The sequence below is a fragment of the Methylobacterium brachiatum genome (assembly GCF_020523825.1).
Lineage (GTDB): Bacteria > Pseudomonadota > Alphaproteobacteria > Rhizobiales > Beijerinckiaceae > Methylobacterium > Methylobacterium brachiatum.
Genome location: NZ_JAJALK010000029.1, coordinates 1 through 45,691, shown reverse-complemented (window position 1 = coordinate 45,691; position 45,691 = coordinate 1). Strand labels below are relative to the sequence as shown.

General features: G+C 64.4%; 46 protein-coding genes and 2 pseudogenes. 29 read left to right on the top strand and 19 right to left on the bottom strand.

From position 1 onward, the window contains the following. Both LGR69_RS30735 and LGR69_RS31965 read left to right on the top strand, forming a co-directional pair. Positions 1-567 (top strand): DUF4396 domain-containing protein (locus LGR69_RS30735; protein WP_230368432.1); only part of this gene is annotated, 567 nt, incomplete at its 5' end. Next, positions 567-695, top strand: a complete 129-nt coding sequence (locus tag LGR69_RS31965; RefSeq protein ID WP_268868898.1) for a hypothetical protein — start codon at positions 567-569, stop codon at positions 693-695. The genes LGR69_RS30735 and LGR69_RS31965, both read left to right, overlap by 1 nt. Here the strand turns inward: LGR69_RS31965 and LGR69_RS30730 are convergent. Next, positions 680-1,096: a MerR family transcriptional regulator gene (locus LGR69_RS30730; protein ID WP_230368431.1), complete on the bottom strand. Its 417-nt coding sequence runs from the start codon at positions 1,094-1,096 to the stop codon at positions 680-682. The genes LGR69_RS31965 and LGR69_RS30730 overlap by 16 nt on opposite strands. 81 nt (positions 1,097-1,177) lie before the next feature. On the opposite strand from LGR69_RS30730, the gene LGR69_RS30725 reads away from it, so the two are divergent. From LGR69_RS30725 to LGR69_RS30690, 8 genes are all read left to right on the top strand, one after another. Then, on the top strand, positions 1,178-3,373 hold the full coding sequence (locus LGR69_RS30725) for a heavy metal translocating P-type ATPase (RefSeq protein WP_230368429.1): 2,196 nt from the start codon (positions 1,178-1,180) through the stop codon (positions 3,371-3,373). A 173-nt stretch (positions 3,374-3,546) separates the two neighbouring features. After that, positions 3,547-4,011 (top strand): signal peptidase II, encoded by a 465-nt coding sequence (gene lspA / locus LGR69_RS30720; RefSeq protein WP_230368427.1) that lies wholly within the window; start codon positions 3,547-3,549, stop codon positions 4,009-4,011. Between the two features lie 163 nt (positions 4,012-4,174). Continuing rightward, positions 4,175-4,570: a hypothetical protein gene (locus LGR69_RS30715; protein WP_230368425.1), complete on the top strand. Its 396-nt coding sequence runs from the start codon at positions 4,175-4,177 to the stop codon at positions 4,568-4,570. Between the two features lie 137 nt (positions 4,571-4,707). Continuing rightward, complete coding sequence (locus LGR69_RS30710; RefSeq protein WP_122163215.1) at positions 4,708-6,057, top strand: efflux RND transporter periplasmic adaptor subunit; 1,350 nt, start codon at positions 4,708-4,710, stop codon at positions 6,055-6,057. 15 nt (positions 6,058-6,072) lie between these two features. After that, positions 6,073-9,330, top strand: coding sequence for an efflux RND transporter permease subunit (locus tag LGR69_RS30705; RefSeq protein ID WP_122163213.1), 3,258 nt, complete (start codon positions 6,073-6,075; stop codon positions 9,328-9,330). 88 nt (positions 9,331-9,418) lie between these two features. Next, positions 9,419-9,976 (top strand): threonyl-trna synthetase, encoded by a 558-nt coding sequence (locus tag LGR69_RS30700; protein WP_205836231.1) that lies wholly within the window; start codon positions 9,419-9,421, stop codon positions 9,974-9,976. A gap of 11 nt (positions 9,977-9,987) precedes the next feature. Beyond that, entirely contained in the window at positions 9,988-10,401 is a 414-nt protein-coding gene (locus tag LGR69_RS30695; protein ID WP_230368424.1) for a hypothetical protein, read from the top strand. A gap of 936 nt (positions 10,402-11,337) precedes the next feature. Then, positions 11,338-11,715, top strand: coding sequence for an RT0821/Lpp0805 family surface protein (locus LGR69_RS30690; RefSeq protein WP_230368422.1), 378 nt, complete (start codon positions 11,338-11,340; stop codon positions 11,713-11,715). A 67-nt stretch (positions 11,716-11,782) separates the two neighbouring features. Here the strand turns inward: LGR69_RS30690 and LGR69_RS30685 are convergent, their stop codons facing one another. Both LGR69_RS30685 and LGR69_RS30680 read right to left on the bottom strand, forming a co-directional pair. Beyond that, complete coding sequence (locus LGR69_RS30685; protein ID WP_122163209.1) at positions 11,783-13,054, bottom strand: sodium:proton exchanger; 1,272 nt, start codon at positions 13,052-13,054, stop codon at positions 11,783-11,785. Continuing rightward, positions 13,055-14,050 (bottom strand): lipid kinase, encoded by a 996-nt coding sequence (locus tag LGR69_RS30680; RefSeq protein WP_230368420.1) that lies wholly within the window; start codon positions 14,048-14,050, stop codon positions 13,055-13,057. A gap of 161 nt (positions 14,051-14,211) precedes the next feature. Between LGR69_RS30680 and LGR69_RS30675 the strand changes: the two genes are divergently transcribed. The 3 genes from LGR69_RS30675 to LGR69_RS30665 all read left to right on the top strand — a co-directional run bounded on the left by LGR69_RS30675 (position 14,212) and on the right by LGR69_RS30665 (position 17,044). After that, positions 14,212-14,538: an ArsR/SmtB family transcription factor gene (locus tag LGR69_RS30675; RefSeq protein ID WP_122163205.1), complete on the top strand. Its 327-nt coding sequence runs from the start codon at positions 14,212-14,214 to the stop codon at positions 14,536-14,538. Positions 14,539-15,092: 554 nt separating this feature from the next. Beyond that, complete coding sequence (locus LGR69_RS30670) at positions 15,093-15,608, top strand: MgtC/SapB family protein (protein ID WP_163006287.1); 516 nt, start codon at positions 15,093-15,095, stop codon at positions 15,606-15,608. Positions 15,609-15,745: 137 nt separating this feature from the next. Next, positions 15,746-17,044 (top strand): multidrug ABC transporter ATPase, encoded by a 1,299-nt coding sequence (locus LGR69_RS30665; protein ID WP_230368418.1) that lies wholly within the window; start codon positions 15,746-15,748, stop codon positions 17,042-17,044. Between the two features lie 119 nt (positions 17,045-17,163). Here LGR69_RS30665 and LGR69_RS32340 read toward each other — a convergent pair. Continuing rightward, positions 17,164-17,337: pseudogene (locus LGR69_RS32340) on the bottom strand (IS481 family transposase); the annotation flags it as partial. Positions 17,338-17,515: 178 nt separating this feature from the next. On the opposite strand from LGR69_RS32340, the gene LGR69_RS30660 reads away from it, so the two are divergent. Further along, positions 17,516-19,162, top strand: a complete 1,647-nt coding sequence (locus LGR69_RS30660; protein WP_230368417.1) for a hypothetical protein — start codon at positions 17,516-17,518, stop codon at positions 19,160-19,162. Between the two features lie 70 nt (positions 19,163-19,232). Here LGR69_RS30660 and LGR69_RS30655 read toward each other — a convergent pair. Both LGR69_RS30655 and LGR69_RS30650 read right to left on the bottom strand, forming a co-directional pair. Further along, positions 19,233-19,511 (bottom strand): annotated as a pseudogene (locus tag LGR69_RS30655) (IS6 family transposase); the annotation flags it as partial. A 193-nt stretch (positions 19,512-19,704) separates the two neighbouring features. Next, the gene (locus tag LGR69_RS30650) at positions 19,705-21,342 is read right to left on the bottom strand and encodes a porin (RefSeq protein WP_230368434.1); all 1,638 of its coding nucleotides are present in this window, start codon (positions 21,340-21,342) and stop codon (positions 19,705-19,707) included. Positions 21,343-21,728: 386 nt separating this feature from the next. Here LGR69_RS30650 and LGR69_RS30645 point away from each other — a divergent pair, with 386 nt between their 5' ends. Further along, complete coding sequence (locus LGR69_RS30645; protein WP_230368416.1) at positions 21,729-23,357, top strand: transposase; 1,629 nt, start codon at positions 21,729-21,731, stop codon at positions 23,355-23,357. A gap of 620 nt (positions 23,358-23,977) precedes the next feature. On the opposite strand, the gene LGR69_RS30640 is transcribed toward LGR69_RS30645, so the two are convergent. The 3 genes from LGR69_RS30640 to LGR69_RS30630 are packed head-to-tail and all read right to left on the bottom strand — an operon-like array spanning position 23,978 to position 25,938. Next, positions 23,978-24,697: a cytochrome c biogenesis CcdA family protein gene (locus tag LGR69_RS30640; protein ID WP_230368415.1), complete on the bottom strand. Its 720-nt coding sequence runs from the start codon at positions 24,695-24,697 to the stop codon at positions 23,978-23,980. Between the two features lie 9 nt (positions 24,698-24,706). Next, positions 24,707-25,096, bottom strand: coding sequence for a thioredoxin family protein (locus tag LGR69_RS30635; protein ID WP_230368414.1), 390 nt, complete (start codon positions 25,094-25,096; stop codon positions 24,707-24,709). 41 nt (positions 25,097-25,137) lie between these two features. Continuing rightward, on the bottom strand, positions 25,138-25,938 hold the full coding sequence (locus LGR69_RS30630) for a pentapeptide repeat-containing protein (RefSeq protein WP_230368413.1): 801 nt from the start codon (positions 25,936-25,938) through the stop codon (positions 25,138-25,140). Between the two features lie 785 nt (positions 25,939-26,723). Between LGR69_RS30630 and LGR69_RS30625 the strand changes: the two genes are divergently transcribed. Further along, entirely contained in the window at positions 26,724-27,992 is a 1,269-nt protein-coding gene (locus tag LGR69_RS30625; RefSeq protein WP_230368412.1) for an IS256-like element ISMex3 family transposase, read from the top strand. A 144-nt stretch (positions 27,993-28,136) separates the two neighbouring features. Here the strand turns inward: LGR69_RS30625 and LGR69_RS30620 are convergent, their stop codons facing one another. Both LGR69_RS30620 and LGR69_RS30615 read right to left on the bottom strand, forming a co-directional pair. Beyond that, the gene (locus LGR69_RS30620) at positions 28,137-28,529 is read right to left on the bottom strand and encodes a PIN domain-containing protein (protein ID WP_230368411.1); all 393 of its coding nucleotides are present in this window, start codon (positions 28,527-28,529) and stop codon (positions 28,137-28,139) included. Next, a complete protein-coding gene (locus tag LGR69_RS30615) occupies positions 28,519-28,833 on the bottom strand; it encodes an AbrB/MazE/SpoVT family DNA-binding domain-containing protein (protein WP_230368409.1) in 315 nt (104 codons plus the stop codon). Before LGR69_RS30615 ends, LGR69_RS30620 begins: the two co-directional genes overlap by 11 nt. 301 nt (positions 28,834-29,134) lie before the next feature. Between LGR69_RS30615 and LGR69_RS30610 the strand changes: the two genes are divergently transcribed. Then, positions 29,135-29,752 (top strand): recombinase family protein, encoded by a 618-nt coding sequence (locus LGR69_RS30610; RefSeq protein WP_230368407.1) that lies wholly within the window; start codon positions 29,135-29,137, stop codon positions 29,750-29,752. A 40-nt stretch (positions 29,753-29,792) separates the two neighbouring features. Here the strand turns inward: LGR69_RS30610 and LGR69_RS30605 are convergent, their stop codons facing one another. Together LGR69_RS30605 and LGR69_RS30600 are read right to left on the bottom strand one after the other, a co-directional pair. Next, positions 29,793-30,215: a type II toxin-antitoxin system VapC family toxin gene (locus LGR69_RS30605; protein WP_230368406.1), complete on the bottom strand. Its 423-nt coding sequence runs from the start codon at positions 30,213-30,215 to the stop codon at positions 29,793-29,795. Further along, positions 30,215-30,457, bottom strand: a complete 243-nt coding sequence (locus LGR69_RS30600; protein ID WP_230368405.1) for a type II toxin-antitoxin system Phd/YefM family antitoxin — start codon at positions 30,455-30,457, stop codon at positions 30,215-30,217. Before LGR69_RS30600 ends, LGR69_RS30605 begins: the two co-directional genes overlap by 1 nt. Before the next feature lie 93 nt (positions 30,458-30,550). Between LGR69_RS30600 and LGR69_RS30595 the strand changes: the two genes are divergently transcribed. Next, complete coding sequence (locus tag LGR69_RS30595; RefSeq protein ID WP_268868897.1) at positions 30,551-30,817, top strand: zincin-like metallopeptidase domain-containing protein; 267 nt, start codon at positions 30,551-30,553, stop codon at positions 30,815-30,817. A gap of 114 nt (positions 30,818-30,931) precedes the next feature. On the opposite strand, the gene LGR69_RS30590 is transcribed toward LGR69_RS30595, so the two are convergent. After that, a complete protein-coding gene (locus LGR69_RS30590) occupies positions 30,932-31,342 on the bottom strand; it encodes a hypothetical protein (RefSeq protein ID WP_230368403.1) in 411 nt (136 codons plus the stop codon). Between the two features lie 334 nt (positions 31,343-31,676). On the opposite strand from LGR69_RS30590, the gene LGR69_RS30585 reads away from it, so the two are divergent. Beyond that, a complete protein-coding gene (locus tag LGR69_RS30585) occupies positions 31,677-33,269 on the top strand; it encodes a type IV secretory system conjugative DNA transfer family protein (protein ID WP_230368402.1) in 1,593 nt (530 codons plus the stop codon). A 13-nt stretch (positions 33,270-33,282) separates the two neighbouring features. On the opposite strand, the gene LGR69_RS30580 is transcribed toward LGR69_RS30585, so the two are convergent. Genes LGR69_RS30580 through LGR69_RS30570 form a run of 3 tightly spaced genes read right to left on the bottom strand, consistent with a single transcriptional unit; the run spans position 33,283 to position 35,144 of the window. Continuing rightward, positions 33,283-33,882 carry a hypothetical protein gene (locus LGR69_RS30580; protein WP_230368401.1) on the bottom strand — a complete coding sequence of 200 codons (600 nt, stop codon included), beginning with the start codon at positions 33,880-33,882 and terminating at the stop codon, positions 33,283-33,285. Positions 33,883-33,886: 4 nt separating this feature from the next. After that, the gene (locus LGR69_RS30575; RefSeq protein WP_230368400.1) at positions 33,887-34,630 is read right to left on the bottom strand and encodes a chromosome partitioning protein; all 744 of its coding nucleotides are present in this window, start codon (positions 34,628-34,630) and stop codon (positions 33,887-33,889) included. Between the two features lie 4 nt (positions 34,631-34,634). Beyond that, positions 34,635-35,144 carry a hypothetical protein gene (locus LGR69_RS30570; protein WP_230368399.1) on the bottom strand — a complete coding sequence of 170 codons (510 nt, stop codon included), beginning with the start codon at positions 35,142-35,144 and terminating at the stop codon, positions 34,635-34,637. Between the two features lie 206 nt (positions 35,145-35,350). Here LGR69_RS30570 and LGR69_RS30565 point away from each other — a divergent pair, with 206 nt between their 5' ends. Next, on the top strand, positions 35,351-35,644 hold the full coding sequence (locus LGR69_RS30565) for a hypothetical protein (protein ID WP_230368397.1): 294 nt from the start codon (positions 35,351-35,353) through the stop codon (positions 35,642-35,644). Continuing rightward, on the top strand, positions 35,644-38,589 hold the full coding sequence (gene mobF / locus LGR69_RS30560) for a MobF family relaxase (RefSeq protein WP_230368396.1): 2,946 nt from the start codon (positions 35,644-35,646) through the stop codon (positions 38,587-38,589). The genes LGR69_RS30565 and mobF overlap by 1 nt, the downstream gene beginning before the upstream one ends. 63 nt (positions 38,590-38,652) lie before the next feature. On the opposite strand, the gene LGR69_RS30555 is transcribed toward mobF, so the two are convergent. After that, positions 38,653-39,081 carry a hypothetical protein gene (locus tag LGR69_RS30555; protein ID WP_230368394.1) on the bottom strand — a complete coding sequence of 143 codons (429 nt, stop codon included), beginning with the start codon at positions 39,079-39,081 and terminating at the stop codon, positions 38,653-38,655. Positions 39,082-39,256: 175 nt separating this feature from the next. After that, a complete protein-coding gene (locus LGR69_RS30550) occupies positions 39,257-40,075 on the bottom strand; it encodes a GntR family transcriptional regulator (RefSeq protein ID WP_230368392.1) in 819 nt (272 codons plus the stop codon). Between the two features lie 852 nt (positions 40,076-40,927). On the opposite strand from LGR69_RS30550, the gene LGR69_RS30545 reads away from it, so the two are divergent. The 8 genes from LGR69_RS30545 to LGR69_RS30510 all read left to right on the top strand — a co-directional run bounded on the left by LGR69_RS30545 (position 40,928) and on the right by LGR69_RS30510 (position 45,158). Then, positions 40,928-41,617 (top strand): ParA family protein, encoded by a 690-nt coding sequence (locus LGR69_RS30545; RefSeq protein ID WP_043388460.1) that lies wholly within the window; start codon positions 40,928-40,930, stop codon positions 41,615-41,617. Continuing rightward, complete coding sequence (locus LGR69_RS30540; protein WP_230368390.1) at positions 41,617-41,985, top strand: stability/partitioning determinant; 369 nt, start codon at positions 41,617-41,619, stop codon at positions 41,983-41,985. Before LGR69_RS30545 ends, LGR69_RS30540 begins: the two co-directional genes overlap by 1 nt. Positions 41,986-42,329: 344 nt before the next feature. After that, a complete protein-coding gene (locus LGR69_RS30535; RefSeq protein WP_230368389.1) occupies positions 42,330-42,581 on the top strand; it encodes a type II toxin-antitoxin system ParD family antitoxin in 252 nt (83 codons plus the stop codon). Further along, positions 42,578-42,868, top strand: a complete 291-nt coding sequence (locus LGR69_RS30530) for a type II toxin-antitoxin system RelE/ParE family toxin (RefSeq protein WP_230368387.1) — start codon at positions 42,578-42,580, stop codon at positions 42,866-42,868. Before LGR69_RS30535 ends, LGR69_RS30530 begins: the two co-directional genes overlap by 4 nt. A gap of 275 nt (positions 42,869-43,143) precedes the next feature. Beyond that, positions 43,144-43,416: a recombinase family protein gene (locus tag LGR69_RS30525; protein ID WP_230368386.1), complete on the top strand. Its 273-nt coding sequence runs from the start codon at positions 43,144-43,146 to the stop codon at positions 43,414-43,416. Between the two features lie 91 nt (positions 43,417-43,507). Next, the gene (locus tag LGR69_RS30520) at positions 43,508-43,879 is read left to right on the top strand and encodes a TIR domain-containing protein (RefSeq protein WP_230368384.1); all 372 of its coding nucleotides are present in this window, start codon (positions 43,508-43,510) and stop codon (positions 43,877-43,879) included. An 8-nt stretch (positions 43,880-43,887) separates the two neighbouring features. Further along, positions 43,888-44,871 carry a caspase family protein gene (locus LGR69_RS30515; RefSeq protein WP_230368382.1) on the top strand — a complete coding sequence of 328 codons (984 nt, stop codon included), beginning with the start codon at positions 43,888-43,890 and terminating at the stop codon, positions 44,869-44,871. Between the two features lie 8 nt (positions 44,872-44,879). Then, on the top strand, positions 44,880-45,158 hold the full coding sequence (locus tag LGR69_RS30510; RefSeq protein ID WP_230368380.1) for a hypothetical protein: 279 nt from the start codon (positions 44,880-44,882) through the stop codon (positions 45,156-45,158). The last annotated feature ends 533 nt before the right edge of the window (positions 45,159-45,691 follow it).

Below are 45,691 nucleotides of genomic sequence, written 5' to 3'. Positions count from 1 at the left end.
TCTCCAGTCTCACCGATCGTGCGCCGGAAAACGCCCTCGATTGCGCCTCCGCCACAGTTCGATTGCGCGCCGCTACAGGTAGTGGCCTCGGCCATCCACTGCGTAGGCGGCGACGGGTTGGGCATCATGACGGCCATGGTGGCTGCCCGTCTCTTGGGCTTCAGCTTCTGGCAGGAGTTCTGGTTCGAGTACGCGGTCGGCTACGCGTTCGGGTGGTTCATCTTCCAGACCTGGGCCATGCGCCTCCAGGGCAATGGCTGGCTGATGTCGCTCTGGATGGGAGGACGCGCCGAGTTCTTCTCCATGATCACGGTGATGGTCGGGATGGGTTCAGCGATGCGCCTGCTCACGCCGGCGCTCGTCGGGCAGCCCCCACAACCGGACACTGCCGCGTTCTGGATGCTCGGGGCGATCGGCCTACTGGCCGGATTTATCCTGACCTACCCCATGAACCTCTGGCTGGTCTCCATCGGTTGGAAGCACGGCCAGGGCCACGAGCACATGCCGGAGCAAGGTGAGCGCGAGCATGGGTCAGGCCGTCACGCGAGTATGCGCGCGGTATCCTGATGCGGGGTGCATGCTGGTCGGCCTCGTTGCCGGTGCTGCACTGGCGCATCGCCGACGTGGCGTGGATGGTCGAGCTCTCCCGCCGGACCCTGGCCAACATCAGCGCGAACAGTTACATGGAGCTATGAGGAGACAGGGCGTCGATAATACGACATTCAGCGACGGTGCCACAGTCGCACTGGCCGATCATCTCATGTAGCTCATGCGCGAGCCTCATTAGGTCGGAAATCTTTTGCTCGACCGTTGTAAGGTGCGCGCGGGCAAGAAAGTCCACTTGCCCACAGGAACCGTCGCGCTGATCGGCAAGATCAAGAAGCTCACGGACCTGCGCCACGGTGAAGCCTAGCTCTCGACTGCGCCGAATGAAGCCCAACCGCCGCAAGTGCCCGGCATCATAGGCCCGATAATTTCCCTCGGTGCGCGGCGGCGCCGGAAGCAGGCCGACACGTTCGTACCAGCGGACTGTCTCAACCTTGGTCCCGGTGGCGGCGGCGAGATCGCCGATGGTCAGCGCTGAGGCTCGCGACATGGTCTTGACCCTATAGTTGCTACAGGGTGCATGTAGGTGGCCTTCCCGTTCGGCCAAGAGGCCGGGCATACGGAGCCCGCTATGAATCAGGTCGCATTCGCGGATCCCGTACCGTCGGCCGATGCGGCCAAAGTGCTGCGCTACCGGGTGAAGGGCATGGATTGCCCGAGCTGCGCAGGAAAGATTGAGACTGCTGTTTCGCGCCTGCCGGGCGCTGAGAACGTTCGTGTGAACTACCACGGGCAGTTTCTCGACCTCGCACTCAATGAGGCCGCAACGTCGCGCACCATCCTAGAGGAACGTATCAAAGGGCTGGGTTACGGCGTCGCTTCCCTGCCGACGGCTGCGGAGCTCGCCGAGGCGCGGGCGGCGGGCTCAGAGCTTCCGACCGACGCCGTCATTGAGGGTGATCCGTCTTGGTGGCGTAGCCGACAGGCAACGCTCGGCTTCGTTATTGGTGGCCTGTTCCTCGCTGGCTTCCTTTTCGAGCGCATTCAGCCCGGGGTCGCGGGCGAGTTCGCCTATTGGCCGGGCGCGCTCCTGGGGCTTGCCTATTACGGACGCCGTGCGCTCGCCGCGGCTCGCAACGGTTCTCCCTTTTCCATCGAGATGTTGATGTCGGTTGCGACCGCGGGAGCGCTCGCCATTCATGCGGCCGAGGAGGCCGCCATCGTCGTGCTGCTCTTCACGATCGGCGAGATGCTGGAAGTCGTTGCGACCGGTCGCGCACGCGCCGGCATCAAGGCGCTTGCCGCCCTCGTGCCGAAGACCGCCCGCCTCGTAGACGCGGTGGACGGCTCCGTCCGCGAGGTGGCTGTCATGTCCCTGGCCATCGGGCAGACCGTCGTGGTGCGGCCTGGAGACCGCGTACCCGCTGACGGCGTGGTGACAGACGGGGTGTCGAGCCTCGACGAGTCCCCCATTACCGGCGAGTCGATCCCGAAGGCCAAGCAGGCCGGCGACCCGGTCTACGCAGGCAGCATCAACGCGGACGGCGCGTTGCAGGTCCGGGTGAGCAAGACCATCGCAGACAACACGATTGCTCGCATTTTGCATTTGGTCGAGGAGGCACAGGCCTCCAAGTCGCCCACGGCGCGCTTCATCGACCGGTTCAGTGCAATCTATACGCCTCTCGCACTCCTATTCGCAGCCCTCGCAGCGCTCGCACCGCCGCTGTTGCTCGGCGCCGACTGGGGTACTTGGATCTACCGGGGTCTGGCGCTTCTACTCATCGCCTGCCCGTGCGCGCTCGTGCTCTCGACACCGGCGGCCATCGCCTCCGGCCTCGCCGCTGGGGCACGGCGCGGGCTCCTCGTGAAAGGCGGCGCGGCGCTGGAGACCATCGGCCGCGTACGCACGGTGGCGTTCGACAAGACGGGAACGCTGACAGCGGGACATCCTCGCGTCACGGATATCCTGCCTATGGGCCCGGATGCGTCGGAACGTTCCGTCATCGGCCTCGCCGCCGCCGTGGAGAACGGATCGAGCCATCCTATCGCCCGAGCCATTCTCGACCGGGCAAGTGACGACGGAGTGCCGCTCCGGCCGAGCCGTGACGCGCGGGCCATCCCCGGCAAGGCGGTGCAGGCTACGGTCATGGGTCAGACGGTGCTCGTCGCCTCCCCGCGCTACACCTTAGAGGTCGCCCGTCTCGACCCTGAAGCCGACCGCGTGGTCGCGAGGCTTGAGGCGAGCGGCAAGACCGTGGTCATCGTCATTCGCGGAAGCGAGGTCCTGGGGGCCATCGCGGTCCGGGACGAGCCGCGCGCCGATGCAGCCGCGGGGATCGAGGCTCTGCGTAAGTTGGGCGTGCGCAGCGTGATGCTCACGGGAGACAACCGGCGCACGGGCGAGGCGATCGCGACCGAGCTCGGTCTGGATGTGAAAGCCGAGCTTCTGCCGCAGGACAAGCTTATTGAGATCGCGGCGCTGAAGTCGGTGGCACCGGTGGCGATGGTCGGCGACGGGATCAACGATGCCCCGGCCCTGGCCGCCGCAAACGTCGGGATAGCGATGGGGGGCGGGACCGACGCGGCTCTGGAGACGGCCGACGCGGCAGTGCTGAATGACCGTGTTGGAGACGTGGCGGCGTTGGTAGCGCTTTCTCGGGCGACGCTCGGGAACATTCATCAGAACGTTGCCATCGCCCTCGGCCTGAAGGCGGTGTTCCTGCTGACCACGCTCGCCGGCATCACCGGCCTGTGGCCTGCTGTCTTGGCGGATACGGGCGCGACCGTACTGGTAACCGCGAACGCATTGCGACTCTTGAAGGCCTGATGATGTCACCGTCACGGTCACCGATACATGGCCTCGATGGCCAGAGCAGAGCCCATCCGTCGCATGATGCCCCCCGGAGCGCTGAGGTCACCGGCGCTGTCAAGGACCGGTGGCGCGAACCTGCCACGGTCGCGCTGAACCGGATTTTTCCAGTCGCGACCGTAGTGGCCGTGGTGGCAGTCACTGCCGCCATCGATCTGGTGACGAAGGTGGTGGCCATGGAGCTGCTCGCCGGTGGCGTCGCTCGGAACCTGATGCCCATGCTCGACCTGAGCCTCGCCTTCAACCGGGGTATCAGCTTCAGCCTGTTCCAGGCGCACGATCCGGCCTCCATTTTAGTTCTTCTTGGAATACAGAGCGCGCTCGCCTGCCTCGTGATCTGGTGGGCCCTGAATGCGACCGAAGCGCTCCGCCGCTACGGGTTTTCCGCGATTGCTGGCGGGGCTGTCGCTAACGTCCTCGACCGTTTCATCAATGGGACGGTCACCGACTTCCTCGACCTGCACACGGCGGGCATCCGCTGGTTTACGTTCAACCTTGCCGACGTCTGGATTTCCGCTGGCGTCGTCCTGCTGATCTTGGACGCGCTTCCGGTTTGGTTCCACCGCACCGGCGTTCCTGGAGGTCTGACGCGATGAAGCGTCCTGCCTGTCAGGCCTGCGCGGTCTTATCGAACCAAGCCATTTCGTCTCAACGGCTTCAGGCTCTTGTGCCCTCACCTGAGGTGAGCCTGACGTGCTGCAAGAAGGACGCTCAGGCTGGCTGTCCTACTGACGCTCTCGTCCCGCCAGGATAGCCAGCATGCATCTGCGGCAACAGCATCGGTCTTCGCTAAGACCATCTCGGATCTTTGCAGGGCGTGGCTGGCGAGCAATCGCCTTGCGCCTGCTTTCGCTCGCGCTTGTTCTAGCCATCGCCGCTCCCGATTGGAGTTTGGCAACCGACATCGCCTACCTGGATAGTCAAACTCAGGCTGGAATAGAACTGCCGGTGATTTCATCTGCTGATGGTTTTGCCTCAGGCGCGTCCGACCGAGATATCGTCTGTCATGTTCACTGTAGCTGCCACCAAGCCATCACGGTAGACGGCGTGCCCGAGATGCCATCTTTGGAAGGAACAGAACCGAACCTGATTAAGTCCATCGGTGCGCTCGCGTCGGTCTGGCTAAAGCGCCAGTCCAGACCTCCTCGCACGTAAGGTGAGCGCGCCACGAAGCGGCGCAGACTGCCCGGCTCCTCACCGGGTCCATCGATGCACCTCAGATGAACACGCGGTAGCGACCGTCACCGCCCAGGAGGCGGCCAATCGGCGTCCCGGTCGAATTGACAGGCCCAATGCGCATTCTCTTATCCGTTGCCATCCTGGCCACCGGCATCGCCATCGGCGGTGCGGTGCCACCGGTGTCCGAGTTCATCCAGGGCGCCCTTGCCACGGTCGGCATATCGAAGCTCCTGCCGCCCCCTGCCGCTAGCGATGGGGCTTCCAAAGCAGAGGCTCCGGAACACACAGCCGAGCCCGGTTCCCAGCATGTTGAGAAGGCCGGGGTCGAAAGGCCTGCGAACGGACCTGAGCACAAAGGAGGAGAGAAGCACGCCGAGGAGAGCGTGATTAAGATGCAGCCGGAGCAGGCCGCAAGGCAGGATATCACGCTCGCGCAGGTCGAAGGTGGTACGCTCGCCCGCCACCTGACAGTTCCGGGCACCATCACGCCGGACGCCGACCGGATCGCGCGCGTACCGGCTCGGGTCGTCGGGACCGTCGCTGAGATGCGCAAGCGCCTGGGCGATTTCGTACGGAAGGGCGAGGTCGTCGCCGTGCTCGACAGCCGCGAGGTTGCCGACGCCAAGAGCGAGTACCTGACGACCACCGTCAAGGCGGAGCTGGAGAAGACGAACTTCGACCGGCAGCAGGCGCTCTGGGACAAGCGGATTTCAGCGGAATCCGCCTTCCTCAACGCGAGGGCCGTGTACACGGAAGCGCAACTGCGCGTCGATCTCGCCCGGCAGAAGCTCTCGGCCCTTGGGCTCAACGCCGGCGAGGTCGCGACCTCGGCGAAAAAGGACGAGACCACCCCTAACCTGTCGAGCCTGCGCCAGTACGAATTGCGCTCTCCCCTGACGGGGCGGGTGGTCGAGCGCAAGGTCGATGTGGGCACCACGGTCGGTGGTCAAGGCGATCCGGCCGATCTCTATGCGGTCGCCGATCTGTCTTCCGTCTGGATCGAGCTCGCGGTGCCGACCACCGAACTGGCGAAGGTTAAGGAAGGCGCGCGCGTCGTCGTCGTCCCGAGTCAAAGCGACGAGGACAAGCGTGCCGAGGGCAAGATCGTCTTCGTCAGCCCGATCCTCAATCCGGATACGCGCTCCGCTCGGGTCATCGTCGCGCTGCCCAACAAGGACATGACTTGGCGGCCGGGCACCTTCGTTACGGCCGAGGTCGAAATTGCACAGGACGAAGTCGCCGTGCGGGTTCCAAAGGCGGCGCTGCAGACAATCGATGGCAAACGCGTGGCCTTCGTACGCACGCCAGAGGGTTTCGAGAAACGGAACGTCGAGGTCGGCAGAACCGACGATGAGGCGGTCGAGATCGTCTCTGGTCTCTCGCCGGGTGAGGAGATCGCAGTCGGCAACACGTTCCTTCTCAAGGCTGAGCTCGGCAAGAGCGCATCCGGCGATAACGACTGACCGAGGAGCACAGCCATGATCAGTCGTATCCTCGACTTCTCGGTCCACCAGCGCTGGCTCGTGGTTCTCCTGTCGCTGCTCGCTGCCGGCTTTGGCGCGTTCTCCTTGACCAAGCTCCCCATCGACGCGGTGCCGGACATCACCAACAACCAGGTGCAGATCAACACCGTCGCACCGTCCTACTCGCCGGTCGATATCGAGAAGCAGGTCACCTACCCGGTCGAAACAGCGCTCGCCGGCATCAAGGGCCTCGAATATACGCGCTCCATGTCGCGCAACGGCTTCTCGCAGGTCACTGCGGTCTTCAACGAGAAGCTCGACATCTATTTCGCTCGTCAGCAGGTCGGTGAGCGCTTGAGTCAAGCGAAGGCCTCGCTGCCGCCCGGAGCCGAGCCGCAGATGGGGCCGATCTCGACGGGGCTGGGCGAGATCTACATGTGGTCGGTGCACTACAAGCAACCGGGCGAGGGTGCACCGGTCGTGGACGGCAAGCCTGGCTGGCAGTCGGACGGTAGCTATCTGACCCCGGAGGGGCAGCGGCTCAAGACCGAGCTGGAGCGGTCCGCGTATCTCCGCACGGTCCAGGACTGGATCATTCGCCTGCAGATCAAGACCGTACCGGGCGTGGCCGGCGTAGACGGCATCGGCGGCTACGAGAAGCAGTACCACGTTCAGCCCGACCCCACGAAGCTGACGGCTCTCGATCTTTCGTTCGGCGATGTCGCCCGGGCGCTCCAGGCCAACAACGCCAACCAGGGTGCCCGTTATCTGGAGGACAACGGCGAAGGCTACGTCGTGCGCGCCGCCGGTCGCCTGGAAAACATGGATGAGATCGGCGACGTGGTCGTCACCACCCGTGGCGGCGTACCGGTCCGGATCAAGGATATCGCCACGGTCCGGATCGGGCGCGACCTGCGCACTGGGTCTGGCAGCGAGAACGGGCGGGAGGTCGTGATCGGCACCGCCCTGATGCTGATCGGCGAGAACAGTCGCACGGTCTCCGCCGCGGTCGATGCCAAGATGAACGAGATCCGGCGCTCGCTGCCGCCGGGCATCGAGGTTCAGACGGTTCTTAACCGCACCCTGCTGGTCGAGGCCACCATCAAGACCGTGGCCAGGAACTTGGCCGAGGGCGCGACGCTCGTCATCGTCATCCTGTTCCTACTGCTCGGCAACATCCGGGCTGCCATCATCACCGCCCTGGTTATCCCGGTGGCGATGCTGATGACCATGACCGGCATGGTCGAGGCCAAGATCTCGGCCAACTTGATGAGCCTCGGCGCCCTCGACTTCGGCCTCATCGTCGACGGCGCCGTGATCATCGCCGAGAACTCGCTGCGCCACCTCGCCGAAAAGCAGCACGAACTCGGGCGCAAACTCGACCTGGAGGAGCGGCTCGCCACGGTACGGGCCTCGGCCGAGGAGATGATCAAGCCGTCGCTATTCGGGCAGGCGATCATCATCCTGGTCTACGTGCCGCTCCTGACCTTCACGGGCGTCGAGGGTAAGATGTTCGAGCCGATGGCGCTGACCGTCATCATCGCGCTCGTCTCGGCCTTTGTGCTGTCGCTTACCTTTGTCCCGGCGATGATCGCCATCGTGATCACCGGAAAGGTCACCGAGACGGACAACCTCATCATCCGAGGCTTCAAGGCGGCGTACCGTCCGGCCCTTGCTGGGGCCGTGCGGGCACCGATGGTGTTCATCCTAGGCTCGCTGCTGCTGCTCGCCGGGGCGGGTTTCCTCTTTAGCCGGCTCGGCGCGGAATTCATTCCGACGCTCGACGAGAAGAGCATCGCGATGAACGCGTTGCGCATTCCCTCGACCTCGGTCTCTCAGTCACAAGCGATGCAGCTTAAGATTGAGCAGGCGGTGAGCCAGTTCCCCCAGGTCGCGTACGTGTTCTCGAAGACGGGCACGGCCGAGGTCGCCTCCGATCCGATGCCTCAGAACGCGTCTGACACCTTCGTAATCCTGAAGCCCCAGGAGCAATGGCCGGATCCGGAACTGTCCAAGGCCGAGCTTCAGGAGCAGATCGAGAAGGCGGTCGGAGGCTTGGCCGGCAACGTCCTGGAGTTTTCGCAGCCAATCCAGCTGCGCTTCAACGAACTCCTCGCCGGCACGCGCGGCGATCTCGCCGTCAAGGTGTTCGGCGACGAGTTCGAGCCGATGCTGAGAGCAGCCAACCAAGTCGCTTCAATTTTGCGCGCGACGCAGGGCGCCGAAGACGTCAAGGTCGAGCAGACGCAAGGGCTGCCGTTTCTGGAGATCAAGATCAACAAGGTGGAGGCCGCGCGCCTTGGGCTCAGCACCGGAGCCATTCAGGAGGTCATCGGCACGGCCATCGGCGGTAGGGATGCTGGCATGGTGTTCGAAGGCGATCGGCGTTTCCCTATCGTGGTACGCCTCACGGATAAAGTCCGAGAGGACCGCGAGGCATTAGAGAATATCCCGGTATCCCTGCCGCTTGGCCCGAACGGACGCGCGGCCTCCGTGCTCCTGAAGCAGGTGGCGTCGTTCTCAGTGACAGAAGGGCCGAACCAGATCAGCCGCGAGAACGGCAGGCGCCGGGTCGTGGTCACCGCCAACGTCCGTGGGCGCGACATCGGCTCGCTCGTGGCTGAAGCGCAAGCAAAGGTCGCGCGCGAGGTACAATTGCCGTCAGGCTATAGCGTCAGCTGGGGTGGGCAATTCGAGAACCTCGCCTCGGCGCGCAAGCGCCTGATAGTGGTCGTGCCGGTCTGCTTCTTCCTCATCTTCCTGCTGCTCTACTCGGCGCTTGGATCGCCCCGGGATGCCCTCCTGGTGTTCAGCGCGGTGCCGCTGGCGCTCACGGGCGGTATTGCCGCTCTGTGGCTACGAGGCATGCCGTTCTCGGTGCCGGCAGCAGTCGGCTTCATCGCGCTCTCCGGTGTGGCGGTGCTGAACGGCTTGGTGATGCTGACCTTCATCAAGCAGCTCATTGCGGAGGGGCGCCCGAAGCGTGAGGCCATCCTGGAAGGCGCCATGACCCGGCTGCGCCCCGTGGCGATGACAGCGCTCGTGGCCTCCCTCGGCTTCGTGCCGATGGCATTGGCGACGGAGACCGGGGCGGAGATACAGCGGCCGCTCGCCACCGTCGTCATCGGCGGCCTGATCAGCGCCACGTTGCTCACCCTCATCGTGCTGCCCGCGCTGTACGCGCGCTTCGGCGGCAAGGAGACCCCGAAGCCCTCGGTGAAGCAGGAGGTTAAGGATCGCACCTATCCACCCTTGCGGTCAGCCGCAGAGTGAAACGGCGTATGTTGCCTCGGGGGCCTCACATCTCAGGCGAGGATCGGAATGTGGCTCTAACTGCGCCTCTTCGGGGAGAGCACGCGGTATGCTGACAAAGATCCGCTACGTGTTCGCGTTGACGCTCTTCTGGGTAAGCAGCACGGTTCTCACGCGAGCCGAGGATGCACCGTTTGGTTTATCCTGGGGGCCTGTGACGACCGTTCCGCGACCATCCATGATAGATCGCGAAGCCAACATCACGGCCCTGTTCTATTTCCACGACCAACCGCCAGCATCCGGGCGAGACACGCAGCAGGTCGTGCTCGAAGTCTGCCAGGCCGAGGGCCTGCAGCAGATTATCTGGGTCAGCCGGACTTTCGCGGAGAGCGAGATCCCGCCGGCCTACGCTGCCATCTACCAGGAAGGGATCCGACGCTACGGTGAGCCGCGGGTGGGTGGAACGCCACAAGCCACGGTTTGGCCGGACGGGCGGACGCTCCTGGCAGTTCGCCCCGTCGTGGGCGGCGGGAAGCGCATCATCATGGTCGCTTCGGGCGAACTCTATGAAAGGTGTTCGCTGGCACACAAAGCCGCGACCGGGCATCCCGCCACCGTTCATACCTCCGACCTACTCGAACCCTGGGAACGGCGCACGGCGCCGTGACCATGCGCTGAATGGCGGCCACCGGCGCCGGCCGAATTTATCCCGCCATCCTGAAGCGAAAGGAAGTGTCGATGCGCAGGACACTAATAGCGGCCCTCGGTATCGCAATCGCGACGTCCGGGCAGGCGCAACCGACGGCCAAGATCGTCGGCCTCGGCGCTCAAACGTGTGCCGAATTCAACGAGGAGATTGCCGCGACCCAAACGGCCGAACTCTACTACTTCGCTTGGGCGCAAGGATTCATGAGCGGCGCGCTCATTCGCGCTCCCGCAGGCTTGGATGAAGGCCTGGATCTGACGCCGCGCTCCTTTCCGCTTCAGGGGCAGGTAGATTTCCTGCGGGTCTTTTGCAGTAAGAACCCGGAGCAAGACTACATGGACGCCGTGCGAGCACTTTACCGTCGCTTGCGCGGGCCCGGCATTTAAATGCGAAGGCACTCAGATAACGTGGACTCGCCAGGGCCGACGACCATGGGCATGCCTGATCGATATAGTCGAGAACTGGTTCATTCCTCAGTTATTGACCGAACCGTCACGGAAGCAAGCTGGCATTTGTCGGAGCGACTTAACCAAGGAGAGCTCATGATGATTGGCTGGAGGAGGCTTGCATGTGTACTGGGATTGGCTGCAGCGCTTGCAAACTGTAGTGGAATTCCCCCAGTTCCCGGTTACGCGACGGTGCCGCTCGTCATCCAGCTTTCCTCAGGGGAGCACCTGAAAGGCAGCGTGACCACCCGGCTGCTTAGGCGCACGTTCTATGCAACCGATGGGCGGCTAGCCTGCAGCGGCAACTTTCACCCATCTGGGGCGGGGACGCAGGCATCAACCAACGTGAGTTGCTCGAACGGTCAGCGCGGCGTTGGACCGGCCGCCGGGACAAGTTCGTTTGCCGGGGCCGGGACATTCCAGATGGGCGACGGCAGCACCGCCGGGTTCCAGTATGGGGACGCAATCCGCCATGAATAAAGACCCGTCCGTTCTGAGCTCTGCGGGGGGGGGGGCCGGATGCTGGCACCCCGCCGGGCCCCGGCTGATGTCGGGCGAAGGAAATTATCAGCCGGAGCCCACATCTAGGTCGAGCAGCTGCGGGACCGAGTCCGAGCCGGCTGGTTTCCTTCGCCTGGGGTCAGCTCGATGCCACTACAGTCCGTGATGATCGCTCCCAAAGCGTAGATCCACGCCAATGAACCGGCACTGACTGCCGTGCACGAGGGGGCGCGTCAGGCCCGGGAATTCGGAGCAGGGACACTCCCCGGCTCCCCGGTCTACCTCGTCTTCCCCTCTCCTCCGATCTCGGCAAGCTACTTCATGTCGCTTCTCCAATCCTTACCGGCCTCTTTCCGCCTGCACCAAGTCGGCGCGATGCTTCTGATCCTAGCTTTGCCCGCCTGCGCAATCTCCCTGCCGATTAATAGCCCGCCCGGCGCTGAAGGACCCGACCCAAAGCGCAATGCGCGCCTGTCGCTGCCGGGATTGGACGAGGAGGATTGGCGCAGAGCCCACGGCATTCTCGGCCTCGCCCTGGAGCCCAGCGGCAACGGCCTGCGCGTGCGGTGGGACAACCCAGCCTCCGGCCGCAAGGGCAGCATCGCGCCGACCGCCCTGCCGGTCGTGCGCGAGGGTAGGATCTGCCGCGCCTTCCTGGCCACCGTCGATGAGGCGCGGCGCACTGTCCAGGTCCGCGGCACGGCCTGCCAGAATGTCGGGGACGATTGGGAGGTGACGGAACTCGCGCGCTGACGCGCGGCATCGGGCGGGCGTCTCGATGACCGGACGGGGCTGCTCGGGAGACCGCCGCCCAGTCCGCTCAACGCTGACCGCCCCCCGGCTCGAACTCTTTCGGCGAGCCCGTCTCCTCCGTCCGTCGCTCCGGAAGGGCGGTGCGCAAGAGGCCGAGCAGGTGCCGGCCATTCACGAGGAACAGGATGGCGGCCAATCCCAGATAGATCCAAGCAAGCATGGTCAGCGTCGCAACCGTGCGCGCCTCGTCGTTCCGGTAGGCAAAGGCAAGCCCGACCTGCACGCCAAACAATCCTGTTAACGCCAGGGCTGACCCTAGACCGAGACGCAGGCGGAGGAGCAGCGCCAGGGCAAACAGCGACTGCGCGGCCGTTAGGAAGAACTCCTCGGCTTGGCGCGCATCGAGTGGCAGGGCCGCCACCGTGCCCGCACCGAGGCTCAGGGCCAGCGGCAGCATGCCCACAAGCAGCGTCCATTGGTTGATCTTATCGCTAACCAGGGCGCCGAGCCCGTTGGCGGCACGGCCCGCGAGTACGAACAGGACCGCCACCGTGACGGCCGGCGCCTCGCTCGCCAGGGGAGCCAGCCATTGGATCAAGAGGAACTCGTTGAGGCCGAGAAGGCGGCCGGAGCGCACCATGCCCTCGGCAAACGGCTCGGCCGAGGCGAGAATGATCACGCAGGCGCCAAGAGTCAGCCCGGCCATGACAGCCCACTGCGTCCGGATCGGTAATGTGTTCATCGCCGCGGCTGGCCCAGGTTCCTCGTCCTCGTCCTCGTCCGCTCCGGGCGCACCGTGCACGCGCCAGACATAAGCTCCGAAGATCGCGGCTAGCACAGCGAAGTCGAGGAGCGTGATGCTGTCCTTCAGGACAATGACGAAGGCGTACAGGCTCGCCAAAAGAAGGAAGGAGATCTCGACCGCATTACCACGCGACAGCTCGACGGTGCGGCCACCACCGCGTGCCCAGTGAATCACTACGAGCAAGGGCCAGCCAAGGCCGACCAGAAGCCGGTTCGCCCCGGTCATATTGGCGGCGGCGTAATGGACGTACTGCGACTCAGGGCCTGCCTTGCCGGCCTGGAAGGCGTAGTACAGGTCGACCGCGTACTCGGGCAGGACCGTCACCAAAGCGACGACGGCAATGATCAGGCCTTGCGAGATGTGCCGTTCCGCCGCCTCGGCTCCCCACGACAGCAGAAAGCCGGCCGACAGGATTGCGACGCCGTAGGCCGCAGTCTCGCCGATAGGTCCGATCTTTGCCCCCGTCAGGCGAAGTGCAAGCGCCGGTATCGCCGCCAGCACCGCGACTGCCACCAGCATCAGGAAACGTTGCATTTAAAACCTCCGCCAGGATGGTGCTCGGACCGGCTCAGGGTCAGTGAATGTCTCTGGCGCCGAGGGCGCAGGAGTGAACACAGCAAGTGCCCTCGGTAGAACCTCGAAGACTGCTGGCGTCATCGTCGTGATTTCGCCGTCCGTATTGATTGGCAATGGCGGCTCGGTGCGAACATGGATGGGGTCGAGAGTACAGAAGGCGCGCACGCCCGGCAGGCCTCGCTGGCGTCCGCCCCTGAGGAAGGGCAACACGGGCAGCAGCCACCAGCGGCGGTGCGCCTCCAGGCTGTAGAAATCGAGGCAGCCGTCATCGATCTGTGCCGCCTCGTACACCGACATCCCCCCGCCGTAGAAGACGCCGTTGCCCACCGCGATCTGCCGGACCGACATCCGCTCGGAGCGCTGTCCGCAGCGCACCTCGGCCAAAAAAGGCTTGGCATGGATCAGCGCCTGGGCGGCCGCGATGGGATAGCCAAGGCGCCCCCAGCGGCGCTTCAGGGCCCCAGTGAGGCGGCGCGTGAGCTCGACGCTCAAGCCGAGGCTCGCCACATTTGCGAACAGATGTCCGTTGACCCGGCCAAGATCGATTTGGCGAAGGTAGCCTGCCTGGATGATCCCGGCCGCCGCGACGGGATCCGGTGGGATGCCCAGGGTGCGGGCAAGATCGTTGGCGGTACCCAATGGCAAGATGCCGAGCGGTAGCCGGGCGGCTAACGCACCCTCCAAGACGGCGTTGATACTCCCATCCCCGCCGCCGACCACGATGGCGTCCACGACGCCGGTGAGCTCGCGGATCACGCGGGTGACGTCTGCCTGCCTGCCCATGGGCCGGCGCATCAGCGTCATGCCTCCGGTCTCAAGACGCCGAACCGCCGCCTCGGCCGCGCTCCCACCTCCGTTGCGGCTCTGCGAGTTCAGGAGCAGGAGGGCACGCTGGGGTAGGCACGCTGGTCCCCCGGGCTCACTCTGCGTGGGCGACTCCGCCTGGAGCTCCACAGAAGCCGCCCCCGTGGGCCGCGGTCTGTCCCTGGGCCGACTTGCCGAAGGCCAATGTGCGGATCTCGTGGCCCAACCGTCCTCTCGCATCGCTCACTCCCTTGACTCAGCCGGCCACGTTTGTAACTCAAACGCATGTTCAAATGTTTCATGGACATGCGATGACGCCGGTCCTGGACGAGGAGCGGGCCGCCGAGCTGGCCGAGATATTTCGCCTCCTCGGGGACGCCAACCGCCTACGGATCGCCGTGGTTTGTCTCGATGGCCCCCTCTGCGTGGGCGATATTGCCCAGCGGGTAGAGCTGTCCGGGTCACTGGTCAGCCATCATCTGCGTCTGCTGCGGGCCGCGCGGTTCGTGCGCTCGCAGAAACGGGGCAAGAAGGTCTTTTACGGCGCCACAGACGCGCACGTCCGCTGCATCATCAAGGACATGGTCGACCATGTGGGCGAGCACTGCGGAGCGGAGGATGACGAGGATGGCTCATGACTGGTAACGCGCCTGCCACTTGGCTCCAGCCGGAACATCAGGATCGGTCGCTCCGCCTCCCGTCCGCGGCCTCGGTCGATTGTGGCTTTCGGCCGCGTTAGTCCTCATGCCGACGCTGACCGTACCAGCCCGCGCGGATCGGTGCATTGAGGTCGTGACGCGGAAACGGGCGGCGGCAGAAACCGTCCTGGTCAGACGCATCGATGACGTCATCGTTCTCAAGCCTGCGTTGTTGACCAATTTCGAGCTGCGCTGCGACGACATAGAATATCGGCCCCTGTGCGCTTTCTGGAGCAAGGGGACCGCGCCTGGGTCGCGGAAGTCGTCGCGACGATCGCCGGTATTCAACTCGTCTTCGACGGAGCCGTCCTGTGCAAGCTCCTCGTACACTGCAATGCCGAGGCACAGGGCGTCTTGATCGACTGCGTCACCCGCACCCATCCAATGGAAGCGTGCGAAACCACCGTGAGCCCACGCCATCGACGGCGTGCCTGCGCTGGAAACAGCGGCACGGCGCGGGCGCCGTTCGGATTATCTCGGATAGGAGGCAAATCATGGGTTCGTACTGGGGCATCTGGGGGGACGTTCCGAATCATCTGGTGCGGCTAGCGCTCGCGTTCGCGTTCGCGTTACCGCTCGGCTGGAACCGGGAGCGCGAGGCGCGCAGCGCAGGCCTGCGCACCTTCCCCATCGTGGCCATCGCCAGCTGCGGGTTCATCCTGCTCGCCAGCGAGCTCTTCGGTGTACGCACGCCGGAGCAGGCACGTATCCTTCAGGGCCTCATCACCGGCATCGGCTTCATCGGCGGCGGCGCCATCCTGAAAGGTGGCAACAACGTGCATGGCACCGCGACGGCGGCGAGTCTGTGGAACGTGGGCGTGATCGGGGCGGCCGTCGGCTTTGGCTACTACGACCTTGGACTCATTCTGGCCTTGTGCAACTTCCTGGTCCTCGCCCTCCTGACGCCCTTGAAGCGCGAACACCGGACGACCGGGTCGGATGACCGGAGCGCTGGCGACGAGCCGGCGCGAGGTCAGACCGATGGCGATGAAGCCAAGCACACCGAGTGACGACGTTCATGTCGTCGAGTCCGCTCGCCAAGCTTGGGAGCGTGATGAGGACGTAACGAGAGCACGGACAAAATTGTGTCGGAACGACCCATAGGCTTCACGAGAGCAGGTCGCACGCGATACCAGAGTGTTCCCTGGTGACATCATCGTTCATTCACACCCTGGCCCACAAGATTACGGGGTTTGATCACCCTCACAGCCATTGGTGGGTCGACCTCCTGGCCGTGCTCGCCTTCGTCCTCGCGCTGGCTTGGACAGGGTGGCTGATTGTTCAGTTCTGCCTGCGTTGGATGAGATTGCGGCGTCGCCCGCTGAACCGCTCGGCGGCCGTTCCGCCGCGTGGTGCTCGGCCGAGATTGATATCGCGCACGCTGACCGTCTCGCGCGAGGGTGTGCCGATTCGATGCCTCGAAAGCTTTATCGTACGTGCGACGCTGCGCTTCCAGCTGCGTCTCGTGCTGCTCGCCCTCCTGACGCTCCCTGCGGCGTGGCTTCTCCTGGAAATCCCCAAGCATATCATCAACCGCGCCATCACCGACGCGGACGGAGACGGCCATCCAGAGTTGACCACCCTGGGCCTCACCATCGGACAGGTCGAGCTCCTGTTCGCGCTGTGCGCGGGGTACCTGGTCGTATTGTCGCTAAGCGGCCTCGCCAAGTACGCGGTGAACCGGGCGCGTGGTCGCGTCAACGAGCGCCTCGTGCGTCGATTACGCCTCGCGATCATCCGGCAGGCACGCAGGGAACGCTCTCCCGAGCGCCGGGCCGCGCTCGCGACCATCGCCGTCCAAGAGGTTGAGCCTATCGGCTATTTTGGGGCCAGCCTCGTGGCAGTGCCGCTCGTTCAAGGCGGCACACTCGTAACCAGCGTCGTTTTCCTGCTTCTTCAGAATACCGCCCTGGCGCTGGCCGCGCTGATAATGCTGCCGGTGCAACTCACGTTGCTGCCCCGCCTGCAACGCCGCGTGAATGTCAAGGTGCGCGAGCGGGTCCACGCGACGCGGGCTCTCGGAGGGCTCCTGACTGCGGCAAGTGCCAGCCACGCAGCACCCATGGATGGTGCCGCACGAAGGTTCGCCCTGTTGCGGCAGATGCAAATGGCGAAGGACCTAGAATGGGTGCGCATTGAGATCAACGACCTCAAGGGGCGCCTAAAGGGCCTGTACAACTACACGTCCAATCTCACCCCGTTCTTCTTCTTCTTAATCGGCGGGTACCTCGTTGTTCAGGACCGCCTGTCGCTCGGTGCGCTGGTCGCCGCGCTAGCGGCGTACAAGGAAATCGCTCCGGCGATGCGGGAGCTGTTCGACTTCGCTCAGAACTGGTCCGACGCGAGCGCCCGCTTCGAAGAGGTCACGAAAACCCTCGAACATTCTCAGCCGGCTTATGGATTGAGGTGTGTCAGAACGCAGAGTCCGTCAATCCAGACGGCGTGAGCCCGCGCTCGGCCACTGACGCTCGCTTCTTATCCCGTCGCAGAGGCTCGCGCTGGCGAGCCGAAAACTGCGGTCCATGCACGAGGCTCAGATAGCCTCATCGAGAGCCGCACTTGGTTTTAGATGTTCGATCCCAGGATGTGGTGTGACGGATCGCATATGAATTGTTTGAGCTCTATCGTCCAGGTCTGGCATATGAACTTGTGAGGCGTGAGGTCGCGCAGGGTCTTGAGCTGGCGGTCGTAGCTGTAGGCGTCCACGAACAGCTGCAGGTGCTGTCGCAGCTCGTCTTGGCCACCAAAAACATCAAATCGCGCCGCGGTCGAGCGAGTTCGACGGCGTTGATCGAGTTGTTCCTCCCGTGAGGCTAAGCTAGACTGTAACCATCATAAGCTGGCTCCTGCGGTTGCGTTTTGACGGACGCCGCAGATCGGAGACGGCGTACCGCCGGGACATCAAGGTTAAAAGAAGATGCCGTTCGTGCGCTCATCCAGCTCCCGCGTGCTCGCTGCGGTCGTGATTTTGGCGCTGCCGTCGGCAGCACGCGCTCAGAACGTCGCCGAGATGGCAGCCCGCATGGATGCCATGCAGAAGCAGATGCAGGCGATGCAGCAGGAGCTCGCGGTCCTGCGCGGCCAAGCCGGGACGCAGCGGGCAGAGCTGGCTGGGCAGGCACGGCGGCAGCGTGCACAGGCCGCGGTGCAGGAGCGCATTCTCGCCAGAGAGAGCCGGCAACAGCGCGTCGCTCGGGCCGGCGGTGCCAGGGCGGCAGCCAGCGGGCCCATTCCGATCATCTTGGCCAACGATCTCGCCTGCAATGCCGGTAGCTACGCCCTCGGCCCCGCGGTCTGCTTCACGCCCGGAGGCTTCGTTGAGCTCGCCGGCATCTTCCGCCACCCGAACCTCGTCTCGGACGTGGCCACCGATTTCAACGGCATCCCGTTCCGCAACGCTCTTCAGTCGCGCGAGAGCGAGTTCCGCTTCTCGGCCCGCCAGAGCCGCCTGAGCGGCCTGTTTACTGCAAAGGTCGACCCCACCCTGCAGATCAGCGGCTATTACGAGATCGACTTCCTGAGCGCGGGCGTCACCTCGAATTCGCGCGAGAGCAACAGCTACGTACCGCGCATTCGACAGGCCTTCGCCGTCGTCGACAGCCTCGACACTGGCTGGCATGTGCTTGCGGGGCAGGCCTGGAGCTTGATTACCACGGATCTGTCCGGCATCACGCAGCTCAAGGAACAAATCCCGCTGACCATCGACGCACAGTACGTCGTCGGCTTCAACTGGACCCGCAACCCGCAGATCCGAGTGGTGAAGGACATCGCGCCCGGCGTCTGGGCCGGCCTCTCGCTGGAGTCGCCGCAGAGCGTGCTGCCGCCGAGCCCCTTCGCGACGCCGAGTGGCCTGACGGTGAACGTCAACAACAGCGGCGATGCCGCGGGCCTGCTCAACAGCTCCACCACCTACTCGAACAACAACGCACCCGACATCATCGGCAAGCTCGCCTTCGAGCCGGGCTTCGGCCACTACGAGGTGAAGGGGCTGGTGCGCTTCTTCAACGACCGTCTGGTCGGCCGCTCGGACGACGCGGTGGGCTACGGCTTCGGTGCGGCGGTCACCTTCCCCCTGTTCGACAAGCGTCTCGATGTGCAGGTGAGCGGTCTGGTCGGCGAGGGTATCGGTCGCTACGGATCGGGTCAGCTGCCGGATTTCGCCCTGCGTGCCAACGGTACAATCGCGACCGTCCCCGCCTTCCAGCTCCTTACGGGTGCGGTCGCGCACGTGCAGCCGGGCACGGACGTCTACATTTACGCGGGTTGGGAGCGTGCCGCGCGGGCGGGCGCGCTGAGCACTGCCGGCTACGGCTCGCCGACCCTGGTGGTGGCGGGCTGCAACGTCGAGGGCGCCGCGACTGGGACCTGTCAGGCTGAGACCCGGGACCTGCGCGAGATCACCGGCGGCTTCTGGCACGACCTGTACAAGGGCAACTACGGTCGCTTGGCCGCGGGCGCACAAGCCGCCTATGTCGAGCGCGACGCTTTCCGAGGGCTCCTCGGCATCCAACCCTCGATCCGTGCCGTCGTGGGGCTTGCCTCGCTGCGTTATTATCCGTTTTAAGCAGCATTCCCGGCCGGCCTTAGCCCGGCCCCATACCTCAGGAGAGACCTGAGGCACCAATCAGAGACAAAGTCTCGACAACGCGCACCGACCCGCAGTGCGGCTTGCGGAACCGGCGCAGGCAGCGCTCAATGGTAGGCGCGTAAGCGAGCACCCACCGGTTGATGGTGGAGTGGTCAACCTCCAGCCTGCGCTCCAGGAGGAGCATCTCCTCGATGTCGCAATAGCTGAGCGGGTAGCGCAGGTACCAGGAAACAGCCTGGACGATCAGCGTGCCCTCGAAGTGTCGGCCCCGGAAATTACTCTGGACCTCTCGTTGCAGCTTGAGGGCGAGGGCGTCGAGGATCAGGGGGCTACGGAGCGGAGCGGCAAGCTCGGCGGCTATGGCTAACGACCCGTGAAGGCCGGCGTGATCGCGTTTGCGACAGTGCGACAGGCCCGAATATAAAAAAAGCCCGGCCTTTCGGCCGGGCAGTAGGGTCCCTTTGCACGGGGACATCAAGACCGGGAAGCTTTGGAGAACAACCGGCCTCGATCTGGAATTAGAAGTCGCGCTGGACGCGGAAGTTGACCTGCGAGACCGAGTCCTGCGTCGCGGTACGGACGGCAAAGGTGCCGTTGTTGATGCCGGCGACGTTGGCATAGGCGGTCGGGCTCTTGTCGGAGTCGATCGCCCGGCCGTTCTTCAGGCCAATCTGCGTGTAGAAAGCTTCCACGCCGATATCAAGGTCCTTGACCGGCGACCAGATGAGGCTGCCGCCCGCCACGAACTGGTAGGTGTCCCGAAGCGCCTGGCTCAGCTGGTAGAACCGGGTGCCGGGTGTGCCGACGGCGTTGGAGCCGAAGGTGTTGGTGCCGTTCGGGTTTACGAGGTTGAAGATCGCACCCTGGGCCAGACGCGCGCCCTGGGAGAAGCTCTGCTCGCCGTAGGAGCCGAACATGGCCGAGCGCCACTCGGGCGTCCAGTAATGCAGGTACGACGCCGTCGCGGTGAAGGTCTGGGACGTCTGCAGCTGGCCGGTGAACGGGTTGATCGTCGCATCCGAGAAGTACTGGGCGAACTTCTGTCCTTGAAGTTGCGTCGTGCTCTGTGTGTAGGAGCCGCTATATGCAGAGTAGCCGGTATAGAGCTGAGCACCGTTGCCGTAGGCACCCTGCAGGTACAGCGCGTCGCCCGGCGCGATGAACGGCAGGTTTACCTTCAGGCCGCCCTGAACGGCCCAGCCCTGCGTGTTGCGGGTATGGGCGGGGGCAACGATTGGACCGGTGCCGACGCTGGCGGCCGTGGTCAGGGTGCCGACGTTCAGCTCGTGGGTGGCGGCCGAGAGCTGGGCGGAGCCCCAGGCCTGATCGAGGCGGACGACACCGACGAAGTCGGGCAGACGCGAGCGCTCGATGCTGTCGATGAAGCTGTAGCGGTTCGGACCGACGAAGACCGGGGTCGGCTGGTAGGTCACGCCAAAGTTCTGCACGCTGCCCGTGTTGAGCGTGGCCGAGACGTTCAGCGGCGAGAAGATTGGGGTACGGCGGAAGACAGGGTCTTCGATCGAGATTGTGGCCGACAGACCGTTGCCGATGGTGGCCGTGTAGGCGAGCAGGTTGGTCGAGAACGCGTCCGAGCCGAGGGTGGCGCCAGCGACCTCGAAATCGTGGGCGTAGAAGTCGAAGAACGAGGAGGCGCGACCGGCGGTCAGGCCGGCGAATTGGATGAACGCCTTGTCGGCGATCACATATTGCTGGTTGCGGCCGAAGCTGTCGGTGCCGATCCCGGGAAAGGCATTGCCGATACGCTGCTGGCTGCCGGAAGGGCCGACGCCGGAATAGCCAGTGCGTGAGCCGGCCTCGAGGCGCACGAAGGCGCGCAGGGTGCCGTAGGCGGTCTGCGTGCGGGCATCCATGTTGATGCGCAGGCGGCCCTGGTAGGCCGACGTATCACCGCCGTTGGTGCCGGCTCGGCGGGTGTAACTGGGTTGGTAGCCGCCCTGGAACCGGGCGCGGCCGGAAACGCGCAGGCAGGTGTCTGTGCCGGGGATATAGAAAAATCCCGCTCCATAGGCGCCACAGACGCGGACGTACTCGATCGGGACCGCCTTCTTGATCGGCAGGTCGGCGGCATTGGCTGCTCCGACAGCGGCAAATGCGCCGACGGAACCGAGCAGCGAACTCTTCAAGAGCCTCATCGATATCCCCAAAATTTTCGAGACCCAATGATGCGGATGCGCCCGGTCTTCCGGATCTTGCCGCACGTGTTGTAGGTTTGGCCTGCTTCTTGGGTGGCAGGCTAATGCGGGCTCTCGCTGAGCGATTCCCGTTTGCAAAATCATCATGTGAGAACGAGTCATACGAAGCAACACAGATCTATCTGTTTACGGCCGGATCCCTCGACATGTTGCAAGTCGGCAACAAAAAATTTCGGTTAAAGCGGTTCCGTAGGCCTGTTCGAGACGTGAGACACCTAAGCCTCGGCTAGATGCTTCCTGTCGAGAAAAAAAGCAGACTTGGTCGTCTTTTCAATGGCGACGGACAGGTTAGTCCGTCGCCACGAACAAATTGGAGTTACAGGAGAATGGACGAAGAGAGATTAGCTCGATCGCACGGGAAAAAAGAGATCGTCATCCGGCAGTATGGGCTGCTCGCTCCGCTGGATTGGGGTCAGGATTGCGAGGAGGAGTTGGAGCGGATGGACCAGCTCTGGAACCGGCTGGTCGACATCCATGAGGCTTATGTCATCAAATATCGTTGTACGCTTGAAAACGACTCGGCATTTCGGACGAGCAGGGAGGATTACGAGAAAGCGCTGCATCAGGGGTGCTCCACACCTGCAACTGCTGACGCGCAGCGGACGCTCGCCTTAGTTCAGAAAGAAGCCCAGAAAAGGATGGCTTCCGAGTTGCGGGAACTTGAGGTGAGGCGACGAGAGGAGGTCAAGATCGCGCGGCAGAACAGCGGTCTGTGGTGGGGCAACTACAATGCCGTCGTGAAGGCATTCGAGTACGGTCGCAGCGCAACTCTTCGCGCGAAGGGTACATTGCGGAAGAAGGAAGGATTAGGTCCGGGCCGCTTAACCAATCAGATACAAGGCGGCGCTTCCGTGGAGCACCTTTTCGATGGTACCTTGAGCCAAGTCAATATAAATCCAGTTCCTGGAGAAGCATGGAGCGATGCAAGCCGCGGCCGTCGAAAACGACTTCAGAGAACCTTTTTACATGCCACGGCTTTCGTCCGAGACGGGCAGCGTAGGACGGTAACATGGCCAATCGTTTTGCATCGCCCCCTACCGCCGGATTGCCGGATCAAAGAGGTGGTCGTTAATCGCCGGCAGTTCGCCGGCCGATGGAAGTGGACCGTCAGCTTCTTCTGCACCCGTGTTTCAGAATTTATATCTCCAGCACCGGGCAACCGCCACGTGACGGTCGATATTGGCTGGCGCAAGCTGGAGGATGGACTACGAATTGCTACGTATCTCTCTGGATCCGAAGAGCCTGTCTTTGTGGTTTTACACAATGATTTTTTGGGAGCTTATGCGCTGATAGGCGAGTTGCAGGCGAAGCTTGTCACTGTATTACAAGAGGGTGTCGAAATTTTTTCGAGCTTGAAAGTCGCCGAGACCCTTAGTAACTGCGCCGCTAGAATTGAGATTTTCCAATCTCTAACTGAAAAAAAGCATGTCGATCTTATTGATTTAATCCGATATCTCGTGAAACAAAACTTTTTTTACCAGATCAATAATATTGAAATAAATAATTGGCATAAAAGTTACAACAAGATTTATTTATGGTTAAAAAATCATCAAAGAAAGACAATATTGCGTCGAAAACATTTATACAGGAATACAGCAGTATCGATCGTCGATCGCGCTGCGTCCGTCACCATCCATGATGTGAAGCTTGGAGAATTGGCGGTTCGGCGACCAGCCGAGTCAAACCAAGCCTTCTTCCCCCAAAAAGCGCGCTACTACAGAGTCGTTGCGGCAACTTCGGATCTGCTACGCTTTATCGAGCAGCGATGTATTAAATGTGACGTTCCTTTCACACGTATCCAGCTTCCAACCCCTTTGCCATGCCCTACATGCGGTTCAATCAAGCGGCAAACCCGGGCTGACGCGCTAGTACAGAAGTGCCTTTATTGCAATGCAAAGTGGGATCAAGACGTTGAAGCTTGTCGTGAGCTTGCTCGACAACGAGCGCTCATATAGCCCTAAGACGACGATTGCCATTGATGATGTTTACTTGCGTCCTCAAAGCAGTCTTGTGGCATCAAATACCTAAGCTGCAGATATCGGACTCGCCAAATAGTTAATGGAATATAAAAGTTTTCGCTACAAAGCGGCGAAACTCGCATTGTTTCTGCATAGCCCTAGGTATGCGGATTGTCAATCCTTGGCTTCCCAAACCGTATGGCATACGTGGACGGTCCCCCGCTCGCAAGTTGATGAAGTCAGCCTGGATGATCGGATCGCTTGCGTTCATATGTCCGGCCTCACATGAGGGCGCACACGTCAAGTTATATCATGGCAGCTTCCTTCCGATCCTCGTGCGACACAGCGGGGTTCGTGTCCAGATGGAGCTCTCTTGAGGGCAGGATCTCCCTGCCAACCTCACATCCGGCGGGACGCGTCCCATCACTGTCCCGCATTCGGGACGGGTGACATGACCGGCATTTTGGACAGTAGAACCTGTCAGGTTTGTGTGTCCGAAATTCAGTCGGTTGAGCATGGCGGCATGCACCGGCACCCTCCCAGCGCCATTCCGGGATTGGATGTTACGGAACCGGGAAGGCGGGTTCTCGGCTGACCGGCCAAATCGTCGACAGCTCTTAAAGGCGGGTCGTCAGGTTGGTGAGCCATCCAGGCGAAGCGTTCACAAGCGCCGCCTCCAGGATCTTGTCGTAGCCGAAGACGATGATCACGCCCGTCACGACAAGAATGAGGCCGAGCGCAGCCTTCAGCCCTTTGCCGAGTCCCATCATCCGGTCTCGCCAGCGCATCAGCACCTCGCGCGAGAGCGTTCCGAGCATGAGCAGAGGCAGCGCCGCACCGAGACCGAACAGGAGCATAGTCAGCGCGACGGCGCCGAGGTCGCGTCCCTGCGAGGCAAGCAGCGAGGCTGCTCCGAGCGTCGGGCCGACGCAGGGGCTCCACACTGCCCCCAGCAGCACTCCAACGCCGAACTGGCCGAGCAGTCCGGTAGTCGAGAAGCCTCCGAACCGGCTCTCGGTCCAGTCGCTCATCGGACCTGCGGCCACGGCCAACCGAGTCTGTGCGGCCGGGACCATAAGAACCAATCCGATCAGGACTAGCATGACGGCCGCGCCCATCCGGAAGACGCCTGCGTCGAGGCCGATGGCGAAGCCCATGGTCGCCACGAACAAGCCAATCACCACGAAAGACAGAGCGAGGCCGGCAGCGAGCGCCGCCGGGCCTAACCTGTGCTCCGAGGCAGCCGCACCCAGCACCAGCGGCAGCAAGGGCAACACGCACGGTGACAGCACTGAGAGGATGCCGGCGAGGAATGCGAGGCCGAGGCTGGCAACCATGGCCCTGCCTCAGAGGGCCTTGTCGAGGAGCGACGAGATCGCTTCGGGTTTCGTCTCGCCCGCTGAACGTCCAGTCTCCTTCCCGCCCTTGTAGGTGATGAGCGTGCTCTGCATCGTCGCCTCAAACCGCTTCACCACGTCCTTGCGGCTGTCGAAATCGACATCGAATACCTGCAGGTCCTTGAACTTCGGATCGGCCTCCAGTTTGGCGAGGATCGGCTTCTGCGCCGCGCAGGTCGTGCACCAGGGGGCAGTGATGTGCACGAGGATCGGCTTGCCGGCCTTCTGGGCTGCCTCGAAGGCAGCTGGGGTGTAGGTCATTTCGGCCGCGAGCGCGGCCGTTCCGAACAGCATAGGGACGACGGCGGCGAGGCCGAGGAAGATGCGACGGGTCGTCATGCGAGGTCTCCGTGATAGCTGTGGGACGTAGGTGACAGGGCTCAGTTGGAAGGCTGGGTAATGGCGCGGTCGGCGTTCACGCGGGCCGACCAGTCCTTGGTAGCGTCCTGGCCCTTGAGGGCGACGAGCCGAGCGCCACTGACATCGACGTTCTTGAAGTCTGCTCCCGTGACGGTCGCGCCAGTGAGGTTCGCCCCCGACAGGTCCGACCCCATCAGCACTACGTCGGTCAGGTCGGCGTCCGTGAGGTTCGCGTACTCCAGCCGCGAGCGGCCGAGGTTGGCTCCCTTCAAGTTGGCGCCCGTGAGGTTCACTGAGACGAGCACGGCGCGCATCAGGCCCATGGACTGGTTCTTGATGTCGGCGCCGCCCTTGAGATCGACTAGGGTAGCCCCACTCATGTTGGCGCCCTTGAAGTCGCCGATGGGCATGGACCGGCTGAGGTCGGCCCCGCTAAGGTTCGCCTCGCGGGCGGTGATGCCGAACATCTTCGCGTCGAGGAGCTTGGCCCCGCTCAGGTCGGCCTTGATGAACCAAGCTTGTTCAAGGTTCGCTCCACTGAGGTCCGCACCACGCAGGTTCGCCTTGTTAAGGCGTGCCGTGCGCAGGTTGGCACCCTTGAGGTTCAGCCCGGACAGGTCGAGCCCGGACAGGGCCTTGTCCGATAGGTCGATGGGCTTGCCGCCGGCTTTGGCGATCAGCGCTTCGATGTCTGCGCGGCTCATCTCGGCCTGAGTCATCGCAGGCGTGTTCATGTCGGCACCGAGCAGCAGATCCTGCTCGGCTTGAGCCGGAGCTGTCACGAGAAGTGCAGCCAGCATGGCACACGGTAAGAGGCGCATGGTTCACTCCCGTTTGAGCTGACCGGGATGTCGCAGATGCCGATCCCGGCGCAGCTTATTATTCGCTACCCGCATGATACGGTTTCCTGTCGGGCGCGTCGGTGACCTGGGTCACCGAGGCAGTTGCGGACGGGACAAACCTGCAAAGAGGCCGTACGATCATCCGCACAGGCATGGAGCGCGGTAACCGACTGTCATCGCGCTCGCATAGCTCACCATCATCGATGGTGCTTGAGGGTTCTTTGAGCCTTTATCGTCTCAGTGAGGTCGAGAGACATCATCCTGCCTTCACCCCGGTTTGCTGTTCCGATCAGGCGCTCTGCGCCGCGATCCGGCTCTGCACCGAAATCAGACCGAGAAGCCGGACCGTGATAGGGGGCACCCCAGATGGTCGGTGTGCTGACCTGCTGCGCGAAGGCACCTCCCATGCTTGCCGCGAACAATACAGCTGCAAAGATCAAGGATCTAGACATCTGAAAATTCCTCCGACTTCCTGCTGCAGGTGACCACAGAAGCTCTGTGCATCTATCTATTTACTCGTTTGAGGGACGCATGGGTTACTCTACAAGCTATCCTCGATGTGAGTTTTGGCACATCCGCTTATTGGTGCGCGGCGCGACTGCGCCGTCATGCAGCTAGAGAATGGATGCGCAATCTCCGAAATTCGACCGTTTCCCCGACGGTCCGGAGCTATGCGGGAGATTGGGTGACGACGGTGTGTTGAAGGCGGCGTATCGAGGCGGGTGTCGAAGCCTGCCAGAACCTCTCAGCGAGAGCGATACGCCATGGAGACACCTACCAACATCGTCCGGCTTCGTCAGCCCGAAGACCTCGACGATCCCCTGACCGAGGTGCTGCGCGCCGGGGCCCGCCGCCTGCTCGCCCAAGCTGTTGAGATGGAGGCGGACGCGTTCCTGAGCGCGATGCAGGATCTGCGGCTTCCGGACGGACGCGCGCGGCTGGTGCGGCACGGCCATGGCCCGGAGCGGGCGATCCAGACCGGCATCGGCCCGGTGCCGGTGGCGCGGGTTCGTGTCCGAGATCGCGGCGCGAGCGGATCTGAGGACCGGGTTCGGTTCACCTCGACGCTCCTGCCGAAGTGGGCGCGGCGCACCCGCAGCCTGGATGCGCTGCTGCCGGTCCTGTACCTACGCGGTGTCTCGACCGGCGACTTCCAGGACGCGCTGGCCGCCCTTCTGGGTCGGGATGCTCCGAACCTCTCGCCGGCCGTCATTGCCCGGCTGACCGCGGCCTGGGCGGACGAGTACGCTCGCTGGCAGGCGCGCGATCTCTCCGCGCGCCGCTACGTCTATGTCTGGGCCGACGGCGTCTACCTGCAGGCCCGGATGGAGGAGCAGGCCGAGTGCATGCTCGTGCTGATCGGCGCGACGCCCGAGGGCCGGAAAGAACTCGTCGGCTTCCAGGTGGGCGTGCGCGAGAGCGCCCAGAGCTGGCGCGAGCTGCTCGTCGACGTGAAGCGGCGTGGGCTGTCGATCGCGCCCGAGATCGCGGTCGGCGACGGCGCACTCGGCTTCTGGCAGGCCCTGGACGAGGTCTTTCCGGGCACCGCTCACCAACGGTGTTGGGTTCACAAAGCGGCCAACGTCCTCGACAAGGTGCCGAAGTCCGTTCAGGGCGCGATGAAGGTGGATCTGCGTGAGATCCACGGTGCGCCGACCCGGGCGGCGGCCGAGGCGGCGCTGGCTGTCTTCGTCGAGAAGTACGGGGCCAAGTACCCGCGCGCCGCCACCTGCCTGACCAAGGACCGGGAGGCGCTGCTGGCGTTCTACGACTTCCCGGCCGAGCACTGGGACCACCTGCGCAGCTCGAACCCGATCGAGAGCGTGTTCGCCACGGTGCGGCATCGGACCGTGCGGACCAAAGGTGCACTCTCGGCCACGACCGCCAAGCTGATGGTGTTCAAGCTGGTGATGGCAGCCTCGAAAACCTGGCGACGGTTGAAGGGCGAAAACCAGTTGCCGAAGGTCGTGGCCGGCGTCATCTTCCGCGACGGGACCGAGGTCACCGCGAGCCCAGATCACCGCGCCGCCTGACCGCCTCCGTCACCTAAAATCCTGCATAGCTCGACGGTCCGGCGAGGTGGATTGTGAATTGCCGAGACAGCTCCACCTCTGTCGGTAAAATGTGTCGGCTATTCTGGCGCCGGGTAAACGCTTCGGTTGCTTGCTCACCCAAACTTAGCGGATGAGCCGAACCTCGACTCCCGCACCTGCAGCGATCTCCTGCCAGGCGGCGTCTGCGGTGACAGCGACGGCGTCAGAGCGGGCAGCGAGCGCAAGACAGAGCCGGTCCCCGATCCCAAGCCCTTTCGACCTTGTCAGCGGCTCCAGCAGTGCTGCGCGAATGCAGAGGTCGTCGTCGACCGGCGTGAGGGGAAACACGAGGCCGCTCCGCAGACCTCGAACAGCCGCCTCGTCCGCACCGTTTCGGACCAACCATCCGGCAACCTCGCCGAAATTCACGGTGGTCATCGTGGCGGTGCCGGTGAAGGCTTCTAGCACCTGCTCCCAACCGGGTTCCCGGCGTAGGTAGGCGAGCAACGCCGAAGCATCGAGGACGCTACGCGCCACGATCGAACTCCGTCATGGATGACGTAGCCTGATCGCTCGTGTCCGCAGACGCGCCCTCCTCCCTGGCAGCCTCTGCACGCCGCGCCGTGAGAAAGGCGCTGACCGAGGCGCCGTCGCTGGCCAGGAAGGAGGAGGTCTGGACCTGAAGCTCGGCCATGGCGGAAGCGACTGAGCGCACCCGAAGCTCACCGTCTACCAGGGTCAGCACGACGGGTCCGCCGGACTCCAGCCTCAGGGCTTTTCGCGCCTGAGCTGGAATGATCAGCCGACCACCAGCATCGATCTTGGAAAGCGTCGCGTTCATGACATCCCGATCCGACCAGCTCAGAAACATGCGTCTGCCCGACGAAGAGCGTTAGCCACCGAACCATAAGATGCCGTCGATCGGACAGGCGGCAGTTTCGTTATATACGCCATAAATTCCTGATTTGGCAGTTTCGCCAGGAGTGGCTGCCTTGTGGTCCTTCGGCAGGCAGTTCGTTTGCGGAGGGCTGGCCGAAACCGAACGGTTTCGGCCACATGCTGCGGATCTGGCCTAAAGATAACCTTGCTGGGGTTTCGGCCATGGTTTAGTTTCGGCCGGCATTTTCGGCCACATTTCGACCATGCCCCGCACCTTCGCCTACCTGCGCGTGTCCACTCTGGGTCAGACCACCGATAATCAGCGCCAGGAGATCGCGGCCGCCGGCTTCCAGGTCGAGCCGCAGCGCGTGATCACCGAGACGGTGTCGGGCAGTGTCGCCACCAGCGAGCGCAAGGGCTTCGTTCGCCTGCTCGACCGGCTTGAACGCGACGATGTCCTCGTCGTGACCAAGCTCGACCGGCTGGGCCGCAACGCCATGGATGTCGGCAGCACGATCCAGCGCCTCGATGCCCTCGGGGTGCGCGTACACTGCCTCGCACTCGGCGGCGTCGATCTGACCAGCTCGACCGGCAAGCTGACGATGGGCGTGATCAACGCGGTCGCCGAGTTCGAGCGCGACCTGCTGATCGAGCGCACCCAGGCGGGTCTGGCCCGGGCACGTGCCGAGGGCAAGACGATCGGCCGACCGGCGAGCCTCACACCGGAGCGGCGGCGGGAGGCCGAGCGGCTTCTGCGCGACGGCCGGAGCGCCTCGGCTGTCGCGCGTGAGCTCAAGGTCGGCCGGACCACGATCCGACGGGTGCAGGAGGCGATGCGGCGACCTGAGCGGATCACCTCGCCGGGTGCACTCGCGAGCTGAACTGCCTGCCTACGCCGACGTGAGAGATCCGTCCGTGTGCCTATAGGAGGCGTGTTGCAATCCCGAGCGCAGCGCCGGCCTCTGCTAGCCGGTGATCGAGGGTCATGAGCGCCACACCATGATCGGCCGCCAAGGCCAGATGCAGGGCATCACCAGCTCGTAAGCCAAGATGTGACTGGTCGGCAAAGCGCGCAGCCACCCGAAACTGACGATCGGAGAGTGCGAGCGAGGCGAAGGACTCGGCCGTGAGCCGCGTGAAGGCCGTCAGGGCAGCCGCGCGATGCTCCGGCATCAGGTCCTTGCGCCGAACCTTGATCGAAAGGGCAGCCGAGAACTCCGTGACGACCCAGGCGCTCAGAGCTAGATCGCCCGCGGCTTGCACACCGAGCCAGGCCTGCATTCGCTCCGTGTCAGGCTCGTTTGTAAGTGCGCAGACCAAAACCGAGGTATCGATGTAGAACATCAGTAGCGTTCATCGTCGCGCATCTCGCGAACGAAGCGGCTCGCGCCGTGCGGTTGCACAGGCATAGTGGCGGTGATGGCACGTAAAGCCTCGGCATCAACCGGGCGGAATGTCGTGACTGCGGGGGCCAGACGCGCAACTGCCTTGCCCCGGCGCGTGATCGTGATCGTGTCACCATCCTCGACGCGATCAACGAGTGCGCTCAGATGCGCCTTGGCCTCAGCGAGGTTGATGGTGCTCATCGAAACTCATCCTGCTCGTGACCAACCTGATGGTCATATAGGGCGCTTCCATCGCGTAAGCTAGCAGTTCTCTACTTCCTACAGCGTGCTTCGATGCACTGGAGCGGACACGTGAGCGGGCTGGACCAGGATCTCTCCTGTCGGTTTCGGAGCCAAGCCTACGCTGCCGAGGAGCAGGTGGCCGAACTCGGGAGCGCCTTCCTGACGGCGACGCTCAGGCTGGCGTCGGAACCGCATCCGACCCACGCCAACTACAGCGCGTCCTGGACCAAGTTGCTGCGCAACGACAATCGAGCGAACTTCACTGCCGCGAGCGCTGCTAGCCGCGCAGCTCAGTACCTCACCGGCTTGGCCCACTGAGACCTCTTGTCGGTAGCCCCGGTGAGCCACTGACGCAAAACGATCCATGCATGCTCTTGCTGGACTAGAACAGTCCTGAACAGGCATTGCCTGTCAGCGCGCCGCTCGGTCTGATCATCGCCAAAACCGCACGGGGATCGTTCTGCCCGCAGCCCTGCCGAATGCGCGCTCCGCTTCATCGTTGACGCCCTGCATGGCCGGGTCCTCTACAGAGAAGGCGCGCACAAAGGTCAAGCCGTCGTTCGTTCCTGGACGTAATGCGAGGCGCCAGAACCCGCCGCCGCCCCAGTTCTGCCGGTAGAAAACATTCGGCAGCATGTCAGCGACAGAACGGCCGCTGAACTCCTCCACCGGGCCGCCCCAGGCGAACTCCATTCGGCATCCCGTATTGGGCGTCTGCGAGTTCAGATGACCTTCGTGGAAATTGGCGCACTGATCCTCCAGGATCATGTATGGCGACACGCGAAACGCATCTTGTACGATAGCGATGGCGCATTCGAATGAGGTATCGTGAAAGATCGGCATCGGCCTGTCTAAATTTCTCTTGGATTGAGGGCTGCACACTGGAAGTGGCATCCAGGGCAATACCTGAGGCCAACCTAACGATCTTGTGCGGCGTCCGATAAACTGAACTTGCCCTTATCAATGATTTCGTAACGCTGTGCTAATTTCTGGACTCGTCTGCCCGTGGCGAGGCCGGTTTTCATAGTCCCGCAACGAAATTCACTTCATGAGTTCGCGTCACGGTCAGCCGCCAGTCTGACCTGCGTTCAATCGGTGCTTTATGGCGACACTTATCCGAGTCTTGCTCTATAGTTTCGCGATAGTACTGTTCGGATATCCTATTGCCGCATCGATCGTGCATGGGCTCGATCCGACGCTGTGGCCGTCCGAGGTGATCGCACCCGGTGCTTGGTTCGACGCCCTGCGCTTTCTGCAGCTCGGCACGATCACGCAGGCCTACTGGACCATGCTGCTCAACCGCTCGCCAGCGTTCGCGGGCGGGTTCTGGGCGCTCCTCTGCCTGCTACTGCCCCTCGGCGCCCTGTTTGGTTGGCGCTACGCTGGTGCAACCAAGCTGGTGCAGCGGGACGCCTCGAACCTGTTCGGCTCCGCCCGCTTTGCCACACCAGCCGAGCGCGCGGCGATGAACAAGGGTCTTGAGCTCGGCCTCGATCCAGAGACCGGCCGCGCCGTGCGGGTCGCCGTACAAGGCACGCTCGCCACGATCGCACCCCCGCGTAAGGGCAAGACCTCGGGCGCGCTGATCCCGAACCTCGCCTACCCCGAGCCCTGGGCCTGGTCGGGACCCGCGGTGGTGGTCGATCCCAAGGGCGAGATCTACAAGGCCACGGCCGAGCGCCGCCGGGCGCTCGGCCGCCGCGTCATCTGTCTCGACCCACTCGGGCTCGTCGGGGGCGCCGATCGTTGGAACCCGCTTCACGGGCGTGACGCCAGCGATGTGCTCTACCTCCAGCATACCGCGCTGGCCCTGTTACCGGAGGCCAGCGGCGACGGCGAGGCGAGCGCCTATTTCCGCAACCGCGCCGTCGACCTCATCACCGGCGCCCTACTCGTGAGCCTCACCCGCGGCAACCGCACCGTGGCGCAGGTTCACGCGCTCATCGCCGATGCGCCGAAGTTGATCGAGCAGCTGGAGGCGCTCCGCCCCGCGCCCGCCGCGCTCGCCGCCCTGGAAATCCTGAACGCCGATCCCAAGACCCGCGATCCCATCATCGCCACAGCGAGCCAAGCCTTTCAGTGGCTTGCCGACGAGCGCCTGCGCCACCTCGTCGGAGGCAGCACCTTCGCGCTCGCCGACCTGTCAAACGGCGACGTCGATCTGTTCATCGCCGTCCCGCCCGAGTACAAGCGCCTGCTCGCGCCGCTGCTGCGCTGGTTCCTGTCCGATCTGTTCATCAGTGTTCGGCGCAATCGCCCCGCACAACGCCTGCTCGTCATGGTCGACGAGGCGGCGGCGCTGGGTCGATTTGACGAGATCCTGACCGCGTCCGGAGAATTGCCGGGATACGGTGCCTCGCTGTGGACTCTGTGGCAGGACCGCTCGCAGATCGTCGGCCTCTACGGCGAGGCCGGCGCCGACACCATCCTCAACACGGCGGAATTCGTCGTGCTGTTCGACGTGCCGGCGGTCGATCCGGACGCGGGCGAGCGCTGGTCGCGGGCGGTGGGCGACTATACCGCACGGGTCGAGACCCTGACGCGGCCGGCCGAAGGCCAGGGCCAGCGCAGCATCGCCGCGACCCCGCAGGGCGTGCGGCTGCTGACCCGGGAGGCGCTGGCCAGCCTGCCGGCCAACCAGATCCTGGTGTTCCCCAACAGCACCGCCTATGCGCGTCACCCGATGCGGTTGCGCAAGACGGTGGCGCACACCGACCCGCGCTTTGCGCGGTTGATCAGGACGGTGCCGCCTGTCGGAGCCAGCCGCTGACGGGCGCAACGCCTCAGCGGCTCTCCCGCGGGCGTGTCAGCGAAACCCGGGCCTCGGCGTAGCCGCGGCCGGGATACCACCGACGCAGCAGCCCGGATGTCCCCTCCTGGCGCACCAGGACGTAGTGCTCGCCCGGGTTCAGACGGTCATCCTCGTAGACCCCCCCCGGCAGCTGCCAACGCACGGGCAGCGCCGCCGTCCCCGTGATCTCGATCCAGCGCTCGGGCGTGCGATGCCAGGCCAACACGGTGAGACCGATGACGGTGACCGCGCTCAGGCCCCTGACCGTCCAGGGCACGACCCGGTAGGGCAGCCGCGAGCGCCAGATCGCCAGCCGGCTCGCCGTGTCGGCGGTGATCGGGCGCGCGGGTGGCACCTGACCTTCGAGCGACTGCAGGAGCTTGGCGCGATCCTCGGGCGTCAGCGGAGAGGTCGGGTCGCCGAGCGCGGCAAAGCGCGCCGCAGGCTTGCCACGCAGCAGCCCGGTGAGGTGGCGCTCGCTCATGCCGACCATATGAGCGTTCGCCTCCTCCGCCACCTTGCTCGCGTCCCGGTAGCGCAGCTCCAGCCGCTGCTGCAGCGACGTGGTCGAGGGTTGGGGTGGGCGCGCCACGACCTCAGCCCTCGACCAGCCACAGCGCGGCCGGCTTGACCGCTTCCATCACGGCGAGCCGGAAGGCGGTGAGATCGCGCAGGATCCGTCCCGCCACGGCCGGCGAGGTCTCCTTGGTCAAGCTCGCCCGGTCGAGCTTGGCGATCCCGCGGAGCTGGCCCGCGGCCAGCACCTCGCGGGTCTTCTCCTCCAGGTCGAAGTGGCGCAGATGCGTGACCGCCGCGTCGCCCGCCACCCGCTTGAGCAGGACCGGGTCGACCGCGCCCCGCACGGCATTGGCCACGACGAAACGGGCGCCTGCCCAGTCTTTGGCCACGTGCAGTAGCTTACTTCCCTCGGCGAGCGCGCCCGCCTCGGCCGCCACGACTACGACGAGGCCGAGTTCGATCCCAGCCTCGCGCAAGGTAAGCGCCTCCTCCTTGAGGATCCCGAGCAGGCTCGCCGAGGTGTTGGCGCCGATATCGACGAGGCTGGCGGCCTTCACCGTGTGGAGCGCGTTGATCACGTCGTCGAGCTCGGCCCGCGCGGCCTTGCCGCCGCTGGCCTCGATCGCCTCGCGCGTGGCGCGCATCTCGAAGTGGCGCACGCGGCCCGGCTCGTTGGCCTTGCCGGTCTTGAACTCGGTCAGGCGGTGGACGGACTCGATCTCCAGGATCTGCGCGTCGGGCACGGCCTCGGCCAGGCCGCGCACGACCGTGGACTTGCCGATGCCGCCGGTTTCCTGACCGACGAGGAGGATGCGGGCCATGGTCTCAATCCTTCTTGAACAGGTGGCGGTGCTTCTCGGCCTGAAGCCTGAGGATCTCGGCCTCGCTCAGCGGCTCGTCCTCAGGCGCGGCGGAGGGATGGGGCTGAAGCTCCGGGGCGAGGCGGGGTCGCGTGGGAGAGCCATCCGGGCCCGATGGGCGTGCGGGGGGCTGCGGCAGCCCCGGCGAGACGGGGGTGAGGTCGCGGCGGTCGGTGTTCTCAGCCCGCTTGGCGCTATCCCGTGCGATCTGCGCCTCGATGTGGCGCACCAGCGCGATCAGGCGGTCGGCGGAGATGGCTCGGCCCTCCCGCCCCTCGTGCACGCCCTGCTCGCCCAAAGCCGCGGCGATGACGGCCCAGGGCTGCCCCTCGAGGTCGCGCAGGCGACGGATCTCGGGCAAGGCTGCACGGATCAGCGCGGTGGCGCCCGTGGTCTTGCGCCGGTCGGGCCGAGCCTCGTGGGCGGCCCTGTGGCGCTTGACGGCACGGCGCAGGGCTGTGAGATCGAAGCTCATGGGCTCGATCCTGGAGCAGCCCGGTTAACGGCTCAGCACCGGCTCAAGCGCCACAGCGCAAGCTCACTAACGGCTCAACAATATGAAGGCATCACACCACACGCACTGAAGTGACGCGGCGTTAACTACGGAGGTTTGCTCGCCTCGTCGATCGGCCCGGAACGTGTCAGGCGTCTTAGCCCGATCCGCACGCAGCAGGTACGCCGATGGACGACGAGGTCAAGCTCACCCTTACCCTGGCAGCTCCCCTCGCCCTCCGCCTCAGCGCTGCCGCGGCCGAACGCGGCTGGTCGGCCGAGAGCCTGGCGGCCGACTGCGTCGCTCAAGCCCTGGAGGTGGCGATCCGCCACCGGATCCTGATCGAGCGCATGGAGCAGGTCGACGCCGCGATCCTCGACATGGCACAGGCCGTCGGTGAGCTCGGGGCCCCGTCGGCCGGCATCGACCTGTACCGGATCTGCCGCTACCGCAAGGGCACCGGTGGCTCGGATCCGGCCTGATGACCGCCTCGCTGCACCGCCTCGGCGCCGGGGCCGAGGCTGGGCTGTACTACACCAACGACAGCCAGCGCGAAGCCAGGCCGGACCGGCGCGACGAGTACTACCTGGCGGACGGCGGCGGGGTGTGGTGGAGCAGCGGCGAGAGCGTCGTGCGCCACGGCGCGGCGATCGACGCGAGCTCCTTCCGCGACCTGTGCGCTGGGTTCCACCCTGGTACCGGCAAGCCGCTGGTGCGCGGCGCTGGTCCCGGCCACTGGGCCGGCCAGGACTGCACCCTGACCCCCGGGAAATCCGTCTCCGTCCTCTGGATGGCCGGCACGCCCGAGCAGCGCGCCGCGATCGAGGCCGCCCACCGCGCCGCGGTCGAGCGAGCGCTCGCCTTCGTGGCGGCGGAGGGGCTGGTCACCGTCCGAACCGGTGCCGGGGGCGTCGAACGACACCGGCCGAGCGACATCATCGTCGGCCGCTTCGATCATTACACGACCCGAGAAGTGGATCCAAATATCCATACGCACTGTGTCTTCATCAACGCAGCCGGTGCGCCGCCGAATTCTCGATCCGGTCGCTACAAGACCCAGACACACCTGACCATCGAGGTCGAACAACTCTATTCGTACCAGATCTGTGTGGGTGCCGCGTATCGCGCTGCCCTGGCCGAGGACCTGCATCGCCGCTTCGGCCTACGCTACCGAGAGGCCGGGCGCGGGCAGTGGGAGGTCGCCGGCCCGCCCGAGGCGGTGCTGGCGGCCTTCTCCAAACGCTCCGGGCAGATCCTCGACTACGCCGGGGCCGGCGCCACCAGCGCCCAGCGCGAGATCGCCGCGCTCGCCACGCGCCGCGGCAAGCACGAGCTGCCGACCGGTCCCGAGCTGGAGGCACGGTGGCGCGAGGAGCTCGCCGTCTGCGCGCTCGATCCTTGGGACGCCGCGCGCCATCCCGAGCGCGACCCCGCTCTCGCGAGAGCCGCCGCGCGTGAGGCGGAACGCGACGCCCCGTTCGACCCGCCCGAGATCCCCGGCGACGGCCCGGTCGCGCGCGCCGCCTCGGCGTTGTTTCGGCACGAGAGTGTCGTGACGCGCAAGGACCTGCTCCAGCGCGCTCTGGAGTTCGCCGGCGTGCAGGGACTCGGGGTCGATGCCGTGGAGGCGGAGCTCGCCAGCCTGGAGCGGGACGGCACGCTGCTGCCGCTGGCCGCCGCCGAGATGGTGCCGGGCGCCAACGCGTGCTGGACGAGCCCGGGCATCGCCGCCTGCGAGGCGGCGATGCTGCGCGCCGCCGACCGCCCCCTGGAGCGGAGTTGGATGAAGCCCGAGGCAGTCGAGGCGGCCCTGGCGCAGGCGGGCCATCTCAGCCCCGAACAGGGCGAGGCCGTGCGTCATGCCGCCGGTCTGGATGGAGTGTCTCTGCTCCAGGCCGGTGCGGGCACAGGCAAAACCACCACGGCCGCGACCCTGGTCGACGCGGCCCACAACTATGGATTGCGCGTCGTTGGCTTGGCACCATCCTGGGTCGCCGCCGACGAGCTCGCGCGCTCCACCGGGATCCCGGCGCAGGCGATCGCGCGCTGGCGCCACGACCAGGCTCGGGCGACGGTTCTGGACCCCGCGCCCCACCCCGATCCCTCGCCCGCGCTCGACGCCGACACCCTAGTGCTGGTCGACGAGGCCGGGATGGTGTCGACCCGGGACCTGGAGGCAGTGCTGAGTGCGGCGCAGGCGGCTGGCGCCAAGGTGGTGCTGATCGGCGACCGGCGTCAGCTCGCCTCGGTCGGCGGCGCGAGCGCGCTGCGGGCGGTCGCCGAGGTGGTCGGGCGCTCGGCCGTGCTCGAACACGTCCGCCGGCAGACGGTCGAGTGGCAGCGCGCCGCCTCGGTGGTGATGGCGCGCGGCGATGCAGAGGCGGGTCTGCGCGCCTACGCCGCCAACGACCGGGTCGAGTTGATCTCCGGGGCCGAGGCGGCTCAGGCCCGGGTGATCGCGCTGTGGTCCGATCAGCGCGCCGCCCATGACGGGGACGCGCTGATCGTGACCCGGCGCAACGCCGATGCGGCGGCGCTGAACGCGCGGGCACGGGCGGTGCTGCGGGCGGAGGGACAGCTCGGACCCGACGTGATCGCGCTGCCGTCGCGCAACCGCGCCGATGAGGTCGTACCGCTGAGTTTAGGCGTCGGCGACGTCCTCCGGTTCGGCGAGAGCCTGCCGCACTTGGGCCTGCGCAACGGCAACCGTGCCCGGGTCGAGGCGATCACCACCGATCCGGACGCGGGACCGCGCCTGCGCCTGCGGCTGGAGGACGGGCGCGCGCTCGACACGGCCTGGGAGCAGCTGACCCGTGAGCCACGCTTCGGCCGTCGGCCACCACAACCGAAGATCGTGCACGCCTACGCTGGAACGACTTACGCGGCGCAGGGCCGAACCTGTTCCGCGGCGGTGGTGTATCTCGGGGCCGGCCCGGACGCGCGCGAGGTGTATGTCGGCCTGACCCGGCACCGGCACGAGGCTCGTGTGGTGGTCGAGCGCGACCGGCTCGACGCCCTGTGCCGGCAGCGGCAGGCGGATGCGCGCGTGCCGGCGACCGACACGATGGTGCTGGAACGGCTGTTCAAGGAAGCGCGGGCCTACCGCGAGAAGGCCAATGTGATCGATTACGCCGCCGACCGGGTGGCGTTCGTGCGCGACGGGCTGCTCGGACTGACCAAGCCCATCGCCCCGGGCCTCGACGTACGCCGGGCGGTGCGCGCGGCGCAGGTCCTGCGCGAGGCGGTAGCCTGGCTCGGGGTGGACCGTCTGGTCGTGCCGGCGTGGCGCTTGGTCGACGCTTACGGACAGCGCTTGACACGCGCCCCGGCTCCGGCGGCGCGTGCTCTGGTCGCGCAGCTCGCCCATCATTTGGGCCGCTCCATATCGGGCCACCAGCGCGATCGCGGCGCCGGCATCGAACGATGAGCCCCATCCCCGTGGCCCGCGGCCAAGGGGGATCCGTACCGCACTGATCCAGGCCGCCTGCGCTCAGACGTAGGGTCCGCGGAACAGGTCGCCGAGCGCCTTGCGGCGGAACAGGGTCGTCCACCGGCGTCGGCGGTGCTCGGGTCGATCATGGATGATATGGCAGCGCTGGCAGAAGGCGGCGAGGTTGGCGTCGGCGTTGTTGGCGGTGTCGTGGTCGCGATGGGCTGCGGCCAGCACCACTCGGGTCCGGCGCACGGTCCCGAGGACGTCCACAGCACCGGGCCGGACGCGCACCCGCCGCCCGCGCCCGTCGCGCCAGGAGGCCGCGCCCGCATCCCACCAGCGGCCGTCGCCGAGGTGGACCACCGTCCGCCCGTGCGGTCGCCCGCAGCCCTCGCAGCGTCCCTGAGCGCGCCCGAACCGGATCACGGCCGAGAGCTGGGGCCAGTCGATTGGGTAGAAGAAGCGGTGCTCGGGCCGGATCGGCATGGGAATCGAGATACAGGGTCGAAGCGTGACCGTAGAGCGAGGCTGGCCGTCCGCACAGGGGTCTGCGCGGGGATGGCATTCGGTCGGTGAGGGCCTGATGGGCTTGAGGCCGAAGAAGCCCGGGCCGTCTCCTGAGCAGAGGGCGGCGTTCGTCAGACCGTACGAGCTCAGACCCTCAGCGCATGGCTCGGCCCGTGCCACGACCCGCGCGGATTCGCGTGCGGTCTGATCGGTCGAGGTCGCCCGCTGCTTCCCGGCAGCCTTTCGATGGTTCCGTTGTCCCCGATTCTGACAGGATGAGAACTCCAGTATTCGTGCGCTTCGCGGATTTGCACCCTCCCCCGCCGCTCGGTGCGGCGCGGTTATCCTTGGCGCCGAGGATCTCCCGGACGGGCTTGCGCGCCAGCCGCATCCAAGCTTGCCACTCGGGCGAGACGATGCGCACGACGTTGGTGTCGTTCCTGAAGCCGGTCACCCGCCGCTCCTCGACGGTGACGAGCCCGAGTCTCTTGGCCTCGCGCAGGGCGTTGCGCACAGTCGTCTCGGCCACGCCCGCGATCGCCGCGAGATGTCCCACGGCCAGCCGACAATCGCCCCGCTTCGAGGTTTCCGTGGCCACCAGGGCGAGCACCGCTTGCTCGGCCAACGTGAATCGGGCCGCCAACCCCGGCGGCAGCCGCCCGGAGGCGGCCCAGCGGCGGCGGCGCTCCAGCGAGGTGTCTGAGCGCGGGCGCGAGCCGACGAAGCTCCTAGCGGATCTTGCGCGCTCCTGAGCTGTCGGCCCATTGCTCGGGTCGGAAGCTGCCGGCGCGGCCAGAGAGTACCGCCGGGCAGCTGGCGCATCGGTGCGCGCCTCGATCAGCCCGGACAGCGCTTCGGCCTCGGCCTCCGTGACCTTCCCCTCTCCGTAAGCGCGCCAGAGCAGCGCCGTCACGGACGGAAGGGTGATTCGGTCAGCCGCCTCGATCGCGCGGCGGATTTTATCGGCAAACACGTGTCTCGGCCCTTTTCCACAGGGCCACAGGGGGACGTTCGGTGGCGCAAGCTGTGCGCTCCGTTCAAGACAAGCCGATATCGTTGCCGGAACCAGGGTTCCGACTTGACGCCTGAGGGCGCTTTATGGCTTGTGAGGGATGCTGTTGTGCCTCACAGGCCATCTCGATTTCGAAGGCCTCACCCTTGCCGGGGTGGGGCCTTTGGCTTTTCAGGGTCCTACTGCGGCGATTGCTCTCCTGAATGGCTGGCTCACGACTCGCTTGGGCGAGCACGGCCATGACAGCCCATGTCGACCGGGCGGCACGGCTAAGTCAACGTTGCGGGTGGCTGATGACCTTTCTCCTGCCGTCCTGAACCACCCCATATTCCGGTCGACACCTCTCCTCATCCGCTGAACGTAGCGCGTGTGCCACTCCGGCGAGGCGAGAGCACGTGGCCAGGCGGCGACCGCCGCGACGGCTTTGAGGGTGGCGCGCAGCATCTCGGCCGAAAATTCGGTCCGGTTGAGCCGGGGAATAAGCCTCGTTCGCTTTGCAGAGCAAAACGGCCAAGGTTTTAGGATTTAGCGGAAACCAATCAGCTGTCTGACAGCTGTCTGATACCCTCATAGGAATACCGGGGAGCGCACTTAGCAGCGTTCAGTCAGACATATGCCAGGATCCAGACAGCTTTCCGAAAGAGAATGGCTATCTGACAGCTTTCTGGTTCTAAACAGGATGTCGCTGGGTTAACGTGGCGTTTACCGCAGAGCTGAAAGCTTCCCGGAACCGGATAGCTTTCCGACAGCTTCCCGGCGCCAAACGGCTGCCCGGCAGCTTCCCGGAGCCCGATAGCTTCCAACGAGGTGTCTATGCCTGTCATCACGTTCTCATCGCCTAAGGGCGGTGCCGGCAAAACCACAGCTGCCTGCATCCTCGCCAGCATGCTGGCGGAGCAGGGAGCGACCGTTACTATCATCGACGCCGACCCCAATCAGTTCGTCCAAGAATGGGCGCAGCTTCCGGGCCTGCCCGCCACCCTTCAGGTCGTAGGCGGCGCGACGGAAGAGACGATCATGGACAAGATCGAGGAGGCGGCCAGCATGACCGCCTTCGTGATCGTGGATTTGGAGGGCTTGGCGAGCCTCATGGTCAGCCACGCAATCTCGATGTCCGACCTAGTTGTGATCCCCGTGCAGGGCTCGCAGTTCGACGCCTCGCAGGCTGCCCGTCAGATCGGGCTCATCAAGCGCACGGAGAAGCGCGGGGGGAGGGCCATTCCCTACACGGTGCTGATCACGCGGACGAATCCCGCGATTATGCCCCACACCCTCAAGCACATCTTGCAGAGCTTCGACGAGCGCGCGATCCCGGTCCTGAAAACCCGCTTGTGCGACCGCGAGGCCTACCGCGCCATGTTCTCCTATGGTGGCACGCTGCAGGGCCTGGCAGGGAAGGGGGTCGCCAACACGACCGTGGCGATCAACAACGCGGCCGAGTACGCCGCGGAGATTGTGCAGCGCCTGCGCGACAAGCGCGAGCAGGCCAAGGAGGTTGCGTGATGCCCGGCCAGCCCAAGCCTGAACGCACCGATCCGCTCGGGAAGCTCGACCTCGGTGGACTGGACGACTTCAAGCCCACGCCACGCGCCGCCCAGCAGCCGAAGCCGCCAGTCGAGGCAATTCGTGCCGTCTCCGAAGCGGAAGGCTTCCCCAGCCGCGAGTCCGCCCCGCGCGAGAAGGCGAAGCCGGCATTGGCCAAGGTCGAACAGCGCCGCTACCGCACCGGCCGCAACAAACAGCTCAGCCTCAAGGTGACGGAAGAGACCGCCCAGCGCTTCACCCGCCTAGCCGACGAACACCACTTGGTGCTTGGCGAGCTGCTGGAAAGAGCGCTTGAAGCCTACGAGGCCGCCCACAAAAGGGGATGACCTTCTCAAAAGCCTATCGGGCACCGAATAGGAAGCCAAAAGAAACCAGACAGCTGCCAGGAAGCCCCAGAGTGCCTCCCACACCAGGCACAGTCAAGGTGTGAAAGGCCAAGCCAAGCTGCTTCGTCGTCACGCGCATAAGGGCATTTTGCGAGTGGCCGCAGCAGAGGGGTGTAGTCGCGCTCCTGCTTAAAAAGGTCCGTTTTTGCGCGGCTTTTCGTAGAGCGGCTAACCCCTTGCGCTGATTAAGGCCGGGTCGCGCGAAAACGTGAGCGTAAAATTGCAGACATCTTTTGACGGAGTTTGCCAATCCTTGCCATGATAGGTGGTAGGAGGTGCCTACTATGGCGACTATGAACGTATCGCTCCCTGATCCGATGAAGGATTGGGTCGAGGCCCAGGCCGGCACCGGCCGCTATGCGAATGCGAGCGACTATGTGCGCGACCTGATCCGCCGCGATCAGGACCGATTGGCCAAAATCGCCGAACTGCAACGGCTGGTCGATGAAGGACTGGCGAGCGGCATTAGTACCCGAACCCCAGATGAAATTCGTCAGCTCGGCCGCGATCGGCTGGCGGCCGTGCAGGCCAAATGATCTTCCGCACCTCACCGCAGGCGGATGACGACATAGCCTATGCCTACGTGGAAGGCGCGGTCCGCTTCGGTGTGGGCCAGGCCGAGCGCTATCAGGACGGGCTGTTTGCCGCCTTCCAGATCCTAGCCGACAATCCCCTGATGGCACGGGAGCGCTGCGAGCTGAGGCCGCCGGTCCGGCTCCATCCTTATCGGGCGCATATGATCGTCTATGTCGAGGACGGGCCGAGCATCCTGATCGTCCGCGTCCTGCACGGCCGGCAGGATTGGGAAAGCGCCCTCGCATGAAGCTCGGCTATGCCCGTGTCTCCGCGGATGAACAGACCCTCGCCCTACAGCACGACGCGCTACGCGCGGATGGCTGCGAGGCGATCCACGAGGAAAGGACATCTCTAGCACCGCCATGAAGCGGCCGGGACTGACGGCCGCCCTCGCGGCGCTGCGGCCCGGCGACATACTGACCGTCTAGCGCATCGACCGCCTCGGCCGCACCACGGTCGGTCTCGCCCTGCTCCTGGACGAGCTGCACACACGCGGCGTCGAGTTCCGCTCGATCGGACGGCATGGATACCCGCACTGCCGCCGGCAAGGCGCTGTTCGGCATCATGAGCGTGCTGGCGCAGCTCGAACGGGACCTAATCTCCGAGCGGACCAAGGCGGGGCCGACAGCCGCTAGGCGGCGCGGCAAGCGGGCGGGGCGACCGGCCGCTCTCACCCCGGAGAAACGCGAGCTTGCGTTGCGGCTGCTTGATGACGGCAAGGGCAGAGCCGAGGTCGCCCGTATGGTCGGCATTGATCCCGCCACCCTCCGGCGGCACCTGAACGCCAAGACCTGAGATCACAGCCGGCTCGGTTTGTTCTCCTATCAGAGGTTGATTTTAGGGGGCCGCATCCTACCTTCCGGCATCAAGCCGCAGGGAGGACAGAATGGCAGATAAAAAAATCGTGTTTATCGCATTTGCAATCGAGGACGAGCGCCAGCGAGATTTTCTCAAAGGTCAGTCACTGCATCCGCACCAGCCATTTGAATTTATCGATATGTCCGTCAAGGAACCCTACGATATAGGGTGGAAGGACAAAGTTCGGACGCGCATCAAACGCTCAGACGGCGTGATCGTCCTGGTCAGCAAAAATTCGAAGGACTCGACAGGCCAGAAATGGGAAATCGAGTGCGCCAAGGAAGAAGGCAAAAAAATCAAAGGCATCTGGGCCTATAAAGACGACCGCACGGCCATCGCCGACGTTACGACGGTTGAATGGAGTGATACCAACATCAATGCCTTTGTCGATAGCCTGTAGGAGGGGCTATGCGGCGCGCCCTTATCGTCGGCATCGACCATTACAGCCATATCAGCTCGCTCGCTGGTTGCGTCAATGACGCAAAGGCTGTGCGCGATGTGCTGGAACGCAACGACGACGGCACCACCAATTTCGTGACACCGCGCCTGATCGAAGGCACAGTGAGCGAGATCGTCACCAAGGACAAACTCAAAAGCGCCGTCCGGGAATTGTACGCCGACCGACCGGACATCGCTTTGTTCTACTTCGCTGGCCACGGTTACATCGAGGATACGGGCGGTTTTCTTTGCGCGGCTGACTGCCGCAACGGTGATGATGGGTTAGCTCTGTCCGAAGTTATGAATATCGCCAAGCGATCGAAGGCGAAAAACAAGATTATCATTCTTGATAGCTGTCACAGCGGTGTGGCAGGCGACAATCCGACGGACAATAGCCTGGCCGAAATCGGCGACGGGATGACGATTTTGACGGCCTCCACGGCCGATCAGTATGCGGCTGAGACCGGCGGGGCAGGGGTGTTCACAACTTTGCTGGTGGACGCTCTTGAAGGCGCGGCCGCGAACCTCATGGGCGAGGTGACGCCCGGCAGCGTTTACGCGCATGTCGATCAGTCGCTTGGCCCGTGGAAGCAGCGCCCGGTGTTCAAGACTAATGTTCAGGGCTTCGTTTCGCTGCGCAAAGCGGCCGCCCCCATCCCGCTTGAGTCCCTGAAGGCAATCGCCCAGCTTTTTCCTCAACCGGGCTATGTGTTCCCGCTCGATCCATCGTTTGAGCCGGAAAGGTCGGCCGAGGAGAAGGCCAACCCGACCGTTCCGCCGCCTGACGAGGCCAACACTAAGGTGTTCGCCATCCTTCAGCAATATGCCAGGGTCAATCTCCTTCGGCCTGTCGATGCTCCGCATATGTGGCACGCCGCGATGGGCAGTAGATCCTGCAAGCTGACCGTACTAGGCGAACATTATCGCGACCTCGTGGCCGGTAACCTGATATAAGAAAAACCATGGATGCTACCAAAATTGATGCTGTCCTTGCCGGCATGGTCGATAAGTTGTCATCGATCGAGCATGATCGATGGTCACATTGGCAGCGTTACATGCATGGCAAGGCGCAGGCCCAGCCAGATGGCTCACTGGTCATTCCATCTGAACTTGTTCGGCAATGGAATAGCCAGATGAACAAGAGCTTCGCCGAACTGTCTGAAAAAGAAAAGGACAGCGATCGCGAGCAAGTCCAAAAATACTTGCCAATTATTGCGGCCGTGTTGAAGCAGAATATCTAGATAATACCTCGGAGTACTGGCGGATGGCTTGGTATAAAGATATCAGGAACCTCGTTCAGGCCAATGGAGCAGAAGCAGTATGGAGTACCGATCATAAACCTGGTGAAAGGGTGTCGGTCTCCGGCATCTACCGCTGTAAGAATTGCGGCAAAGAAACGACGTGTAACCACGGCGACCCATTTCCACCTCAAAATCATCACCAGCATCCGCAGGCAGGCCCGGTTCTATGGCGGCTGATCGTCTGGACCAATACTTCGGGCGACGACAAGCACGGATCGGTTTAAGCTGCTGCCTGGGGTAGGCTCGATGTGCACCGGGTATGTGCAACAAAAAATCTGATGATTTCAGCGGCCGGCCGTTCGGTGCAAAACTCTTGAGTTTTGCACCGACCCTTTCGCGCGATCCGGCGATCGGCAGACCAATGGCTTAGGCCCCCCCTGCGAGCCGGTCAAAGGGGGGGGCCGACATAGGACGGGCACAAAACCACGCTAAGCGGACAGAGCAAGAACATCGGACCTGTCAGTGTGCTTGCG

Excerpts from the sequence above, each read along its gene's own strand:
- LGR69_RS31965 (WP_268868898.1), top strand. The coding sequence starts at position 567 with ATGCGGGGTGCATGCTGGTCGGCCTCGTTGCCGGTGCTGCACTGGCGC.
- LGR69_RS30730 (WP_230368431.1), bottom strand. The coding sequence starts at position 1,096 with ATGTCGCGAGCCTCAGCGCTGACCATCGGCGATCTCGCCGCCGCCACC.
- LGR69_RS30725 (WP_230368429.1), top strand. The coding sequence starts at position 1,178 with ATGAATCAGGTCGCATTCGCGGATCCCGTACCGTCGGCCGATGCGGCC.
- LGR69_RS30715 (WP_230368425.1), top strand. The coding sequence starts at position 4,175 with ATGCATCTGCGGCAACAGCATCGGTCTTCGCTAAGACCATCTCGGATC.
- LGR69_RS30710 (WP_122163215.1), top strand. The coding sequence starts at position 4,708 with ATGCGCATTCTCTTATCCGTTGCCATCCTGGCCACCGGCATCGCCATC.
- LGR69_RS30705 (WP_122163213.1), top strand. The coding sequence starts at position 6,073 with ATGATCAGTCGTATCCTCGACTTCTCGGTCCACCAGCGCTGGCTCGTG.
- LGR69_RS30700 (WP_205836231.1), top strand. The coding sequence starts at position 9,419 with ATGCTGACAAAGATCCGCTACGTGTTCGCGTTGACGCTCTTCTGGGTA.
- LGR69_RS30695 (WP_230368424.1), top strand. The coding sequence starts at position 9,988 with ATGGCGGCCACCGGCGCCGGCCGAATTTATCCCGCCATCCTGAAGCGA.
- LGR69_RS30690 (WP_230368422.1), top strand. The coding sequence starts at position 11,338 with ATGCTTCTGATCCTAGCTTTGCCCGCCTGCGCAATCTCCCTGCCGATT.
- LGR69_RS30685 (WP_122163209.1), bottom strand. The coding sequence starts at position 13,054 with ATGCAACGTTTCCTGATGCTGGTGGCAGTCGCGGTGCTGGCGGCGATA.
- LGR69_RS30675 (WP_122163205.1), top strand. The coding sequence starts at position 14,212 with ATGACGCCGGTCCTGGACGAGGAGCGGGCCGCCGAGCTGGCCGAGATA.
- LGR69_RS30670 (WP_163006287.1), top strand. The coding sequence starts at position 15,093 with ATGGGTTCGTACTGGGGCATCTGGGGGGACGTTCCGAATCATCTGGTG.
- LGR69_RS30660 (WP_230368417.1), top strand. The coding sequence starts at position 17,516 with ATGCCGTTCGTGCGCTCATCCAGCTCCCGCGTGCTCGCTGCGGTCGTG.
- LGR69_RS30650 (WP_230368434.1), bottom strand. The coding sequence starts at position 21,342 with ATGAGGCTCTTGAAGAGTTCGCTGCTCGGTTCCGTCGGCGCATTTGCC.
- LGR69_RS30645 (WP_230368416.1), top strand. The coding sequence starts at position 21,729 with ATGGACGAAGAGAGATTAGCTCGATCGCACGGGAAAAAAGAGATCGTC.
- LGR69_RS30640 (WP_230368415.1), bottom strand. The coding sequence starts at position 24,697 with ATGGTTGCCAGCCTCGGCCTCGCATTCCTCGCCGGCATCCTCTCAGTG.
- LGR69_RS30635 (WP_230368414.1), bottom strand. The coding sequence starts at position 25,096 with ATGACGACCCGTCGCATCTTCCTCGGCCTCGCCGCCGTCGTCCCTATG.
- LGR69_RS30630 (WP_230368413.1), bottom strand. The coding sequence starts at position 25,938 with ATGCGCCTCTTACCGTGTGCCATGCTGGCTGCACTTCTCGTGACAGCT.
- LGR69_RS30625 (WP_230368412.1), top strand. The coding sequence starts at position 26,724 with ATGGAGACACCTACCAACATCGTCCGGCTTCGTCAGCCCGAAGACCTC.
- LGR69_RS30615 (WP_230368409.1), bottom strand. The coding sequence starts at position 28,833 with ATGAACGCGACGCTTTCCAAGATCGATGCTGGTGGTCGGCTGATCATT.
- LGR69_RS30610 (WP_230368407.1), top strand. The coding sequence starts at position 29,135 with ATGCCCCGCACCTTCGCCTACCTGCGCGTGTCCACTCTGGGTCAGACC.
- LGR69_RS30605 (WP_230368406.1), bottom strand. The coding sequence starts at position 30,215 with ATGTTCTACATCGATACCTCGGTTTTGGTCTGCGCACTTACAAACGAG.
- LGR69_RS30600 (WP_230368405.1), bottom strand. The coding sequence starts at position 30,457 with ATGAGCACCATCAACCTCGCTGAGGCCAAGGCGCATCTGAGCGCACTC.
- LGR69_RS30595 (WP_268868897.1), top strand. The coding sequence starts at position 30,551 with ATGCACTGGAGCGGACACGTGAGCGGGCTGGACCAGGATCTCTCCTGT.
- LGR69_RS30590 (WP_230368403.1), bottom strand. The coding sequence starts at position 31,342 with ATGCCGATCTTTCACGATACCTCATTCGAATGCGCCATCGCTATCGTA.
- LGR69_RS30575 (WP_230368400.1), bottom strand. The coding sequence starts at position 34,630 with ATGGCCCGCATCCTCCTCGTCGGTCAGGAAACCGGCGGCATCGGCAAG.
- LGR69_RS30570 (WP_230368399.1), bottom strand. The coding sequence starts at position 35,144 with ATGAGCTTCGATCTCACAGCCCTGCGCCGTGCCGTCAAGCGCCACAGG.
- LGR69_RS30565 (WP_230368397.1), top strand. The coding sequence starts at position 35,351 with ATGGACGACGAGGTCAAGCTCACCCTTACCCTGGCAGCTCCCCTCGCC.
- mobF (WP_230368396.1), top strand. The coding sequence starts at position 35,644 with ATGACCGCCTCGCTGCACCGCCTCGGCGCCGGGGCCGAGGCTGGGCTG.
- LGR69_RS30555 (WP_230368394.1), bottom strand. The coding sequence starts at position 39,081 with ATGCCGATCCGGCCCGAGCACCGCTTCTTCTACCCAATCGACTGGCCC.
- LGR69_RS30545 (WP_043388460.1), top strand. The coding sequence starts at position 40,928 with ATGCCTGTCATCACGTTCTCATCGCCTAAGGGCGGTGCCGGCAAAACC.
- LGR69_RS30540 (WP_230368390.1), top strand. The coding sequence starts at position 41,617 with ATGCCCGGCCAGCCCAAGCCTGAACGCACCGATCCGCTCGGGAAGCTC.
- LGR69_RS30535 (WP_230368389.1), top strand. The coding sequence starts at position 42,330 with ATGGCGACTATGAACGTATCGCTCCCTGATCCGATGAAGGATTGGGTC.
- LGR69_RS30530 (WP_230368387.1), top strand. The coding sequence starts at position 42,578 with ATGATCTTCCGCACCTCACCGCAGGCGGATGACGACATAGCCTATGCC.
- LGR69_RS30525 (WP_230368386.1), top strand. The coding sequence starts at position 43,144 with ATGGATACCCGCACTGCCGCCGGCAAGGCGCTGTTCGGCATCATGAGC.
- LGR69_RS30520 (WP_230368384.1), top strand. The coding sequence starts at position 43,508 with ATGGCAGATAAAAAAATCGTGTTTATCGCATTTGCAATCGAGGACGAG.
- LGR69_RS30515 (WP_230368382.1), top strand. The coding sequence starts at position 43,888 with ATGCGGCGCGCCCTTATCGTCGGCATCGACCATTACAGCCATATCAGC.
- LGR69_RS30510 (WP_230368380.1), top strand. The coding sequence starts at position 44,880 with ATGGATGCTACCAAAATTGATGCTGTCCTTGCCGGCATGGTCGATAAG.